A 57,671-nucleotide genomic window follows, 5' to 3' on the forward strand; every position below is an offset into this window, starting at 1 on the left:
AAAAAAGTTCCTTTGGCGACGCCTGAGAGCTTAGCCACCTGTTCAATTGTTGTCGTTTCATATCCCTGCTCAGCAAACAGCGAAAGCGAGGCATCTTTAATCCGCTGCCTTGTCTGTTCCTTCTTCAGCTCGCGATTCATTCGTTTCTATCTCCCCGCTGTCGCTTGCTATAATCCGGTTATTGTCCTCTTTATTTTATCACAACCGCTTTCCTCACGTAAACAATTATGACCATAGGTTCAATATTTATTCGCGTTTGTATACAGACCGGGGTTATTTATAACTTAATGTATTGATATTTCAGGGGAAATTCACAAAAAATAATAATGACCATAAGTGCAAAAATATTGACTTTAATTTCGGGATCGGATATAACTAATTCTAGAGATCGAATAAAGGGAGGAACGGAAGATGACGGAACGCTTTGTACGCGGTCTTGCCCGCATAAAGTGGATAGTATTGATCGCCTGGCTGGCCATCACGGTCGCGGCGATGTTCGGATTGCCGGATTTACAGGAAATAGTGAGAAAGACGGAGCAGAAATTCATACCGGCCGATTCCGAATCGGTTGTGGCTAAACAAACTTTGGAGCGGATCGATCCCGAAGCGACGACCAAATCAAGCGCCATTATTGTATATTCGCGCGAGAGCGGTCTAACGGAAGCGGACAAAGCCTGGCTCAAGGAAAAAGCCGGCGTCCTCGCCGGACTGAAAGGCAAAGAGGGCTTCAAGTCCGTCCAATCCGCCTACGATACACCGGAACTCGCTTCCAAATTCCGCAGCAAGGACGGCACGACCGAGCTGCTTATCGTCGGATTCGACAAGGCGGAGAATGACACGGTAACACAGGAAGCCGTCGATAAGCTGGCGGATGAGGTGAAAGGCGCCCCGGCCGGAAGCAAGGTGGCGATCACCGGCAGCGCGCCGATCGGGAAAGATTTTCAGAAAAGCTCGGAAGAAGGTTTGAAAAAGACGGAGCTGCTGACGGTAGCACTCGTGCTTGTAATTTTGCTCATCGTCTTCCGCTCCCCGGTAGCGCCGTTCATTCCGCTTCTCACGATCGGAATATCGCTTATCATTACGCGTGGTCTTGTGGCGCTGGCGACCGATTACGGCATGCCCGTATCCTCATTTACCGAAACGTTCCTCATCGCCGTTCTGTTCGGCGCCGGAACGGATTATTGCATTTTGCTTATCCAACGGTTCCGTGAGGAGCTGAGCCGTGACGGCGATAAAGTCGAAGCGCTTGTGCGGACGATGAGAACCGTCGGCAAGACAGTCGCCTTCTCCGCCAGCACTGTGTTTCTGGCCTTTTTCCTGATCGGCTTCGCACAGTTCGGCTTATACCAATCCGCCGTCGGGGTATCAATCGGCGTCGCAGTTACGCTGATCGCTGGCCTGACACTTACTCCCGCACTGTTAATGATTTTCGGGAAGGCGACGTTCTGGCCGTCAAAGGTGAAGAGCGGTCAAGGACACGGCGAGTCGAAGCTGTGGGGCGGCATGTCGTCGCTCGCGGCGCGCAGACCGGTTGCGGTACTGCTCGTAACGGTCATTTTGCTAGCGCCGCTTACGCTGCTGTTTGAAGGCAAGCGTTCGTTCGATGATCTCGCCGAAATCGACCCGAGCCACGGCTCGGTGCAAGGCTTCCGCCAAGTGGAACACGCCTTCGGCTCCGGAGAAGTGTTCCCGGTATCGATCGCCCTCACCTCTTCGGCCTCGATGCGGACGCCGGAAGCGCTCGCGGCGCTGGAATCGGCAAGCGCAAGCTTGTCGAGGCTGGGCGGCGTGAAGGAAGTACGCAGCGCGATCAGGCCGCTCGGCGAGCAGCTTGCAGACCTGACCGTGTCGAGTCAGCTTATGCGTACGTCCGATGCGCTGGAGGATATGAGGATCGGCGTCGGCAAAATCGCAGGCGGGTTAACGTCCGCAAGCGATTCGATCGCGAAGGGTCAAGGCGACATCGACAAGCTCACAAACGGACTCCGCACGATGTCTTCCAAAACGACCGATGCGAAAAACGGGTTGAATCAAATTTATGGCGGATTGAAAGAGACGTCGGAAGGCGCCGGGCAAGTGGCCGGTGGTTTGTCGCAAAGCGCGAAGCTGTCCGCCTCCATGGGAGCCGATTTACAGCAGCTGATCAAAGCGCATCCGGAGCTGAAGGACGATCCCAATTTGCAGGCATTGCTTGGGAAACAGCAGGGATTAACCGGCGGATTGAACGATTTGACTCAAGGCGCAGCCGCGATTCAGCAGGGCTTCAAGCAGATTAATTCTTCCGTTGCCGGGGTCGTAGGCGGACTTGGGCAGCTGGCTGAAGGCCAGTCGCAAGCGGCGGACGGAACGGCCAGAATTAAGGGCGGTTTAAACGACCTGACAGGCGGGTTGAAGGATGGAGCAAAAGGGCTCACGGATATCTCGGCGGGGCTGGTCAAAGTGAAGGACGCCGAGAAAATGATCGGCGGTAGTCAAATCCCCGGCTGGAATTTGCCGAAGGAAGCGCTGGATAGTCCGGAGCTGAAGCAGGCGCTCGATTACTACATGTCGAAGGACGGTAAAACGACGAAGGTGGACGTTGTCCTATCGGTCAATCCGTACTCCGGGGATGCACTTATAACGGTTGATAATATCCGCGATACGCTGCGGCAAAGCTTGGCCGGCGGAGCCATTGCCGACCCGGAAGTGCTGCTGAGCGGCACATCCGCGCAAATCGGCGAGCTGAAGGACATCTCACGTAATGACTTCACGCGAACGGGCATATTCGTCCTGCTCGGCATCTTCATCGTTCTGATGATTCAGCTGCGCTCGTTCCTTGCGCCGCTCTATGTACTGCTCTCGCTTGTCTTCAACTATCTGGTGACGATGGGCATCGTCGAATTTATTTTCGTCGATCTGCTCGGCAAGCCGGGCCTGTCCTGGAGAGCTTCGTTCTTCGTTTTCCTCATCATCGTCGCGCTCGGTGTGGATTACAGCATCTTCCTAATGGCACGCTTCAAGGAGGAATACCGACCGGGCGGCATTGCATACGCCATGTCCAGGGCGATGTCGACGACCGGCGGAGTCATCATTTCAGCGGCGGTCATTATGGGCGGCACCTTCGCCGCGCTTATGATGTCCGGCGTCACTACGCTCTTTCAGATCGGCGCAGGCATCGTCATCGGTCTGGTGCTTTACTCGACCGTCTTTATGGGCCTGGTCGTTCCCGCCCTCGCCAACCTGATCGGCGAAGCGAACTGGTTGCCGTTCCGCAAACGCCGCGCCGGAGCGTCGGCAATCATGCCGGAAGGGAAAGCCGATCGCCGCGTCGTTCAACCGGAATAGAAAACGCGAAAGCCTTAGCTCTGACAAATATCTGTCAGGCTAAGGCTTTTTAGTCCCAGGGTAAATTCCGATAAGCGGAAGCAGCCTGCTCTTTATGCCTTCTTGATTGCCGCTGATATGGTATATTCAAGCAGTTCGGAAATTTCGATATGCTGAATGTATTCGAGCACGCCGCGCGTTTCCTCCACCGCACGACCGCTTACTTGGCGTGCAACCGCATCGGTGAACACGATCGGCTTCCATGCCCCGCCGTCTCTGATACTGCAGAGCAGGTCGCGAATGCCGCCATCAGGCAAAACCTCGAGATCGACCTCGCTCCGTAAATATTCGGACGCCCGTGCCAGCAGCTTCCGGTGGCATCGTCTTCAATTTGCTGCGAATGAATTATGGTAAAATAGATTGAGGTGGTTGACCACCGTCATGCGACGCCACACCGCGCGCTGGGAGCTGCGCGCGGTACGAAAAGATTAGGAAAATTAATGAATATCTTGGAGGTGTGGAATGGAACAACACCGTTTTGACCCGAAGAATAAAGATGTACTTGAAAGTGGCGAAAGAAAGAAATTAATTCCCCCTGAAAAATTGTTAGGAATGCTTCCAATTCAAAAAGACCATCATATCTTGGATCTTGGAGCTGGAACCGGGTATTTTACTATTCCAGCTGCGCTAATGACAAATTGTACAGTATATGCCTTAGATATAGAACCTGAAATGTTAACCGCTCTTAAGTCTAAAATGGAGGAACAAAGCATTACTAACATTGAGCTAGTTGAAGCCTCAATGACCGATATGCCGCTTAAAGATAATTCTATTGATATTATAATTGCTTCATTGGTGCTGCATGCAGTTCGACCAATATCTATTAGTTTAAATGAAATAAAACGTGTAATGAAACCAGATGCACTTTTACTTATCTTTGAATGGGAGCCCAAAGAAAGCCCGATGGGTCCCCCTATGGAAATTCGTATTGCTTCAAATAAAATGGAAGAAGCACTTCAAGCGGCAGGATTCTCAATTAAGAAGCGAGTTTTTCCAACTGATTTTTTATACATTTTTATTGCCAGTAATTAGATCCGCTTAATCCGCGATTACGAAAACCGGATTCCCTTGTAGAGTAAAGGGTCCGGTTTTTTCTTGCAACGAATTGCTTAGCGTACGTTTTTCACGTTTTGTTGGCGGTACCCCAGATGAGTCTGTAAAATATTCTGTGTAGTGCGGCCGGGCAAGGTCGTTCATTCTAGTGGGTGGGAGTCCCATCAGGATAAAGCCTAACCAGCAGTCCTGTAGCTAGTTTTTGGAGGCTAATCGGTAACGGTTGGTTTTAAGCGTAGAACGGCAATATAACGGGCCGAAAGCGCAAGCTGAAGTGATTGAGCCCCGAAAATACGTGGAGACAGGCCGATGTAGTTACACATGCAGAAGGCAGAATCGGTTCAAGCGATAAGGTGAGCTTGAACGGGCACTCCGGGGTCTTAGAGTTTGGCACGTTACAGATCGAGAATGAGGACACAATTGCCACACGCAGAGGTGGAAAAGAATTGGAAACCAAACTTGTTAAGATAGCACAATTAGCCAAAGAAGAGCCCAAAGAGACATTCACAAGTCTGATCCATCTGCTGGACGAAGAAGCGTTATTTATGTAGTCCTACCCTTTACTCCAGATTGAAGGCATGGAAGTAGGTGGGCGTTTTCTGTTGCATGGAATGGTGCGCGTTACCTATCCCAAGCCGCACGCGAATTTCAGCTGTTTCTAGCTGATTTTTATGCAAAATATTAAATAATTTATAATTCTGGGTAATGGAGGGGGATGGAACGAAACTTAGCCCGCATGGGCATATACACTATTGGGGACCTGACCAACGCAAACTTGGCCACAATGAAAGCCTGTTGTTGATTCATTACAATAAAGTTTTGTTCCCTTCTAAATATGAAGTGACGAAACGGAAATTTAAAATAGCGGTCAGACAATTCTTCAAGGACAACTACATTCCGCAGGAATTGAACTTTGATGGAAACGTTCGAAAAAATATTGAAACGTTTCCAATTTGGTGATAATATAATTTTTATAAGAGAGTTTAAGTGGGGGGTTAGATGTCGAGTATTAAAGATGTAGCCATCTTAGCTGGCGTTGCAGTAGGAACCGTGTCCCGTGTCATTAACAAATCAGGTGCTGTAAAACCCGCTACACGCAGAAAAGTTGAAGAAGCCATACAAGAGCTGAATTATGTCCCTAATGAAATTGCCCGAAATTTCAAAATGCGGAAATCCAAGATGGTAGCACTGATGTTACCAAGCATCTGGCACCCATTTTTTTCTGAACTGGCGTATTATATTGAGGATGAGTTGGACCTTGGGGGTTATAAGCTCATGCTCTGTAATAGCGGAGGCAAGCCTGAAAAAGAACTGTATTATTTGGAAATGCTTCAGCAAAACAAAGTGGCTGGTATCGTCGGCATTACTTACAACGATATAGAGAACAACGTGAGCAACGACATTCCGATTGTAAGCATCGACAGGCATTTTAACAAGAAAATTACCTGCGTAACTTCGGATAATTACGAAGGCGGGCGTTTGGCCTTAAGGGAGCTAGTAAAAGCGGGCGCTAGAAAACCGGCATTTATAGGAAGCGTCACTTCAGTTTACAGTGAAACCATGAATCGTAGAGAAGGCTTCATTCAAGAGGCGAAAACAATGGGTGTTGAGTATGTTGTATACGAGAAGCCAGACCCCGTTGAGGATGACGACGCTTATTTTGATGAGTTACTAAAAGAGCATCACGATGTGGACGGCATTTTTGCCATTACCGATATATTTGCCGCCAAATATATTGAAAGAGCAGGCAGGCAGGGTATTCGGGTCCCAGAAGATGTAAAGGTCATTGGATACGATGGCATCCAGGATCATCCCTATTTCCATCCTTTGTTGTCAACAATCAGACAACCGGTGGAGGAAATGGCACGCATGACCATCAGACTGCTTTATGAGAAGATTGAAGGCAAGGATTTAGAACGGCAAGTGTATCGACTCCCGGTTACTTTTAGGCAAGGCGAAACTACGTGATTATGATTGGTAGGAAAAGCATCAGCTCATGGTCGATTCAACAGTGCGAATCGACCCTCTGGCGTTTTTCTTAACCATAATTGGAAACGTTTCAAATTGTGATCAGGCTAAAAGTATCCGTTTAAACGGTCGGTTTATAATGTCGATTTATCTAAAAATCCCTTCGCACACACTAAGTTGGAAACGTTTCAAAACGAAGAATACTTTACTGGAAAGGGTGTACAAGAGTGAATTCAAAAATGAGTGGCCTGGATCATTCCATGATCAAACCAAATCGAAAAAGATGGAGCCGATTCAAACGCGACTATGAGTTGTATCTGTTCTTACTGCCGATCATTATTCTTTATCTCGTATTCAAGTATTATCCGATGTACGGGGTGCAAATTGCTTTTAAGGACTTTTCACCAAGTCAGGGGATATGGGGTAGTGAATGGGTGGGGTTTCAGCACTTTATAGATTTTTTCAATTCCTATAACTTCTGGACTATCATTACGAACACGCTTACACTCAGTTTTCTTTCCCTGCTGTTTGGCTTCCCGGCTCCCATCATTATCGCAATTATGCTGAATCAGATGCTTGGGAAGACCTATAAGAAATTTGTTCAGACCATAATTTACGCGCCGCACTTTATCTCTACCGTTGTACTTGTCGGTATGCTTAATGTTTTTTTATCTCCGAACAGCGGGATCGTGAATCACATCATCACCTGGTTTGGAGGGGACCCCGTGCTCTTTATGGCCGATGAGGGCTGGTTCCGTCCCTTGTATATCCTATCGGGGATATGGCAGGAGACCGGATTTGCCACGATTATTTATCTTGCTGCCCTTGCGGGAGTCAATCCCGAACTGCATGAAGCCGCAACTATGGATGGAGCGAGCAAAAGGAAGCGTGTATGGCACGTGGACATTCCGAGCATTCTGCCGACGATCGTCATTCTGCTGATTCTCGCACTCGGCAACATAATGAGCATTGGTTTTGAAAAAGCGTTTCTAATGCAGAGCGATCTGAACTACGCCACCTCCAATATTATTCCCACCTACGTGTATGAAATGGGGATTCAGAAGGCGCAATACAGCTTTTCCACGGCGATTGGCCTGTTCAACTCTCTAATCAATATCATCCTAATTTTCACCGTTAACCGAATCGCCAAAAAAGTAACTGAAACTAGCCTGTGGTAAGGAGGAGTTTATTTTGAATCAATTATTGAAGAGAAAAAGCACAGGGGATGCATGGTTTGATCTAGTCAACTACTTCTTGTTAACCATCATCATGCTGCTCGTATTATTTCCGTTGTACTTTGTGCTGATAGCATCATTCAGTGACCCCAATTATATTTACTCAGGTGAAGTTTGGTTGTTTCCGAAAGGCTTTACATTAGATGGATACGAACGAATTTTCAAGGATTCATCTATATGGATGGGGTATGCCAACTCAATTTTATACGCGACACTTGGAACATTTATTGGAGTCGCCGTGACTGTTTGTGCAGCCTACCCTTTAGCACGCAAAAACCTGGCAGGTAAGTCTGTGATTATGTGGTTTTTGTTGGTTACCATGTTTTTTAGCGGAGGACTGATTCCAACCTATTTGCTGATTAAGGATCTTCATATGCTGAATACAATATGGGCACTCGTGATTCCCGGAGCGGGCGGTGTATTCAATGTTATTATCGTGAGGACTTTTTTTCAGTCGTCCATACCGGATGAAATGTGGGAAGCCGCATCTATTGATGGATGTTCCAACACCAGATTTTTCTGGAGCATCGTTCTGCCTTTGTCCAAATCGATCCTAGCCGTAATGGTGCTGTATCATGTCGTTGGTTTCTGGAATGGTTTTTTTGACTCCTTGATCTACCTTAGCGATGAAAGCAAATACCCGCTGCAATTGGTGCTTCGCAACATTCTTGTTCAGAATCAGGTTAACTCCGGCATGATGATAGATGTTGAATCTTACGCGGCGAAGATGCGCGTCACAGAACTGATCAAATACGGTGTAATTATTGTATCCAGTCTGCCGCTGTTGATTTTGTATCCATTCCTGCAAAAGTACTTTGTTAAAGGCGTGATGATCGGATCAATCAAGGGGTGATGTGGACGTAATGCTTGAAAGGGGGGATGTACAAGCAGTATTCAGATGAAGCATGTAAGAAAGTGATTTTCAGCATGTTGGATGACAACTAAGGGAGGTTATGTACAATGAAATCTTTATTAAAAAATGTGGGGATTCTTGTGTTGGCCGGAGCGTTTGTGGTTAGTGGATGTTCGGGAAACAGTAACGGATCAAAGAATCAGGCAGAAAATACGGATCAAGAAGCCAATTTCAATAAAACCGGTCTTCCGATTGTTCAAGAAGCAGTATCGTTGAGAATGGTGTCCCCGAAAGCTGCCTTGGCTCCGAAATACTCGGAAATGGAAATTTTCAAGCGGCTGGAGGAGCAAACAAACGTAAAGATAAATTGGGAAAACATCCCTGATACTGATTTTACTGAAAAGAAAAATTTGTTATTGGCAAGCGGGGATCTGCCGGATGCATTTTATGGAGCCGGATTCACCGATTACGAGCTGATCAATTACGGCAAAGACGGAACTATTATTCCACTGGAGGATTTGATTGACCAATATGCGCCAAATTTGAAAGCGCTTCTTGATCGTCGACCCGACATCAAATCATCGATTACCGCACCGGATGGACATATTTATGGGCTGCCATCATTCGAAGAGAATAACCTTGGAACCAACCCCTTTTTCCATGTCATCAATAAAAAATGGCTAGATAAGCTGGGTCTGGAAGTGCCGCAAACACTGGATGAATATACGGAAGCTCTGCTTGCCTTTAAAACGAAGGATCCAAATGGTAATGGCAAGCAAGATGAAATCCCGCTGAGCTTCATGCATATGCAGTGGTGCATGGATATTGCCGGAATTTTTGGTGCATTTGGTCTTCCTGATAATATGGAGCATCGAGTAGTCAGAGATGGAAAAGTTATTTTTACGGCTACTCAGCCTGAATATAAGGAAGCCCTGAATTACTTCCATGAAAAATGGTATAAGCAGGGTCTGATTGACCCCGAATCTTTCACGCAAGATGCGGCGCAGTATCTGGCAAAAGGAAAAACGACAGATGAGACACTTGGATCTTATATCTGGTGGGAAATTGAAGAGGTTGTCGGAACTGAACGCGGTAAGGATTATGTTCTACTATCTCCACTTAAAGGACCAAATGGGGATCAAACAATCGGACGCGGTAATGGCGGTGGTCCAGGGCGTGGGGCCTTTGTGATTACAAAAGAGAACAGTAATCCGGAAATCACGATGCGTTGGATCGATGAACAGTATGAACCGTACATGGCTGCTCAGATTCATTGGGGACCACTAGATATTGTATACAAAAAAGACGAAAATGGGAAATTGGTGAACCTGCCGCTTCCTGAGGGAGCTTCTGCAGGTGAATTCCGTCAAAAAGTGGCTCCAGGCGCAGGCGGACCTGGCGTCATTACCATACAGGACTTGGGGAAAGTTGTTGATCTGGAACCACGAGCTCAGCAGCGTGTTGAAGATTTAAAGCAATATTACGATCCATACATGGAAAAGGAAAACTATCCGAGTATTTTCTTTGAACCAGACGAACTGGACAAAATCAACAAGATCGAGCCTGAACTGATTAAGTATGTAAATACCCAAAGGGGAAAATTCATTGTTAATGGCGGCGCGGATGAGGAGTGGGAAAGCTATGTGAAAACACTGGAAAAGATGGGCCTAAACGAATTAATGGAGATTTATCAAAACGGACTGGATCGCTATAACGCAAATCTAAAAATAAATAAATAGATGACAGGTGGGGAGAAACTGTGCTTGATGTTATTACGATTGGAGAAGCATTGATTGACTTTACTCCAGCAGGCCATACAACTGGGGGGAACGAGCAGTTTGAATGCAATCCAGGAGGCGCTCCGGCTAACGTAGCCGTTGTGCTATCCCGATTAGGAGCCAGAACTGCATTGATTAGCAAGGTTGGGGAGGACCAATTCGGTTCCCTGCTGCACAACACACTGCTAAGTAGTGGTGTTGATGTGTCTGAAGTTTCATTCACAAATGAAGCGAGTACAACGCTTGCCTTTGTCCACCTGGATGATAAGGGAGACAGATCGTTCAGCTTCTTCCGAAAGCCGGGAGCAGATACCTTCTTACACTCGAAGGATGTCCCGCTCGATCGGATTGAAACCTGCCAGGCTCTGCATTTTGGCTCAGTGTCCATGACCCATGAACCGGCCCGTACCGCAACCAGGACGGCAGTTCTCAGAGCCAAGGAAGCAGGAGTGCTGCTCTCGTTCGATCCGAATATCCGGTTTGCTTTATGGGAGAGCAAGGAGGAAGCAAAACATAATATCCTTTGGGGTATGAAGTACGCCGATATCTTGAAAATATCGGAAGAAGAGCTCTTTTTTATAACTGGGACTAGCGATTTGGAACAGGGCTCGCTAGAGTTGCAACAACAATTCGGTATCGTGTTGGTCGTCGTCACTTTAGCGGAACAAGGCTGTTATTACCGGTTGGCTGGTCAGGATGGATATGTGTCTGGATTTCAAGTGAATGCCATCGACACAACAGGAGCTGGCGATGCTTTTCTGGGCTGCTTGTTATATAAGATCCTGGAAGGCGGAAGTTCATTGGAAGATCTAACCAAACAGCAAATCATTAGCATGCTGACTTTTGCTAATGCGGGCGGCGCGTTAGTAACAACACGAAAGGGGGCTCTTGGGTCCATGCCGACGACAGATGAGATTAATCAGATGATAGAGTCCAGCAAACCGTACAATGAAGAGCGTTTCAGACCGGGGTATCATTTTTCACCACCCTCCAATTGGGCGAATGATCCAAACGGATTAGTCTATTATGAGGGAAGCTATCATTTATTCTATCAATATCATCCTTACAGTAATAAATGGGGGCCGATGCATTGGGGTCATGCTATAAGTGAAGACCTGGTTCACTGGGAGCACGCACCTGTTGCTCTATTCCCGGATGAGCATGGAGCGATATTTTCTGGCTGCTGTGTAGTGGATTGGAATAATAGCAGCGGCTTATTTAAAGATTCCCATGGACTCGTTGCAATCTTTACGCATGCGGATATCCATCCTGAGACGAGACAGCCACGCCAGCGGCAGAGCCTGGCTTACAGCAGTGATAAAGGGCAAACCTGGCACAAGTATGACGGGAATCCAGTGCTTGTCGAGGATAATTTGATAGACTTCCGCGACCCGAAGGTGTTCTGGCATGCGCAAAGTGAGCGGTGGATTATGACTATTGTTGCGGGAGACCACGCCCGGTTCTATGCATCCGACAATTTGCGTGAATGGTCACTGACGGGTGAATTCGGCAGAGAAGAAGGCTCACATGATGGTGTTTGGGAATGCCCGGATCTGTTTGAATTGCCGGTGGATGACACCGAGCGTTCCAAATGGGTACTGATCATAAGCATCGGAGACAATCCCAATTGTCCGGAAGGTTCGCGTACGCAATATTTTGTTGGAGAGTTCGACGGAAATACCTTCATTAATGACAATCCGCCCGATCATATCATGTGGCTGGATTATGGCAGAGACAACTATGCGGGAGTTACCTGGTCAGATATCCCTGAGCAGGACGGACGCCGTGTGATCATCGGATGGATGAGCAACTGGAAGTATGCCAATGAGACGCCTACCGGTTCCTGGAGAGGCGCAATGACCCTGCCGCGCACCTTGTCGCTCACCAGCAAGGATGGCAGTATAGTGCTGACCCAAATGCCTGTCAGGGAAATCGGGAAGCTACGCAAAGAATCCATGAGCTGGGATGATATCACAGTTACGCCAGTGACCTCTTTTATGCAGAAGTCGAAAAATGATCTGTTAGAGATTGAAGCGGAGATGGATGTCCGGTTAGGGGACGAGGTGCGTTTCCATCTGAAATCCTCTGGACAGAGCGAGATTGTTATCGGGTACAACTCTGCTATGGAGTGGCTGTTCACCGACCGCTCGAAATCAGGTGAGACCAATTTCCACCCGGCGTTTGCATGCCAGCACGGAGCCAGCCTGGCTGCGGTAAATGGACAGCTGAAGTTGCATATCTGGTTGGACCGCAACGCGGTAGAAGTGTACGCGGATAATGGTTTGGTTGTGCTGACCGATCAGATTTTCCCTGATGCACCGATAGAGAATATTGAGGTAAGCACAAAATCAGGACAGGTTGTCCTCAAATCGCTTCAAATCCATTCGCTTAAATCTATTCATGCTTCAGATGAAAGCACAGAGGTGATATTAGGGAGGAATAATGTATGAGCAATACAACGGATAACCGGGGATTAATTATGCATTGGGCGTTTGATGAAGGAACCGGGGCAAGCACTTTGGAGAGCGTATCGAAATCCATAAATAATATCCAGTACGTATTTAACCAAGCGGAGTTTACCGAACCATCTACTCCGCCGTGGAGACACGGGGTTAAAGGAAGCGGGCTCCTGTTCGATGGCTACTCATCATACATTGCCCATTGCGTTCATCGGGAAGAGCGTAATGGCGAACCGGAATACCTCTCGGCTCTCAGTATCGGAGTATGGGTTGCCCCGCGAACCCATGAATGGGGGCATGAAGGCAAGCTAGCTGCCATCGTGAACCGCCACAATAGGGATGACAAACAGGGGTATCTACTTGGCATGTTCCGCCACGGGTCATGGTCCTTTCAAGTAGGGCTGGAAGGAGGAGAGTGGAAGGAAATCTGGTCGCCGGATGGCTGCGAATTGCCAAAGAATGATTGGTCCTACGTGAGCGCTGTGTTCAACGGGCACGAGGGTGAAATCAAGCTGTATTTGAATGGCAGAGAAATCGCTTCGGAAGCTTTGCCTCGCGATTCTCGTATAAATGAGGCAGTAGGCACAGATTTATTCATCGCTAAAAATAATCATAGTAGCAAGCTGGCAAGAGTATTCAGCCTTCATATGTTTAGCGGCATCATTGATGAACTTAAAATCTACAGCCGGGTACTGAGTGCGGAAGAGGTGGCCACTTCTTATCAAGAAGTGCTGGATTTAGAACATGGAGGCGTCCATCCACAATTACAATATGATGATATCAAGCTGGATCGTACCCTTTTGCTAACAGATCGGCACAGACCACAGTATCATGTTAGCCCGCCGGCTCATTGGATGAACGAGCCTCACGCACCGATCTACTTTGAGGGGCAATACCACTTGTTCTATCAACATAATCCTCAAGGGCCCTACTTTCATCATATTCATTGGGGACATTGGGTGAGTGAGGATATGGTGCATTGGCGTGATCTACCTATTGCTCTAGCGCCTGAGAAGGATCAGCTTGCACCGGACGGAATATGGTCTGGGAGCGCGACTTATGATGCTGATAGCCTTCCTGTCTTGTTTTTTACAGCAGGTAATGATAGTGCCTCACCAAATCAAAGCGTCGCGCTTGCTAGAAGCACCTACTCCGAAGACAAAGATATTGATTTGGTCCGATGGGTCAAACATCCCGAGCCGCTTATTGTACAAAAAAATGGAATGGGGGTATTCGGAGATTTCCGTGACCCGTTCGTATGGAAGGATGAGGACGGCTGGTATGCCCTGGTTGGTTCGGGTTCCGGAATTGAAGGGGAGGGCGGAGCAGCGCTGGCATTTGTATCAGAAGATATGTTGAATTGGACATACAAAGGATCTTTCTATAAAGCAGATATTCGTAAATTCCCTTATCTTGGTCCTATATGGGAATTGCCTGTCCTTCTCCCTCTTGGAACTGACAAACAGGGAGATTACAAGCATCTTCTGCTGGTCAGCCCTGTTGGAGCAGGGGCAGATGTAGAGGTCTTCTACTGGATCGGACAGCTGGACAAAGACAATCTATCGTTCAAACCCGATCAAGAGGAACCTCAATTAATTGATGTCGGCGATTTCCATTTTACAGGTCCAAGTGGAATGGTTGATCCTGTGACAGGCAGAAAAATTATTTTTACTATTGCTCAAGGTGACCGTACATCTGAATTGGAGTATCAATCGGGCTGGGCCCATAACGGCGGCCTGCCGATAAGTGTGTATTTGAGAGAGGATGGGCGCTTGGGTATCGAGCCGATTGAGGAGCTTCAATCACTGCGCGACAAGAAGAGGCTATCACTCAGGGACAAGTCATTAAGTGAAGCAAATAGCCTTCTTAAGGATGTTCAAGGAGACATGCTTGAGATTCAATTAGAGCTGGAGCCTGGTAGTGCCAAACAACTTGGAATCAAAATCCGGCGATCGCCGGATGGAGAGGAAGAAACGCTGCTGTATTATGACATAAATGAATCCATGCTCTTCGCTGACCGGACCAAAACGACACTGCATTCCGGGGAGAAATGTAAAGGAGTACAAGGAGGTAAGCTGGAGCTGTCAGGGGAGAATCTTAAGCTGCATATTTATCTGGACCGCTCTATGGTTGAAACTTACGCCAACGGATTGAAAAGTCTGACGACCCGGGTATATCCGAGCCGTAAGGATGCCTTGGGTCTTGAACTCTGGGGAGATGGCGAACCGCTGGTAAAATCGATGGAAATATGGAATATGCATTCTATATGGTAATGTGAGCGCCTTGGCGCTCCTTACCCTATAAATGCGGGCAATACTCAAGCAAAAAACCTTGTTGGAAGCGCTTTATTTTACAATTTAATAACATAGGAGGCTTATTCGTGATAGACAAACAAAGAAGCAAATCATGGATCTCCAAATTGATTATAGGGGTTTTGTTTCTTCAGCTAGTGACTCCGGGGATTACGGCTTTAGCCGCAGCAGAAACAGAAACAGATACTTCTGCTCCAATAGTGGATATGGGATCGTCTGTTACAGATGCGGTCAATCAGAGTCCAAGTAGTAGTTTGAGTGCATCTGTCACGGATACGGTCTATCAAATTCAGAACCCAGGGTTTGAAACTGGGGACATGTCAGGCTGGACAGTTATCAGAGGTCAAGCCTTCGGTCAGAACAGCGTATCAGAAGAGGGTACTTGGTGGTCGGAACAAATTCCTTATAACCAAGAGGGGAATTATCATTTAAACGGCTGGAAATATAATGAGGCTGAGACAGGTGTGCTCCGTTCTAGCACTTTTGAGCTGGGCGGTAGCGGTTGGATCAGCTTTAAGCTTGGCGGTGCAAAAAATCCTGACAAGGTATATGTAAATATCGTGGAAGCGGATACCGGTCAAGTGATTGCCAGATATGGCAATAAAGCATTTGCAGACGTAGGCTTTCCGAATCCCGCTCAGGGCATGCGGCTTGCCAATATGGAGCAGTATAAGGCAAATCTATCCGATTATTTAGGCAAGAAGCTGTACGTAGAGATTGTAGATAATGCAACCTCAGACTGGGGATTGATTTTTGCAGATGCTTTCTTTATGTATCATGAATCCGAGCCTGCCGAAGGCATCATTGCTACAGATATCAAGCCGGATTTCAAGCGATATCAAATCGAGAATCCAAGCTTTGAAACTGGGGATTTGACCGGATGGACCGTTGTAGAAGGCGAAGCATTCGGGCCAAACAGCGTTTCCGATGAAACTACCTGGTGGGATGAACAAATCCCGTACAACCAGGAAGGCGCTTATCATTTAAATGGCTGGAAGTATCCCGAAGCTGCAACTGGCGTGCTTCGTTCCAGTACCTTTGAATTGGGGGGAACGGGATGGATTACTTTCAGACTAGGCGGCGGCAAGCATATGGATCAAGTATATGTGAGCGTCATCGAAGCGGACACTGGCGAATTGATTGCCAGGTACGGAAATACAGCGTTTAACGAGTCGGGTTTCCCAGAACCGGCACAGGGCTTGAGACTTGCGAATATGGAGCAATATAAAGCCGATCTCTCCAAGCATATCGGAAAAAAACTGTATCTTGAAGTCGTTGATCATGCAGCTTCGGATTGGGGAGTGATCTTTGCGGATGCCTTCAACACCTTCAATGAACTCGTACCAGAAGATGGAATCATGGTGGATAACATTATCCCGACCGAAATCGCAAACCGCAGTTTTGAAAACGGAAACTTCGAGGGCTGGACGATTGATGGTGATGCTTTTCAAGTGACTGATGAAGCCGGGGCTGGCAAAGAAGGCAGCTTTTTTGCCAAGTCTATCTTGGAAGAAGTCGGCTCTATAATCTCCAGTACCTTCATGCTTCAGGGAACCGGAACGATTACCTTCACCGTTTTAGGCATCGACAATCCAGAAGATGCTTACGTCGCACTATATGATGCCAGCACTAATGCGCTACTTGAGAAGACCGGGGATGTCAGTGCGAATGAGAAGATTTCCTGGAAAATGCAGAAACACTACAATAAGAAGTTTTATATCAAGGTTGTCGATCAATCCAGTCAAGCCCGTATTTCCGTGGATGCTTTTCAAGCCAATAATGCGGGCACTATTTTTTACATGAATCTTGATGAAGGCGCAGGAAAAAAGGCGCTTGAGGAAGTAAGCGGTCTAGAGCATGATGTGAACTATGTATTTAACAACGCCAGATACATGGACTCCAAAGATCCAAGATGGACTCCGCGCGGAGTAAAAGGCGGCGCATTGCTGTTTGACGGCTACTCGAATGATATTGAGGTCAATGCTAAGGATACCATTCCAGTAGGCGATGCGTTAACGATTGAAGCCTGGGTTGCTCCGCGCAGCTATGAATGGGGAGACGGCAGCAAGCTGTCTGCAATTGTAAATCAGTCCGATCAAGATAAGGTTGAAGGCTTTGCCCTTGGGATGTACCGGCACGGCAGTTGGTCGATGCAGGTCGGTATTGGTGGACAGTGGATTCAGGTATGGGTTAATGATCATCCACTTGAGAAATACATGTGGAATTACGTGGCGGCTACGTTCGATAAAAGGGAGGGAGTCATTAAATTATATTTAAACGGTCAGGAAGTAGCATCCCAAGCAACCCCTGTCAACGTTCCGATCACACCTTCTGCGGAAAGCCTGATTATCGGGGAAAATAATAAACCCGTAGAGCTGGCAGGCCTGTTCTCCTACAATATGTTCAGTGGACTCATCGATGAAGTGAAACTGCAGAATAAAGCACTCACAGATCAAGAGATCCTTGCTGAATATGAGAGTGTAAAGACGCTCCACGGCGGCACGGTTCCGGAAATTCCAAATGGGGATATTGATGAGGATCCCAGTGTGTTCGACGGTGATCAGCACCGTCCGCAGTACCATGCGATGCCTCCACAAAACTGGATGAATGAAGCGCATGCACCGATTTATTATAACGGCAAATATCATTTGTTTTATCAGCATAACCCGCAAGGTCCATACTGGCATCAAATCCACTGGGGACATTGGGTGAGCGACGATATGGTGCATTGGGAAAATGTGAGACCTGCGCTTGCGCCTGAAGCGGGTACCCTTGACCCGGATGGTGCATGGTCAGGCAGTGCAGCCTATGACCGGGACGGTAACCCTGTTCTTTTCTATACAGCAGGCAATGACTCTCTAACGCCGAACCAAAGAACAGGGCTGGCAACTCCGGCCGATTTGTCGGACCCTAACTTGGAGAAGTGGGAGAAATATCCTGAACCGGTTACAGAGCAGAATGGAAACGGTATTCATAACGAGTTCAGAGACCCGTTTGTATGGTATGACCAAGAGACGGACAAGTGGTATCAGCTAGTAACATCCGGTCTTCAAGACTTCAGCAGTGGAACAGCTTTGGTATACGTATCTGACGACATGTACAACTGGGAGTATAAGGGACCAATATACGTCAGTGACAGAAGCCTGTACCCGGAGCTTGGCACGGTATGGGAACTGCCGGTACTCTTGCCGATAGGCAAGGATAGCATGGGCACACAAAAGTATATCTTCATAATCAATCCCCATGAAAAGCCGGAGCAGGTTCCGCCGGCGAATGATGTGCAAAGAGATGTTGAGGTGTTTTACTGGATTGGAACCTGGGACCGGGATAACTTTAAATTTATACCTGATCAGGATGCACCTTCCAAAATGGATGTGGGCGATGGCTATTTAACCGCAGAGAGCGGTATGGTCACCCCCGACGGAAGAACGGTCGTTTATTCCATGGTGCAGAATGTAAGAACGCCGCAGGCTGAATATCAAGCTGGATGGGCTCATAATCTGGCACTGCCGGTTTCACTGAGTCTGGATGAGCATGATGAATTACGCATTGAGCCGATTCAAGAATTGCAAAGTCTACGAGGTGCTAAATTGGTTGAATTTGCAGACGAAAATTTGCAGACTGCCAATCAATTGATCCAAAATGTCAAAGGGGACATGCTGGAGATCGTGATGGAAATTGATCCGGGTGAAGCTCAGAAATTCGGTCTTAAGGTGCGGCGCTCCGATAACGGCCAGGAGGAAACGCTGATTTACTATGACAAGACGGATGGGAATTTCAATGTAGATCGGACCAAGAGCAGCATTGATCCGGATGTTCGCGTGGATGGCATCCAAGGCGGATATGTGGATCTGGACGGAGAGAACCTGAAGCTGCACATTTTCCTGGACCGCTCGGTTGTTGAAGCCTTTGCCAATAACAAGAAAAAACTGACCACACGTGTCTACGTAGGAAGATACGATTCCTTGGGCTTGCAAGTCTGGGCTGACAACGATATTACGGTCAAGTCGATGGAAGTATGGAATATGAATGCCTTGACGGGTGAACCGGCTGCTCCGGTCAATGTGCCTGACGACTGGGATAACTCCGTGTACACCGATATTACGGATCTGCCTAACCATGATTTTGCCACAGGCGACTTAACAGGCTGGATTACAGAAGGAGACGCTTTCCAGGATGTCCATGTGACCGATGCTCAGTTTTTCTGGGACACGATCTACTTCAATCCGTCGCATAAAATTCCGGGCGGCTATCATTTGTGGGGCTTCAATGAGGAAGCCGGCGGTGACAGCTTAACGGGAACGCTAAAATCACAGAATTTCGTTCTTGGCGGGAATGGCAAGATCAACTTCCTGGTCAGCGGCGGGCGTGATATCGATAAGCTGTATGTTGCGTTGGTCCGGGCATCGGACGGCAAAGAACTATTTAAAGAGACTGCTACAAATTATGAGGAGTACCAACGTAAGATTTGGGATGCGTCGCAATATATCGGCCAGGAGCTTTACCTCAAGGTGGTTGACCAATCCGCAGGCGGTTTCGGACATATTAACGTCGATGATTTCAATGTACCGGTTAAGGTGGAGAATCCGGTTAATCCAACCCCTTCTCCAAGTCAGCCTGTAATTTCGGTAAACAAACCGGAGAATCAGAGTGAATTGTCATTCGAGATGGCAAAGGGAGAGCGGCAGGTGCTGTTTCCAATCGCCATTCCGGCAAATGACGGCAAAAATGCTTTAAAGATTAAAAGCACAGATGTGGAAATTGAAATTCCCGCAGACGTATTAAAGGAATTACAGGCGTTGGTCACGGACAGTGAGCTTGCACATGCAAAAATCTCTTTTGAAATGGAACCTTTGTCTTCCGAGCAGAGCAAGGAACTACTTGCACGGGCAGTACAGAAAAACCACGCAGACATCTCTGCAACTGGGGAGATTTATGAATTTAAATTATCTATCGTGAAGGCCGACGGTACCGCGCTTACGCTTAATAAATTCTCTACATTCGCCACAATAAGGATGAGTGCACAGGCGAATTCCCGCCAGCACCTGACAGGCATTTATTCCATCGCCGATGAAGGGAACCTCGAGTATAGGGGCGGAAGCTATTCAAGGGATAAATGGACTTCAAAAGTGAATCATTTCAGTAAATTTGGCGTCCTTATCTATGACAAGTCATTTGAAGATGTTGCTGCATCGTATTGGGCCCATGAGGAGATTCAAAAGATGGCTGCCAAACAAATGGTCTTTGGTGTAAGCGATACGGCATTTGCACCAAAACAAAACGTGACACGGGCTGAGTTTGCTTCCTTGATCACTCGTGCACTCGGAATAACACCGGCTCACTCAGTCATATTCAAGGATGTGGACCCAACGAAATGGTACGCTGCTTCTATAGCTGCAACATATGAAGCGGGAATTGTCACCGGAAGAAGCATAAACACCTTTGCACCAGAGCAAAGCATAAGCCGTGAAGAAATGGCGGCTATGATTTACAAAGCATATCTATTCCATACAAAACAGAGCAGCGCCATTAATCGCTTGAGTAATTTTAAGGATGCCGGTACCATCAGCAGTTGGGCTGCAAATTCTGTTGCTGTCCTACAGGAGCTTGGATTAATCAGCGGCCGAGGGAATCAATTATTTATGCCGCATGAAAAAGTAACCCGTGCAGAAAGTGCACAAGTCGCATCTCTGTTGCTTGAAAAAGTCAATCAATAACTGCTAAAGGAAAGCCAGAGAAAAAAAGAAATATCATTTTTTTCTCCGACTTTCTCAATTTTACATCGGGGTAAACCTTGCGAATGCCGAGAGGCTATATATAGAATGGGGAGGATTATATATGAAGGAATTTTTTTATCGTCCAGATGATGCTTGGGTAGGAGACGTTATTCCCTATTATGAAGATGGAGAGTTTAAGCTGTTCTATCTGCATGGGTGGAGAGACAACCACAAGGAAGGCCTTGATCATGGCTGGCATTTGCTTGGAACAAAAGATTTCGTGCATTACAGAGAAGATGGAGCTTGCAAGATTGAAGGCGGGACCGGCCATATTCTAAAAGTTGACGATGTCTATCATATGTTCTACTGTATTTTTCCTGAAGGAAAGCAGTTTGCTTGTCATGCCGTCAGCAAGGATTTAAAAACATGGGAGCCCATTCCTGAAGATACTTTTGGTCCGGATGGCGAGATTTATGAGCTGGCAGACTGGCGTGATCCCTTTGTTTTCTGGAATGAAGAAGAAGGTCAATACTGGATGTTAATTGCTGCTCTGGCCAAAGGACCGACAAACCGGAAAGGCTGCACGGGTCTGCTTTCGTCCAAAGATCTCAAGCATTGGGAGTACCGCGAGCCGTTGTATGCTCCGAACCTGCATGTAGGCGCGCATGAGTGCCCAGACTTGTTCCGTATTGGAGATTGGTGGTATTTAATCTATTCTTCTTATACGGGGCGTTTCGGCACCTTTTATCGGATGAGCCAATCTTTAAATGGCCCTTGGATAACTCCAGAAGAAGAGGCTTTTGATGGACGCGCATATTATGCGGCCAAGTCGGCGTCGGATGGTCTGAAACGTTATTTGTTCGGCTGGAATCCAACAAAAAATGACGATCTGTTTGGCTGGAACCCGCCAAAAGCTTCAGGCAAAGATTATGATACTTGGGATTGGGGGGGGAATATGATTGTGCACGAAATTATTCAGCGTCCGGATGGAACGCTTGGCGTCAACGTTCCCGAAACAGTTGACTCTGCCTTTACCAAGCAGTTAACCGTGAATTTTGAGGGAATCACTGGAGATTGGTCGATTACGGATGATACACTACTCAGCTCATCTCCATATGCCTTTGCCGGTTGTATCACACAAGAGGAGCTTCCAGATTTGTGCAAGATTTCTGCAGCCGTTCGTTTCTCGGAGTCGACCCAGGGCTTGGGGTTCATGATTCGGGCAGGTAAAAGTCTGGATTTTGCCTATTACATCACGATTGAGCCTCAACGTAGCCGAATTACCTTCCGCGGGCCAATTATGCAATCTGAAGAAGGAGGCAAAACCTTCCCGTACGAGGTGGAACTGGAGCGTCCGTTCAAGCTGCTGCCAGAGCATGAATATGAGTTAAAGATATTTATGGATGGCACGATTTGCGAAATATATGTTGGCGGAGACGTAGCGATGAGTGCCAGAATGTACGACATTCAACATGGAAAGCTGGCTATTTTCGTCAGCCAGGGCACAGCGGAATTTAAGCGCGTTAAGATTGAAACTCCCCAGAATGATAAAATAAAGGTCAAGGAGGAAAGCTGATTCGAATAGGCTTTCTGATTCAAGCGAGAGGCTGTCCGTATCTAATAACGGGCAGCCTCCGGTATTGTAAAACGGTTCTTATGGTATAACCTCTTAATCCCATCCCTTCACAGCTTTGATCCCTAGCGCCAGAGCCCCGCATAAGCCCGCATTGTTACCTAGGACAGGAGGTACAATATAAGTATCCAATGACTCCAGAATTGCTGGCGTTGCAACATAGCCGTTCAGAGCCTGACGGACTTCTCTGCGGATCAGTGGAAACAGTTGTTTCTGGTGCATCACGCCACCGCCCAGGATTACACGCTTCGGAGATAACAGAAGAATCACGCCCGCGATGGCTTGACCCAAATAATAGGCCTCTATTCTCCATGCCTGATGCTCCGCTGGCAACGTACTACCTTTGACACCCCAGCGCTTCTCGATTGCTGGGCCTGCCGCCAATCCTTCCAGGCAGTCGCCATGATATGGACATAAGCCTTCGAAGCGATCCTCTGGATGCCGCCGAGTCAGGACATGACCACCTTCGGGATGAACAAGTCCGTGGATTAGCCTGCCTTCTGCATATACGCCTACTCCAACACCTGTCCCAATTGTATAGTAGACGCAACTGTCCAAGCCCTGAGCCGCGCCCCATTGGACTTCACCAAGTGCGGCAGCATTCACATCCGTATCGAACCCAATCGGCACAGGGAAATACTGTTTCATAAACCCCACGAAGTCAAAACCGCCCCAGTCCGGCTTTGGTGTAGTGGTCACATGCCCGTACAAGGGGCTGGATAGATCCAAATTAACCGGCCCGAATGTCCCGACACCAATAGCCTCCAAGCCTGTACCCTTAAAATAATCAACGGCTTGTTGCAGTGTCTTCTCCGGAGTCTCCGTTTTAAAACTAATCCGATCCAGAATTTCACCTTCCTCATTACCCAATCCGCAGATGAATTTTGTTCCTCCTGCTTCAATTGCCCCAATAATCATGATACGTCTCCTCTGTTAGGAAAGGATAAACTTCCCGAGTTGTATTCGTTGGTAAACGATTTACTAAAATGTAATTTTAAAAATGTGGTTCTTACTAATAATCCTACTATACAAACAAATGAAATCGTTGACAAGACTGAAATTCGTGTTACTATATGTTTGTAAAACGTTTTACTAATGGAGATGATGAAAATGAAAAAAATATTCTACAAGCCTGCGAACGGCTGGGTTGGTGATGTGATTCCGTTTTATGACAATGGGGAGTACAAGCTTTACTATCTTCACGATGAGAGAGAGGGGGGGGACTATGGAAACCATACCTCATGGAATTTGTTAGCTACCAGAAATGGATTAGATTTTGAGGATCACGGAGAGGTTCTGCCGAACGGAGATGAAACCGCTCTTGACAGGAATGCGTATACCGGCTCTGTAATCAAGGACAAGGAAGGCATGTACCATCTTTTCTATACGGGACATAATCCAAACCCTGCGTTTTGTAAGGATGGTAAGCCCTTACAAGTTGTGCTGCGGGCAACGGGGACTGACGGCATTCATTGGACGAAGGATATCGGCTTTAAACTGTACGGGGATGAAGTGATCTATGAGCAATTTGATTGGCGTGATCCCTTTGTATTCTTCAACGAAGAGAAGCAGGAATATTGGATGCTGGTTACTTCCAGGGGAATGAACTCTACCGAGAAAAGAGGCGGGTGCATCGCACTTCTGACTTCTGATGACCTTGTGAACTGGAATTATCATGAACCCTTCTACAGCCCGGACAAATACATTACGCTGGAATGTCCCGATTATTTCAAGATGGGGGATTGGCATTACCTGATCTACTCCACCTTCAGTGAGAAGTTCGTCACCCATTATAAAAAGAGTAAGACAATTGATGGTTTGTACACATCACCGACGTTGGACACCTTTGACGGTAGAGGATTTTATGCAGCCAAAACAGCTTCCGATGGCGCGAAACGGTATGCCTTTGGCTGGGTTCCATCGAAGAAGGGCTCGAATGATTTTGGGGATTGGGAGTGGGCGGGCACTCTGGTTGTCCATGAGCTGCACCAGAATGAGCGTGGAGAATTACTTGTGAGAATGCCGACTTCCATATATGGACATTTTAACAAGCAAGAGGAAATTCTGAAGCAAGAGGAGAAAAATTGCATTCAGCAGGAAAACAGGCTGGAGCTATCTTCCCCGGATGGTCTGGCTTATAGCGTGCTTAACTCTTTGCCTTCTCAGGTCATGCTTGAGGCTTCCTTTACGGATTGGCAGCGTGTGAAGGACTTTGGCATTGCAGTTCGCACGGATACGGTGCTGGACAATGGTTACTTCATTAAATTTGATCCTTTTCATAACCGGATTGCCTTTGATATGTGGCCAAGAACAGAACCGGGATTCTTTCAATGGCAGATTGCCGGGGACAAGCCGCAAATGATTGAGCTGGAACGTCCATTTGATTTTGCGAGACACAGCAAGATTCATTTTAAGTTGATTCTCGAAGAAGATATTCTATGCCTGTACGTCAATGATGAAGTTGCCATGACAACGCGAATTTATAACTTCAAGGACGGTCATTTTGGTTTTTTCGTAAATGAAGGGGCAGTAAAAGTTCAGGACATCACAATGAAGACAAATGCTGAGCTTTAACCGACAAAAGTTATCACGACTCTTATGGGGAATAATTTATTGGAGGGGTTTTAATATGACAAAAAAAATGTCGAAAGTTATCACTGGTCTTGCAGTTTTTTCCTTGACAGCAACTATTCTTGCAGGATGCGGCAGCTCCGCAGCCAACAATAGCTCAAACAATGCGGGTGCCTCGAATGCGCCTAAGGAGCAAACGGTGACCTGGCTCTCGGCCAGACCAGAGAATGGGGCCATTGTCCAGACGGTTCGGGAGCTAGCCGATCGATTCGCCACCGACCATCCCGGCTTTAAACTGGACCTTCAGGTGACCGCAGATAGACCTTCTTACTTGACCAAGCTGAGAACGATGGTAGCTTCAGGGCAGATGCCGGATTTCATAGACAGTGATGCCGATCCGTTCGCTCAGGAACTTGTAAACGCGGGCTTGCTGGTGGACATGGAGAAATTCCTAAAGGAAGAGGGGTTATATGACCAGTTCTATGAGCCTGCGCTTAAATATCAGGAACTCCCAGATGGAAGCTTATACCTTCTGCCGATGGAATACCATATGGAAATGACATGGTATAACAAAAAAATATTTGCCGACAACAACCTTGAAATACCCAAAACCCTCGATGATCTGCTTGTGGTCAGCGAAGCACTTAAAGGCAAGGGGATTACGCCTATCGCTGTAGACGGCGTTGATGTATGGCCGGTATTGCGTTATGCGGCTATGTACCCTTTCCGGACTACAGGCAATCAGTTCATCCGGGATTTGAGTCAAGGCAAAGCCAAAATGTCTGATGCGGCAGGTATGCAGGCGGCTAACTTCGCTTCTCAAATCGGAAAATACTTTCAAGATGGATTCGCTACCACCGATTATACGACAGCCAGAAATCTGTTCCTGAACGGTCAGGCTGCCATGTACAACATGGGAACTTGGGAAATACCATCCTTTGTGGAAGATAGTCTTCCGGAAGGACTCAAGGGCAATGTGGATTATTTCTATCTGCCTACCGCCAGCAATGCGGTCACACCGGATAATGAATTTTTCGGCAACAGCGGCATCGGACTCGGGGCTTCCGCGAAAACATTCGATGGACTGCCTAAAGAATTCCTTAGCTATGTGCTGAAAAATTATAGCGATGTCTATGTGGCCAAACAACAAATGTCACCGCTTAAATTCACTATAGATGATGAATCCAAATTTTCCGAGCTATTTCTGCGGATCAAAAAAGACATGGACAATTATGGCTCGGAGTTTGCCAAGCCTTGGGATACTTTGCTTGATCCGAATACCAACTCGGTGATGAGCGACCTGATTACTAAACTGACCATGGGCTTTATGACACCAGAGGATTTTGCTGCGCAGATTGATAATGCCATTACCAAGAATACAGCCAGTAAATAAAAATATTAGATTTTCTTATAGCTTGATCATTCTCCGCCTGGACATCTAAGGCCGGGTGGAGATTTTTGTCAATATTAGTGTGATTACACAAGCGGGGTGACCCTATATGAATGTGCTTAAAGACAAAAAAGCGTGGTTAATTTTTATCTTGCCAGCCTTAATATTTTATTTGGGAACGGTCTTTGTCCCCATTGTCCAGTCTCTTAGATACGGGTTTCAGCAATGGAATGGCATTCAGGAGCCAAGTTACATCGGCTTTGATAACTATATCGCGATGTTCAAAGATTCGTATTTCTGGAATGCTGTGCAAAACAATCTGGTATATGTGGTGATAGTAGTATTTATGCAGGTGTTCATCGGCTTGTTTTTTGCCCTGATGCTCTCCTATGTCAAAAAAGGTGCAGGAATCTTCAGAACACTGTATTATCTGCCGGCGGTTGTTGTAACCGTAGCTATTGCGCAAATGTTCCGTAATTTCTATTCCCTTCAGCCTATTGGTCTGCTGAATATGTTCCTGGATTGGGTGGGCCTGAGCCATCTCCAGTCCGCCTGGCTCTCAAATCCCCATACGGCATTGATCGCCGTATCCATCCCTGAGGGATGGAGGTTTATCGGGATGTATATGGTTATCTTTTATGCGGCGCTGATTGCGATCCCCAAAGAAATCGAAGAAGCTGCTAGGATTGACGGTGTAAACGGCTGGCAGCTGATACGTTATATTAAGCTTCCGAGCATCATGCATGTGCTGAGCTTGTCTTTGATAATGTGTACCACTGGGGCTCTGCGGGGCTTTGATATTCCTTACATTATCGGTGTGCCAGGGTCAGCGGCAGAGCTAGTTACCACCTATATGTATAAGCAAGCGTTCTCCACCATCCAGTATGGGTACGGAAGCTCGATTGCTGTGTTCATCGTTATCGAAAGTCTGCTCGCAGTATTGCTCATACGGGCTATTTTTAATTCAAGGAAAGGAGATGCCTGACATGTCTACGAAAAAAAAGCTCTCCTATTCTCTTTTGTATATACTGGTCATTGTGATTATGCTGATTCAAATCTATCCGGTAGTCTGGCTGATGCTGTCCAGCTTTAAGTCGAGCATCGAGCTGACTACACAGCCATTTGCAATGCCTTCATCCTGGTCGTTCGAAAACTATGCGAGTGTATTCCGGGAGAGCAGTCTGCTGCTGTATATCAAGAACACCGCTATTGTGACGTTTACCTGTCTCGCACTGATTGTGTTTCTGAGCGCGACGGCAGGCTTTGCCCTTGTCAAAATGATCAACCGACTGAATTCGAAGCTGCTGTTGTTCTTCACGATAGGCATTATGATTCCGATTCAGGTTACGCTGATTCCTCTGTTTATTATGTACAAAGATTATGGTTTGCTCAATTCGTATGCGGCGCTGATCCTGCCTCAGGTTGGTTTTGCCTTGCCATTGTCTATTCTGATCTTCACCAGCTTCTACAGATATGTGCCAGGTGAACTCCTAGAGGCTGCAGTAATCGACGGTTGCAACATTTTTCAGTTGTTTTTCCGAATTGTTTCGCCGCTTACGATTAATACCACCATTACGGTGGCATCTATTAACTTTATTTTCATCTGGAATGATTTCGTGTTCTCTAATACGTTCACGAATGATAAGGCATACAAGACGATTGCCGTTGGGCTGCAGGAATTTATCGGTGCCTTTGGGGCTACAGACTGGGGCCAGACTTTTGCAGCAATCAGCATCAGCATTATTCCCATTATTGTTACGTACTTGTTCTTGAATAAATATGTGATGGCCGGTGTATCTGATGGCGCAGTTAAAGGATAAGGAGACGATTAAACATGCAATCCATGAATCAGCTGTTTGGTAGAATGAAAGGTAGGAGCAGAGCGATTACGGCGGAGAATCCGCAGGGTCTCAAAGGGCAGGGCGGTAAAGCGGAAGGCCCCCTTGGCGTTGCCCGCAAAGGAAAAGCGTTCATCTCGCTAGCGCAGGGAGAAACCGCAACGCTTGTTGATATTGAAGGTCCCGGAATCATTCAGCATATCTGGATGACCGTTACAGATAAGACCGAATCGGGCTGGTTCGTCCTGCGCGATCTTGTGCTGCGCATGTACTGGGACAATGAAGAACATCCATCCGTTGAAGTACCGCTGGGCGATTTCTTCTGCAATGGCTTTGGGGCACGTACGGTTGTCAATTCACTGCCGATTGTCGTTAATCCGGTCGGCGGTATGAACAGCTACTTTGCCATGCCCTTCCGCCAAGCTGCCAAAGTAACGATTACGAATGAACATCCGCAGAGTATTGAGGCGTTTTTCTATCAATTCGACTATTTGTTGGTAGATGAATTGGAGGAGGATACTGAGTATTTTCATGCGCAATTCCGCAGAGAAAATCCCACAGTGCTGAGGCAGGATTACACTCTTATTGATGGAATTAAAGGAAGAGGCAAATTTATCGGTACCTATATGTCCTGGACTTCTCTATCCCGTTATTGGTATGGTGAAGGAGAAGTGAAATTCTATATCGACGGCGACCAAGATTGGCCGACGATTTGCGGTACCGGGGCCGAGGATTATTTCGGCGGTGCATGGGGTTTTGTAAAGTATGATAACGGAAACCCGGTACAGGAGCAGACCTATTCGACTCCCTTTATGGGCTTCCCATATTTTGAGACGAGAGACAATACACGGTCACATATTTATGACGGAGCCGCGTGCCCGATGCGGGGCTTCTATCGTTGGCACGTCTTGGATCCAGTTCTGTTCGAAGAGGATCTGAAGGTGACCGTACAGCAAATAGGGCATGATGGCCAAGCCTTATTTGAACGTAGTGACGATATTAGTTCAGTAAGCTACTGGTATCAGACTGAGCCGCATCAGGCGTTCCCGGAATTTCCGGCAGTAATGGATAGACGTCCGCGATAACTGCGTAGGTAAAGGCGTTGTCCAAGTAAATTCGCAGAGGTGCATCAAATGGCAAAACAAAGAGTTACGGTAGTTCAGGTCGCCAAAGACGCGGGCGTATCGCCTGCAACGGTCTCCCATTTCATGAACGGCAATTTTCACCGGATGCGTCAGGAGACCCGAGATAAAATAAGCGACTCGATCACCAAGCTCGGATATCAGGTAAATCCCGTTGCCAAAAGCCTGATTACCGGCAAAATGCATACCATCGGACTGGTTCTGTCAAACAGTACATACGATGGTTATTTTGAAGATTTGTATTTCTTGCATTTTGCCAAGGTGTTGAAGCAACAACTGAAGACTATGGGCTACAAGCTGATCCTCCTGGACTTTGATGAGATATTCATGAATATCCAAATGGTCGATGGAATTATCGTAAAGGCCACCTCGGAGACAGAAAAATTCATGCCCAGACTCATGGAACTCAACGTACCGGTAATTACCATTGGCAGGCATAATCTATCCTACGGAGCCCATATTGTCCGGGTAAATGACTATCAATGCGGCCAAACGGGAGTGGACCATTTAATGTCTCAGGGTTATCAGAAAATTATCATTCTGACCTATCCACATGGTGAGGTTCCCGGTTTCGACGATAGGTTGAACGGTGCTTCCCGCTCTCTTCAGGAGAAAGGGAATCTGACGACGGTTATTACAGGAGATATGACAGAAAGCTTCGGGTACGAAACTGTGATGCAGTTGGTCAAGAATGACAAGCTACCGGAGGCGTTGTTCTGCCTCAATGATATCACTGCCATTGGGGTGTTGAAGGCTTGTAAGGATCTGAATCTGTCCATACCGGAGAAGCTTGCGGTATTGGGTGTGGATGATATGCCGACTGTATCCGAGCTGCTCAGTCTGTCCACGATCCGGCATCCGATTAACGATCTGGCGAAGAATGCCTCTGAGCTAATAATTCAATCTATTGAAACGAAGGGGGAATCTGCTCATCCTGTCGACAGGATGTTCCCTATTGAATTAATGGTAAGGTTTACCAGTTGAACAAGCGAACCAGAAACGCGCGAAGGTTAGAGAGGATATGGGCTGTCGAGAAATTTTCGGCAGCCTTTTTCTAAATAGCATGACTAGCGAAGCTAGGCACAACTAGCCGGTGAGAGTTCGGTCGAGGTAGGAGCCAAGTCACAAAGTGCACTGTGGCGATATCATCTGGCAAGCATGGAGGCGAGTGAAAGCAAGGGGCGGAGCGGTGGCTTGGAGATTAAGGTTTTTCACCGTATTCTTTACCGAAGTCCTCCATTTTTTCAAGGATCGGTAGTAATTTGTTTCCCTTGTCTGTTAACGAATACTCTACTCGCGGAGGAACTTCTGGATAAACATCACGTTTTATAACTCCATCGTTCTCCAACTCTTTAAGCTGCTTTGTGAGCGAGCCCTGTGATAAATCTCCGAGAAATTTTTTTATATCCGTGTAACGGCGTCTTTCTCCTTTTAGATACCATAATATAAAATATTTCCAACGTCCTGATAGGACATTTTGAGTTAAGGCTATCGCATACATGTCTCTATTTTCATCCATAAATTCTTGTTCAAATCCTTCATTACAAACCTTCATTATTACCACTCCCACTCTAAAGGTGCAAATAGTTGTACTAGGTTCATCTATATTGCCCTCTTTGCAAATGAACCTAATGATTTTATGATTATGTCATCGAACAAAAGCAAACAGTTAGCAAGCTAAATGAAATTTCGGATTTATATTTAGCAAGCTAATTAAATATAACACAGAAAGGAGTGATTGATAAGTGAATTCAGCCAATAGACTAAAACTATCGATTTTGGATTTTATTCATATCTATAAAGGAACTGAGGCTACGAAAAGTCTTCAAAACATGACGGAAATGGTTCAATTAGCAGAACAGTGGGGGTTCAACAGGTATTGGTTCACTGAACACCATAACACAACAACTTTGATGGGTACTTCACCAGACTTGCTGAGCCTGCATGCAGCAGCGCACACCAAAAGCATTCGAGTAGGTTCCGGGGGAATCATGCTGCCTAACCACAGCCCCTTGAAAGTGATGGAGAACTTTACTCTTCTCGAAGGATTATATCCAGGGCGTATTGACCTCGGGATTGGCAGGGCTTCGGGTACTGATGGCAGAACCATGTTGGCATTGTTAAGATCACGAGAATTAATGGAGGTTAATGATTTTCCTGAGCAATTAGATAACCTGCTTTCCTTTTTTGACCGTAACTTTGAAGAAAACCACCCATTTAGTCACATCAACCCTCCTGGTGATAAATCAATGGTTCCAGATATGTTTATGTTGGGATCTAGCGAGGGTGGATTGCATTTTGCCTTGGAAAAAGGATTAGGGTTTGTATTTGCTGCTCATTTGGCCCCACAACTAGCTATTCCCATGTTAAGAGCTTATCATGCGGGTTTTAAACCTTCGTCGTATTTAAGTGAACCCCAAAGTATGTTAACGACAATCGTTATTACAGCTGAGACGGAAGAAGAGGCTCAATATATAGCAGGACCAGCGGAGTTAATGTGGGCCCAGATGAGCACAGGGACAAGGAATCTTACTTTTCCTACACCTGAAGATGCCAAAAATCACACATACACTCCTCATGAAGAGCTGGCCAGGGAACGAAATAAAGAACGTTTTGTGATTGGAAGTGTTGGGCAGGTTGCTGAGCAGCTGCAACAAATGGCGAAAGCAAGTTTAGTGGATGAAATCATGATTGCAGACTTTTATCCTAATCAAGAAAGCCGAAAGAAAGGGCATGAATTATTGGCAAAGGAATTAGGTTTATTGCAGGGGGAGCAATGAATTCGCGTAAAGGAGACCACCCAACAATGGAAAGAAGAAAACTTAAATTAGGTGGTATCATTGATGGCGTTGGTTGGAATCACACGGGTTGGCGCCACCCCGATATTCCTGCAGATGCCAGTGAAAATGTTGATTATTACGTTCAAAAAGCCATACAGCTTGAGCAGGGTAAGTTTGATCTCATTTTTTTAGCTGACGTCAGCCATATTGGACCTGGCATGATCCCACACTATCTAAGCATGTTTGAGGGCGTATCTATATTGTCTGCATTGAGTATGGTGACTCACTCCATTGGCATGGTTGCAACAATAGCTACTTCGTATGCTGATCCATTTACGGTTGCCAGGCAGATAGCCTCGCTGGACAAGATTAGCAAAGGCCGAGCAGGATGGAATGCGATCACCTCCAATCCAGGGGGATTAGCCAATTACAGTCGGTCCCATTTAAGAAAAGCAGATCTTTACCCCATGAAAAAAGAGTTTTTAGAGATTGTTGAAGGCCTATGGGATTCGTACGAGGACGATGCTTTCATACGTGATAAAGGAAGCGGGATATTTATTGATCCCAGTAAAATGCATCCAATAAATTACGCCGGGAATTACTTTTCAGTGGAGGGGCCATTAAATGTTAGTCGATCTCGACAAGGAAGACCGGTCGTCTTTCAAGCCGGCACCTCCTTGGACTTCATGAATGTAGCTGCAAAGCATGCTGAAGTCATCATGGCGCCAGGTGATTTTGATTATCTTAAAGGATTCACTTCTGAACTCAAAAAAAGAGTGCAAAATCAAGGACGTTCACCAAACGATCTACTGATTATGCCTTCACATAGCCCCATAGTTGGCGAAACGGAAAAAGAAGCATTAGATAAGTTAAGGGAAATAGAATCATGGATGCCTAAAGGTTATCGCATGCCAAAACCCATATTGATGGGGTCCGCTGAGAATGTTGCAGAAAAAATAGAACATTGGTATAGAGCAGGCGTTATGGATATATTGCTGATTAGACAAGACTATCCGGCAGGGTTTGAGGATTTTATTCAATTAGTTGTACCTATTTTGCAAGATAAGGGCATATTCCGAAAGGAATATGAGGACAACACACTACGAGGTAATTTAGAACTGCCATACCCTGAAAACAGGTATAAAAAATAATAAATCAGATAAAAAAGAAGAGAAATGAATGGTGAAAAATCGAATTATTGAATACTAGGAATTGAGTATCCCATTATCTCAGCTGCAATGACAGGGGTGATTGATCTGTTGTAGATCAGAATCGGCTTGGAGAATACATTTAAAATAAGGGAGATGTTTTACATTGAGTAATAAAATTCGTACAGGAATCATAGGTGCTTCAATTAATAATGGTTGGGCGAGCGGTACACATATTCCAGCCATTAAGCATTTAGATGAGTTTGAGCTTACAGCAGTGGGGACAAGCAACATGGCGAGTGCGAAGAAAAGCGCAGAAGCCTTCTACGCAAATCACGGCTTTGACAAAATGGAGGAACTGGCTCAACATCCTGATGTGGACATGGTCGTCGTCAGTATTAATGTCAAGGAACATTATAATGCCGTTAAGGCCATTGTGCCTGCTGGAAAACCGATCTATTGCGAATGGCCGCTGGGATCAAATACAGGTGAAGCACTTGAAATGCAGGAATGGGTAGCATCCGCACAATTGCCAAATGCGATTGGATTACAGGCCAGACAAGCCCCGGCCGTTCAGTATGTGAAAGATTTATTGGCAGAAGGTTATGTTGGGAAAGTGTTGTCTGCTAATTTAAAGATCTCCATTGATGGCATGGGTGGCGTGAGCGACAAGTCCAATGCGTACTTGTTTGATCGAAAGATTGGAGGGAACTTGTTGACCATTGTAGGTGGACATAATCTGGATGCATTTACCTACATGCTTGGGGACTTTACCGAACTTTCTGCCCTCACAGCACAGCAGTTTCCTGAAGTCGAGCTGGTGGATATTCAGGAAGTCATTGAGAAGACGACAGATGATCAAATACTGATTGCAGGAAAATTAACGAGTGGTGCCGCAGCCAGTGTTCATATTCAAGGTGGAGTCAAACATCAGACAGGGCTAATGCTTGAAATTTTTGGAGACAAGGGCACGATCGTGCTGAGTGCACCTGCATCCATTCAATTCGGATCACATCAATTACGCGGAGCAGGGCCTACTGACAACGAGCTTCGTGATCTAACCATTCCGGATTCCTATTACCGGGTTCCAGATTCCCTTAAAGACGACTCAGGATTTGTTCTGAATATGGCTCAGGCTTATCGTAAGTTCGGTCAAGATATTCAAGAAGGAACGTCCTTAACACCTACATTCGCGGATGCGGTCAAGCTTCATCAGTTACTTGATGCCGTCGATAAATCAGCACAAAATGGTGAACGTCAATATTTTTAATGTTTAAAAACTCGAATCCGCAGAGAACAAGCGAGCACATTGCAGCTGCGGATTTTTTAACGTTTGCAAACACTCCTAATCTAAAGGTACATTAGCAGGCCAATTATTATGGCGCTACAAAAGGTGATTCCACTCTTGGCCCATAAACGAATCGAGGAGAGGATTTTATTGAATCATACGCTTGAATTACTTCATAACCATACATCGTTTCGTTCTTACACATCTCAACCCCTGACAGAGGAACAAAGAGATGCAATCTTTCAGGCAGCTAGTCAAACTTCATCGTTCAGTCTTCTGCAGGCTGTGTCCATTATTCGAATCACAGATCCAGTTCTTCGAAAAAAAGTCAGTCATCTCTGTGTCGATCAACCATATATTGAAGAGGCGGCAGAGTTCTGGATCTTTTGTGTAGATTTCTATCGCAATCATCAAATTGCTCCAGAAGTGGATATCGAATATATTGAATTTTTGTTAATCGGTTCATTTGACGCCGGACTGATGGCGCAGAATGCGTTAACCGCTGCCGAATCCATGGGGCTCGGTGGGGTGTATATTGGTGCTGTCAGAGCAAATATGAACGAGCTATCCGACGTTTTGGGTTTACCGAAGTATGTGATTCCATTAGTGGGGCTATGCATCGGTCATCCAGCTGGAGATAAACCTGAGCTGAAACCTCGGCTGCCTCAATCCATGGTATTACTTGAAAATCAGTATCAATCTCTAGATCAAGATAAATTAGCTGCCTATGATGAAACGATGTTGAAGTATTATGAAAATCGACCGACGAAAGCCCCTTTCACCGTGAAAAAAGTAAAAGGATGGAGTGACCACATTCAGGATCATCTCCAGAGAAGTATTCAACCTCAAGTGATGGACTATTTGAAAAAGCAAGGATTTGCTAAAAAATAAATTTTACGACTAAGCCAAACTTCCTGAACTTTAGAGTTGCCCCAATAGGCGATAGCTCTAAGTTAAACTGAAAACTTTAATTTATCGTGATCCATTTAGTATGCTAAATATCATTCGGACGACTGAAAGGGATAATTCCGCTTTTCCGATTAGTCCAGGTGTATCATTTGAACAATATGCTCTGCTACACTTTGTTCTGTTAGTTTAGTTTGTTCAGCAGTATGAAGAGTAACTGCTTCATTAATCATGTTGGCATAGATTTGTACGTACAAAGTACGTTCATCAGAGTATATTTCCTGCATACAAAGATTCAAATAATGCTTTAGTGCATTGACTAATTTTGAAGAGAGTAGAGGAATAATTTTGTTATAGTTCCGGCGACATTTCTTTTTGACTTGTTGATGATATTCAAATGCTGCGAGTACTAATTGCATCATATTGTCTTTTGTAAATGCACACACACCATTAGTATGTTGTTGGATAAGTTCTTCCGCTGATTTTCTTATAATCTCATCCAACAATTCATATTTATCTTGGAAATGAGCATAGAAAGTTGCCCTATTGATTTGGGCCCGTTCCGTTAAATTTTGTATTGTGATTTTATCAAAATCTTTTTCTTCCATCAGTTCGAAAAGAGACTCGAAAATGGATTCTATAGTAAGTACCGATTTCATCTAACAATGTAATAAAGTTTAAAAGTAATTAAAAACCAAATATTGGAGGGATTTCAAATGAAACTTACAGGAAACACGATCTTCATTACAGGTGGCGGTTCAGGAATTGGACGTGCATTGGCAGAAGCTTTACACAACCTTGGAAACAAAGTAATCATCTCGGGAAGAAGAAAAGAGCGTCTGGAGGAAGTACTAAGTGCTAATCCCGGAATGTCTGCAGTTGAACTGGACATACAGGATCTTTCCAGTATTGAGGCAACCGCTAAGCAGCTTATTCAGGACTTCCCTGATTTGAATGTCTTATTTAATAACGCCGGAATCATGCCTTTTGATGAGGCTGCGGGTGTGATTAACGAAGAGGTTCTGGTTTCAACGGTCTCAACAAACTTGCTTGGACCAATTCGAATGACGTCTTCATTAATCGAACATTTGAAGTCTAAAGAAAAAGCTGTGATCGTTAATACGACTTCTGCGGTCGGGTTTATTCCGTACGCAGCGACTGCGGTGTATTCGGCGACCAAAGCAGCGCTCCATTCCTATACCTTATCACAACGTTATTTGTTTAAAGATACAACAGTAAAAGTATTAGAAATCATACCACCTGGGGTTCAAACGGAACTCATGACAGGTCTTAGTGACGATCCGCATGCGATGCCACTTGAAGCATTCATTGAAGAAGCAATAAGATTACTCGGTACGGATGCTGAAGAGGTTCTAGTGGAACAAGCGAAAATGATTCGTGATAATCAAGGCCCGAATGAAGGAGCTTTTGTAACGCAACTTAACGATATGGCGACCCAAGCAGCAAAAAAATAAGTTTCGAACAAAGTCCTATGGACCTTAGAGCTGCCCCAATAGGCGCAGCTCTAAGGTAAATTGACACCTCTATATCACCGTGATACATTTAGTTTGCTAAATATCAATAGGATGACTGGGAGGGATAATTCATGACAGATGCAGTAGATTGTGATATTCGACAGTCGTTGGATAGGATTTCCTTCCAAATGCGTCGAAATTATAGTGAATCTCTTAGGGAACTTAATCTCTATGTAGGACAAGATAATTTGTTGTATCGTCTGTGGTTGGGTGATGGGGTAACACAGATGCAACTATGTGAACACTTGAAGTGCGAACCGCCAACGGTAACGAACATGGTTAAATCACTGGAGCAGAACGGATTTATATATCGTAAACGTGATGTACAAGATGCAAGAATCATGCGTATTTTTCTAACGGACAAAGGAAAAGAATTAGAAATACCGGTTGAGATGAAATGGAGGGAGCAGCAGGAGAAATTGCTTCAATCCATTTCTAAGGAAGATCGGTTGATATTAAGACATTTAATGCAACAAATGGAGAGGAATATAGTATGACTCTCTATTACTTCAATATATATTTATGGAAGGTCAGTTCTCCACCCTACATAAAAAGGATCCGTCCAGGTTTAAGATGATTATCAAGATTGACAACGACACAATATGTGTATATACTCGCATTTATGAGAAAACATAATTCAACTTCAGATTTTTCAGGGACGACCGATTATATGGCAGAGTGCGCTTGCTTGAATTTAAGAAAAGCGTCCCGCTTCATTACCAGTGTATATGATGAATATTTAAGACCAGTCGGGCTTCGGGCAACCCAATTGTCTATCCTGATGGCACTTGAACAGGCCGGGTCTGTCACCATTACATCTCTCTCCGCAATACTTCTGATGGATAGGACCACATTGCCACGGGATCTCAAGCCGCTTGAGAGACAGGGATGGGTGTCGATCACGGAAGGGGAGGATCGCAGGAAACGATTTATTGCTCTGACCCCCGATGGACAGGACCTTCTTAAGCGTACGCTGCCGTTATGGGAACAGGCGCAAACCCGTATTCGAGACTATATGGGCGAGGACCCTTATCAAGCCTTGCTTGGTCAATTATCTGATGTCGTTAAGCTGAACAGGAGAGATTAATTTTTTTTCACCAAAAAGGTGTATATACACGTAATTAGAAAGGATAGATGAAAGTGGCCGATATGAAAAAACATCCCACAGTTGTGCGTTACTACGAATCCTCTGCGCAATCCGCCACTCTTGACAACGAAACGCTTGATTATGAGTGGATACGAGAATTGTGTCTAGAGGCCGGAGCTGACGATGTCGGGGTTATATCCATTGAACGCTCCGAATTGGATGATCAGCGTGATGACATTCTGTCCGCCTTTCCGCATGCTAAGACGATGATCAGTTTCGTTGCCAAAATGAATCGAGAACCGATCCGCACACCAGCACGATCCCTTGCCAATATTGAATTTCATCATACGGGCGATAAGGTAGCGGAGACAGCTCATCACATCGTGTCCGCATTGGAAGCGCGAGGGATACGGGCTTTAAATGCAGCCATGGGTTTCCCGATGGAGATGGATAAATTTCCCGGAAAGGCCTGGGTCGTATCGCTCAAACCTGTAGCCGTTGCGGCAGGGTTAGGCCATATGGGCATCCATCGCAACGTGATTCATCCGAAATTCGGAAACTTCATTCTGCTTGGCGCCGTTATGATCGATGCTAGGGTCAACAAGGAAGACCGGCCGATTGACTACAACCCGTGTCTGGAATGCAAGCTTTGCGTATCTGCCTGTCCTGTGGGCGCGATCGGTGCGGACGGACAATTTAATTTTTCTTCATGCGCTACGCACAATTATCGTGAGTTTATGGGCGGTTTCGGCGACTTTATGGAAACGGTCGTGGACAGCAAGAACTTCAAAGAGTTCCGGAATGAAGTACCGGCAACCGAAACGGCTTCCTGGTGGCAAAGTTTGAGTTTTGGGGCTAACTACAAAGCGGCTTATTGCTTATCGGTTTGTCCGGCGGGCGATGATGTGATCGGGCCGTTTCTGAAAGACCGTAAAGGGTTCTTGAATGATATATTAAAGCCGTTGCAGGCAAAAGAGGAGACGATTTATGTAACCCCGGGCTCCGATGCGGAAGCGTATGTCATGAAACGTTTTCCCCATAAAACGGTAAAACGCGTCGGGAATGGACTCAGGCCGAACACGATCCGCCTATTGATCACCCTGATGCCTCATGCATTCCAGCCGAAGCAGGCAACAGGTTTAAACAGCACCTATCATTTTACATTCACCGGAGATGAAAGGAGACAAACGACATTCGACATTCGTGACAATAAGCTCCAGATTCGGGACGGTTTTCACGGCAAGCCGGATATTCGGATTACGGTGGATAGCAAAACATGGCTTAAGATCGTGGGGAAGGAAAAAAATGTAGCTGCGGCATTGCTGACAAGAAAACTTCGGATCAAAGGGAACCCCAAATTGTTAATGAACTTTGAGAAATGCTTTGCTTAATAGGAGTGTGTATACACTATTATGCGTAGGGGGTTGAATCCGATGCATGATTGGAGAAACACGGCAATCGTTGGTGGTCCATTGAGCGCATGAAAAAACATTCAAAACGGAAGCTTTCAATATAAATCATTCAAAGAGGAAGAATTGATGTTTATGAAAATGGATTCCAATACAATTCTTATAACGGGTGGAACATCCGGGATTGGATTCGAGCTTGCTGCTCAGCTCGTTTCCAGAAGCGGTTATTACAAATGGACCACACGTAAAGTCAGCAAATGAGAGAAAAGCAGTAAAAAGCTGGAACAGTGTGATGAGTTCGAGTATCCATTCCGTGCAGGTAATCGAGCAAAAAAACAAAGCGGTTGTCCCGGCATAACCTCCGGGACAACCGCTTCTTAAATTCCAAGGATCTTATGGAAGACTATCTTCGTCTAAACTTGGAGCTTTTTCTTTCGATCAAGGTGGGTTCCATCATAATATTCACTAAGCTGGAGGGCACCTCTTGATTGATACGGTTCAGGAGTATTTCAAAACTGGTCTTTACCATTTCTCCAATTGGTTGATGCATGCTTGAAATCTCCATGATTTTCGCCAGATACGTATCGTCAAAACCAATGATGCTAACGTCTTCGGGAACCCGAATTTGTCTTTGCTGCGCGGCTCTCATGAACTCAAGGGCCATGATGTCATTTTCCGCGAAAAGACTTGTAAATTCAAGCTTTTCTGACTGATCAAGATATTCTTCGATATATCTGCGAATCATAAAGTTGTTATTGGAGGATTCTAGTAATAGAAAGTTTTTTGGGTCAAACGTAAAGCCGTTTTCTTGCAATACGCTTTCGAAACCGTAAAATTTTTCGTCGTCTCGTATCGATCCAATATATCCAAATGTCTTGTGTCCTGAATGAATGAAGCTCTCGCCGGCCAATTTTCCTGCTTGAAGATGGTTGATTCCGACACTGTCGAGCATTTTTTTATTATTGGTTATCACAACGGTAGGTATTTCCAGTTTTGAAATCCGCTCAAGGTTAAAATCGCTTGAAGGCACGATGATGATCCCATCCACCTGTCTGGAAACAAAGTTTTGTATGTTCTCCCATTCCGTAACCGGATTGTATTTGGAGTTGTGAAACAGAATATTGTAACCGTTCTTCCTCGCTTCAAGCTCCAGCGAATCAATGATATCCACAAAATAAGGATTGTCGATCTCCCTTGTGCTTATGCCAATAATGTTCGTACTGCTTTTTTTCAACGTTTGAGCCGCTTTATTGGGAACATAGCCAGCCTCTTCAACTACTTTCATAACTGCATTGACGATTTCTTCGCTGACTCCTCTATGGCCATTAAGGACCCGGGATACGGTCGGTTGGGACACTTTCGCCTTTTTGGCTATTTCCTTCATAGTCATTTTTGCCATGGGGATAAGCTCCTTTCAGAGTTACTATATCATAAAACCAAGCCCAATAATATATTCAGAATAAAAAAATGAATATCCAAGAATAATTCTTGTGATTCATGAAATCGTATTCAGTATTTTTGAATAAACCAACCCTAAAATTGCCAGTGTCATTTGAGTTTATAGCTTCATAATTAGTATTGACAGCTAATAAATCAAAGTGATATGCTTTCGATGAAAGTGCTTCCACCGCATTAATACGTATTCATAGATATTCACGGACAAGTGCAGAATTATATTTTAGGAGGCGACAAATGACAGATGCAATAGTTTTATCGGGAGCGATGCAATACTTTGTAAATTATAGAATGTGGAGGGTTTCTCGCCAGTGAATTCGAATCTGAAGAATGAAAATGTGAGGTTAAAACGGGGCAGGATTAAGAATGCCGATGTAAAGCATTACTGGATCATGCTTGTACCGGCTTTCGTTTGGTTGATTTTATTTCAAATCGTTCCGATGTTTGGGATTGTGATGGCATTCCAGGATTACAATGCGGGGACAGGGTTTCTGCATTCCGAATTTGTCGGTCTTGAGCACTTCCAATACATGTTCGAGTTGAACGATGCGCGAGTTGCCTTGAGGAATACATTGATCATTGCTGTTGGCAAAATCCTCTGCAATTTGTTCATTCCTTTAGTATTCGCGCTGCTGCTGAATGAGCTAAGACAGAAGTACTTGGTCAAGACGATTCAAACGAGCGTATACCTGCCTTATTTCTTGTCCTGGGTTATTTTATCCGGCATTATGCTGCAAATCTTTTCGATTAATGGTCCGGTAAACAACCTGCTGGAATTTATGGGCCTTGAGCCTGTTCTTTTTTTTCAAAAGGCTGAATTATTCAGGGGTTTCATTATCGGATCGGATGTATGGAAGAACTTTGGCTTCAACGCGATTATCTATTTGGCCGCATTAACCGGCATTGATTACACGCTCTATGAGGCGGCAGTGATGGACGGGGCGGGCCGCTGGAGAAAAATATGGCATGTAACGCTGCCGGGCATTCGCAGCACCATCGCACTATTAGCCATTTTGTCGCTTGGAGGCATCCTGGATGCAGGCTTCGACCAGGTATACAACATGTACAACCCGCTCGTGTACAGCACCGGAGATATTATTGATACTTTTGTTTATCGGGCGGGGCTGCAGGGGTTGGATTTCAGTTTTGGCACAGCGGTCGGTTTATTGAAATCGGTCGTCAGCTTTATTCTTATTACGACAGGGTATTGGCTGGCGAGGAAGCTATTGGGCTATCGAATATTTTGAGTTTGGAGGAAGCAAAGTGATCGAGAATCGTTCATGGGGATCAAAAGCATTTGACGTATTTAATTTAATCTTTCTCATTATCTTGACGCTGCTGTGTTTGTTGCCACTCTGGTATACCTTGATGGTTGCGTTAAGTGAAAAGGAAGCCGTGCAAGCGGGATTGGTATCTGTTTTTCCAATTGGCTTCAATTTGTTTTCGTTTGACGCGATTTTGTCGGACTCCGGTTTTTTTAGAGCGTTTTGGGTATCCGTACAACGGGTTGTTCTTGGAGCGGCGTTTACGATGCTGGTGTTGTCGCTGGCTGCGTACCCGTTGTCCAGAACAAGCAAGCAATTTCCGGGACGCAATTTGTTGATGTGGGCATTCGTCTTCTGTTTGTTGTTTAACGGCGGTTTGATACCTTGGTATATCACCATGAGGAACTACGACCTGATGGACAGCATCTGGGGCTTGGTGTTAAGCGGCGGAATCCCGATATTCAACATGATTCTGATTATGAACTTCATCAAGAACCTGCCGGAAGAGCTGGAGGAAGCGGCGAAAATCGACGGGGCCGGACCGTGGAGAGTACTGTTTCAGATCTTGCTGCCGCTCCTGAAGCCCGTATTGGCGACCGTCTTGTTGTTCACGATGGTTGGGCATTGGAATGAATTCTTTCAAGGGATGGTCCTGTCCACGCAAGCGGAGAATTATCCGTTGCAAACCTATATTCAACAATTGGTTGTTACGACGAGCCTGGATAATCTCGCCAACCTGTCTCTGGAAGATCTCGACCGGGCCTCCAAGTTGAATAACGAATCCTTGAATGCGGCCAAAATTTTTGTGGCGATGATTCCGGTGATGCTGATCTATCCGTTCTTGCAGAGATATTTCGTGAAAGGGATTACGCTTGGATCCGTGAAGGGTTAACCTGCGTGTCAGTAGGCCTTGTTGTCCGAGGAGAAAATCCTTTGACATAAATAATAATAATAATATAAAAGGGGAATGAACGCATGAAATCAATCATCATCAAAAAAGCGAGCGCAGCAGCCCTGTCCTTGGCAATTGCTGCTTCCATGCTCGCGGGTTGCGCCGACAACAGCGGCAATGACGGCAACACCCAGTCTTCTGGCAATCAGCCTACGGCTCCAGTGGAGACGCAAGCGGATCCGTTTGGTAAACAGCCCGAGCTGACCGTTCTTACGAGGGGAACATGGGCGAACCCGGATGCGAAATACCCTGACGGCCAATCCTTGGAAGACAACGCGTACACAAGGAAGATTAAGGAAGATTACAACATTGAGATCAAGAATGCATTCGTCGCATCCGATTATCCGAAGCAGGTGGATTTGGCAATCGCAAGCGGTACTATCCCGGATTACTTGACCAATCTGACTTATAGTCAGTACAGAGCGATTGTTAAAGCAGGCCTCGCCATGGACATTTCCGAGGTTTGGGAGAAGTACGCAAGCCCGAATGTGAAGAAGGTATACGACTCCAACAAGGAATTGTTCGACAGCATGGTCAAGCAAGACGGCAAGATGTATGGCATCCCTGGCTCCAAACCGCTTGTGGATTTCTTGCCTGTCATGTGGGTTCGTCAAGATTGGCTGGATAAAGTTGGTCTTAAACCGCCTACTAACCTGGATGAGCTTGCAACCGTAGCGAAAGCGTTCGTCGAGCAAGATCCGGACGGCAATGGCAAAGCGGATACGGCAGGTCTTGTAGGTCCGAAGAATGACGGAAAACTGTACCAGGATATGGATGACCAGAACTTCAGCTTGCACTTTGATCCTATTTTCTCAGCTTTCAACGCATTCCCAGGCTTTTGGGTGAAGGACAGCAATGGCCAAGCGGTTTACGGTTCGATTCAGTCCGAAACCAAGACGGCTCTTCAGAAGTTGGCCGACATGTACAAGCAAGGGTTGATTTCCGAGGGTATGTTGACGTCTAATACTGAGGAACTGACTTCAAATAACAAAGCGGGGTTGTTCTTCGGAACTTGGTGGAACCCTTTCACGGAGATCGGAAACAGCTGGAAAAACGACAAAAACGCCAACTGGCAGGCTTATATTTTGCCTTCCGGATCCGACGGTATTCAACTGGCGAAAGGCGGTAATGCAGCCTCTCAATTTGCGGTCATCAGCAAGGACGCCAAAAACCCGGAAGCCATTATTAAACTGCTGAACATTAAAACAGAGAGTCTGGATAAATTCGTTTCCAAAGATGAACGGTCGATTTTGTCGGATTATCCATACCCGTTCTACCTGACGTATTCTCTCGCGGACGGCCCCGCTTTAATCTTGCAGGGAGCGATTGACTATCTGAATGGCAAGGGTACGCTCGACGAGCATCACGCTAACTTTGACAGCTACGATCCTGGCGCGAACCCGATCTTCGACAAGTTGATCGCATTCAAAACCAAGCCGTACGACAATACGAACATCTCGGGCTGGGATTTCAACGGGGACAAGGCGAATGATTTCGGACTGGTATATTCCTTTGGTGAAGGTCTGCGCCCCTATGTGAGTGGGAAGTTCAAATGGGTCAATACGTTGACTTATGTAAAAACCGAAACGATGGATAAACGTTGGGCCAATTTGAAGAAACTCGAGTATGAAACGTTCTCCAAAATCATTGTCGGCGTGCAACCGATCGACACCTTTGATTCATTTGTAGAACAATGGAAAAAAGAAGGCGGCGACAAAGTCACGCAAGAAATCCAAAGCACGTTGGTAAAGTAAGATCCATTCTTTCATAGCGGTAACAATGGGTTCTGTCTTTGACGGAACTCATTGTTTGCCTGCCTGTATAGACTGTAGCGCATTTGAACGATAAGCATGGAGAGGAAGAGAAGATTTTGATTACTATGAATGTTGAGAAGTACCGTCCCAAGTTTCATTTTTCTCCTGCGGAGAAATGGATGAATGACCCGAATGGGCTGGTATATTTCGATGGGGAATATCATCTATTCTACCAACACCATCCGTTCGGAACGGAAATGGGATCTATGCATTGGGGACATGCTGTAAGCAGGGATCTCATGACATGGGAACACTTCCCCATAGCGCTTGCGCCCGATGAGAATGGGATGATTTTTTCAGGCAGCGCTGTGGTGGATTGGAACGACACAACGGGTTTTTTCGGCGGAAATCCTGGACTTGTCGCCATTTTTACTCACCATATTCATGAGACACAAAAGCAAAGCCAGAGTATTGCATATAGTAAGGATTCCGGTAGGACCTGGATCAAATATGAGGGTAATCCGGTTATCACTTCTGACAAATATAAAGATTTTCGGGATCCGAAAGTTTTCTGGCATGTAGAAACGAATCGCTGGGTGATGGTTCTTGCTTGCGGCCAAACGATTTGCCTTTACCATTCCCCGAATTTAATAGAATGGACTTTTAGCAGCGAATTCGGTGAAGGAATCGGTTCGCATGACGGTGTCTGGGAATGTCCCGATTTGTTCGCGTTGCCTGTGGATGGGGATTGTACGAAACAGAAATGGGTTTTGCTTGTAAGCATTGGAAACGAACCTCACATCAAGGAGGGTTCAAGAACCCAGTACTTTACCGGGCATTTCGACGGTCGTACCTTCGTACCGGATGAAGCTTCCCAAACGATTCGCTGGCTTGATTATGGCAGGGATAATTACGCAGGCGTATGTTGGTCGGACATACCGGAAGAAGACGGACGCCGAATCTACGTAGGCTGGATGAGCAATTGGAAATATGCGAATAAGACGCCAACCGAAGGCTGGAGGGGCGCTATGACGATTCCAAGAGAACTTACGCTGGAATCAAGGAATGGCCAAGCAGCATTGATTCAACGTCCAGTGAGGGAGCTGGAGAAGATCAGAACGCTTCTTGTAGAGACGGAAGGGAAAGCTGTAAACGAGCTGAATTCGCTATTGCAGGACCAACAACTGGAAACGTATGAAATTGTAGCCGAATTTGAACCTGTAGATGGCATTGACTCTTTCGGGTTTAAACTTAGAACCTCGGAACAGGAAGAAACAGTGGCAGGTTATTCCGTGGAGGAATCAGCCGTATTTTTAGACCGCACGCGTTCGGGGGTTGTTGATTTTCATGAGCATTTCGCCGGCAAACATCAAGCTGTCTTGCCATCGAATCCGAAGCGTCAGCAACTGCGCCTTATTGTAGATCGCGCATCGGTAGAAGTATTTGCGAACGACGGTCTTGCCGTCATTACAGATTTGATTTACCCGTCCTCATCCTCATTAGGATTATCATTTTTTTGTAACGGGAAGAACGAGATACCCTATAAAGTTAGGATATTTAAATTATAGTTGTTCTGGGGGGATGATATTTTGATCAGGATATCGCCTCCCGGGGAAAATTAGCGAACAATCCATACGTCCCTGAGCATCCGTTCTCCGATGTATGGTGTTCGCAGATTTCCGTTGATCTATGGAAGCGTTTTCGAACGCTATGGGGGAAATGATTCAAACAATCTCTTACTGTTAGGAGAATAAAAATGAACAAAACAAAAAAATCTTTTCTTCTACTACTCGTGTCTGTCCTGTGTATGAGCCTTGTTTTAAAGCCATCCTATCCTGTCCAGGCTGCAGCAAGCAATTCCGCGCAGATTTGGCTGACAGACTTATCGAGCAACAAGTGGCTTGAACAACAAAACGATGTGTTGTTCGAAACCAATCAAACGACTAACCCGCTAACGATCAATGTCGACGCAAGCCGCAAGTATCAAAAGGTTCAAGGTTTTGGGGCGGGTATGACCGACTCTTCCGCTTGGCTAATCTGGAACAAGATGTCGGAATCTCAGCGCATGGCGCTGATGAATGATTTGTTTGATCCCACGTCAGGCATCGGCCTCAGTTTGCTCCGCACTCCGATGGGGGCTACGGATTTCAATGCATCCGGGAATTACTCCTATAACGACATGGAGAAGGGACAAGAGGATCCGACGCTTGCGGGCTTCTCTATCGAGCATGATGAGGATTACATCATTCCGGCATTGAAGGAAGCTCTTTCGCTTAACCCTTCTATGAAAATCATGGCTACTCCGTGGAGCCCGCCAGGTTGGATGAAGACCTCCGATTCTATGATAGGAGGCACTCTTAAGGAGGGGTACTATGATGAGCTCGCCAACTATTTTGTAAAGTACGTGCAGGCCTACAGTGATGAAGGTATACCGATATCCTACGTTACGCCGCAAAATGAACCGATGGGTACTCCCACCTATCCCGGCATGTTTCTGTCCGCTTACCAGGAGTCCACGTTGATTAAGGAGATGGGCGAGGCGTTTGCCGCTAATCATATTTCGACGAAGATTTTAGCTTGGGATCACAACTGGGATGTGCCCTCGTATCCCGAGAAGATATTTAGCGACCCTGATGCCTCACAGTATGCCGTTGGAACGGGCTGGCATATCTATAGCGGCACCCCCATTTCACAAACTCTGGTCCACAACGACTATCCAGGAAAAGAAGTGTTTATCACGGAAGGAACGGGTGGTATATGGCAAGCAAATGACCAGGAAGCGTTTCATGATTCGCTTAATACTTGGATTATCAACGGTATGCGTAATTGGGCGGACGGAGTGATTCTATGGAACATTGCGCTTGACCCCGAGAAAGGTCCGCTCAACAGCGACACGGATGGTGAAGCTTGGGTTCGCGGATTGCTTACCATTAATCCGGATAACGGAGAAGTAACTAAGAATGTGGATTACTACGCACTCGCTCATGCCAGCAAGTTTGTAAAGACCGGAGCCGATCGCATTTATTCGAATACCTTCGGGGAAGGAAGCATAGAGAATGTTGCGTTCCAGAATCCGGATGGATCGAAGGTTCTGATTGCGTATAATTCGGGAAGCGACTCGAAGACCTTCAGCGTTGCAGACGGAACACAATCGTTCGATTACACCTTAAACGCCGGCAATGCCGTCACGTTTAAGTGGGAGGGACCTCAGCAGAGCGGCACTACCCCTGCAGCGGCCAGCGTCACGGATGTGACCTATGACTTTAGATTTTCTGATTCGGCTATTATAACCTACGATCCGAAATTACTGGACTTTCAACATACAATCGCTTCCGAAAATAGCTTTGTGACGTATTCCCTTCCGGTCGGAGCTGCTATTCAGACAGCAGGAACGGTGCTGGACCGCAGCGGATGGACCGTCACGGCTTCGTCGAATTCGGTTGGGGACGGAACCGGGAATGCGGCTGGGGATGCGGCACTGAACGCTATCGACGGTGATCTCGACACAAGGTGGACCAACGGTCATGGGCTGAAGAACGGCGACTGGTATCAGGTCAATCTTGGAAACCCTACGAGCTTCGATCAAATTGTTCTTGAAAACGGCGTAAACAGTTCTTTTGACTACATTACTAAGTATCAGGTATATGTTTCAAATGATGGCGTCAATTGGGGCAGCGCGGTTGCACAAGGCAGTGGGGGCATAGGAGATATAACCATCACGCTGCCAACCCAGACAGCACAGTATATTCGCATCGTCAGTACCGGAACTGGCGGTTTCTGGTGGTCCATCGGTGAAATGAATGTGTATGGCAATTCGAATGAAACGGGTTCAATCACTGCACCGACAGAGGTAACAAACGGCCTCGAGCTGCAGAACTGGACCAGCCCGAAAGGGGAGCGGGTAACCGTAGTATACAATGGAACCGGGAGCAGCCAAAGCTTCCCGATATCTACGGACAGCTCGTATACCTATACGCTCCAAGGCGGAACCTCAGCGATGTTTACAACTATGGATTCGTCAAGCTTCCCGGCACCGGTCTTCAGCAGTTTGACGCCAAACGAAGGCATAGTGGGCTATAAGGCTACGATCGACGGTATTAACTTCGGTGACGTACAAAGACTGGGTACGGTCCATTTCGGATCGATCCCGGCCAACATAAGCAGTTGGTCAGATTCGAGCATCGTCGCTTACGTTCCGGACGGACTTCAATCGGGGTCAGTAGCGGTTTCTGTCTATGGAAGCGATGGATCATATGCAGGCGGATCTTCGTTCAACGTCAAAGGTCTACCTGCTGTGTTGTCGAAGGCGGGTTGGACCGCAACGGCTACGGATATAAGTCCGTGGGGCGATGGCAATCCCGAAAACATGATTGATGACAATACTAACACTCGGTATAGCTCGGGAACAGGACAGTATAATGGTCTTTCGTTTACGGTGGACATGGGGTCAATGCAAACGTTCAACAAGATTATGTTGGATTCCGGAAGCAGTATCGGTGACTATTCGCGAAGCTCAGACGTGTACGTATCTTCGGATGGCACTGATTGGAGCAAGGTTTCTTCTATCGTTTCAGACGGCCAACAAGTTCAGCTGGCCGCCTTCGCAACGCAGACAGCCCGATACATCAAGGTCATCAATACCGGCACTACGGGTACCTGGTGGTCAATCACAGAGTTTAACGTATACAACACTCGAACGACTTGGACTGCAACGGCTACGGATGTAAGTCCGTGGGGCGATCTGCCAGGAAAGATGCTGGATGGCAATGCTGATACCAAGTATAGCTCGGGAACAGGGCAGTATAATGGTCTTTCTTTTACAGTGGATATGGGGCAAACGGAAGCTTTCAACAAGATTGTGATCGATTCCGGCAGCGGCAGCAATGACTATGCGCGAAGCGCAGACGTGTATGTATCTTCGGATGGAACCGACTGGACCAAGGTTTCTTCTATAAAAGGAAGCGGCCCGCTCCAAGAGGTCACCTTCGAAACGCAGACAGCTCGCTATATCAAGGTTGTCAACACCGGCACGGAGGGTTACTGGTGGTCCGTCGCAGAGTTTGACGCGTACATCGCAGTAACGGATTATCGGGCGGGTTGGACGGCAACGGCTACAGATGTCAGCCCATGGGGCGATGTGCCAGGTAACATGCTGGATGGCAATGCTTCCACCCGATATAGCTCCGGAACAGGGCAGTACGATGGTCTTTCCTTTACAGTGGATATGGGGCAAACGGAGACTTTCAATAAGATGGTGATCGATTCCGGCAGCGGCAGCAATGACTATGCGCGAAGCTCAGACATGTTCGTATCTACGGACGGAACCAACTGGACCAAGGTTACTTCCGTAACAGGAAGCGGTCCGCTCCAAGAGGTCGCCTTCCAGACGCAGACAGCTCGTTACATCAAGGTCGTCGTCACCGGCAACGAGGGTTACTGGTGGTCCGTCGCAGAGTTTGACGTCTATAACACAGATGAAGAGCCGCAGAATATATATCAGGAAGTTTATTTCAAGCATGAGGGAGAGGAAATAACCTCACTGAACGCACGGGATACGGTGAGTACCATCATTTTGGAGGCATGGGGTAAAACCGTAGCAGACGGAGAGGCTGATGTAAATATTACTTCTAATGCTACCTGGTCAGTTCAAAGCGGGGAGGATGTCGTCAGTGTCGACAACGGAATCATCACCATCAAAAAAGACGGTAACGCAGTGGTGAAGATAACCTACGACGGAAAACAAGCCACTTTGAGCCTTGTCATCAACAAGACCACCACCACCACCACACCTGTACCCGATCCCGAAGAAGGGCCGGTAACCATTCAAAATCCGGACGGAAGCACAACTACCGTTGATGGCAGCAAGGCTGTGGCTAAATATACGAAAAATATTATTTCTTCGATGATCGAAGCTATCAATCAACAGAACGGCAAGAAAATAACCTTAACGCTGCCGGAATCTTCCGCTTCGATTTATGAATGGGTACTTGCTGCTGATGCCATTGAAAAAATAGTAAACGAAAAATTGGAGTTGGAAGTAGAACTGGAAAATAATTCACTTTCAATACCGTTATCTGTTCTTAAAGAGATGACAGGTGATCTGATAATACAAATAAAAACACTCACGGATACTGAAAAGCAGAATGTGCTGACCAGCCTTAACGGCTTGAAAGCAACCGGTCCCGTCATTGAATTCACGCTGACATCTGTAAAAGGAAATGTACAGAATTCTGTAACGCAGTTCAAAGAGAAAGTGACTATAGAAATTGCTGCTAAAGGTATTACTAGCAAGACAGATGCAAAGAAGCTTGGCATTTATTATCTGGATGAAGCTTCGGGGACATGGATTTATGTCGGAGGCAAATACAATTCCGCAACAGAGAAGGTAGAAGCAAAAACCGGACATTTTACGAAGTTTGCCGTCATGGAGTACAACAAAAGTTTTTCCGATATTGGATCCAAGCATTGGGCTAAGGCTAATATCGAAGTGATGGCAGCAAAGCATATCGCTTCAGGTATCAGCGAGACCCGTTTTGATCCAGCAGGAAAAGTCACACGTGCCCAGTTCGCAACCTTCCTTGTAAGAGCGCTAGGAATAGATCTTCTGGCTTACAAAGGGACATTCACCGATGTGCCGGAAGGGCAATGGTATACGGCATATGTGGAAGCAGCACAGGCCAGCGGCATTATTAAAGGCGCAGGCAACGACAGATATGACCCGGATAAAGAAATGACACGTGAACAAATGGCTGTCATGGTAATCAACGCCTATACCTATGCAACTGGTCAGACAACCTTCGCCGTCGGCGACGAGGACAATACAGGATTTGAAGATTTGGATCAGGCGGCTTCATGGTCAAAGGATGCCATCCAAGCCAGTTTTAAACTGGGGATTATCAATGGTGTCAGTAGGACTTCCTATGAACCGGGGATGTTATCTCAAAGAGATCAGGCTGCATCGATTATTTACAGATTCCTGGAGGCAATAGGGGAATTGTAGAAGTAACAAAACCATCGTCCAACCCGGGCGATGGTTTTTTTTTTGAAAAAGACGTTTAGATTTAATACGGGGAGCTAACGGAACGGGTCCGAGCCCTCTTGAATAATGTCTCCCGATAATCCGTGCTTAGTTAAGCTTGAGTTTCCGGGTTCGTCATGGCCATGCTCATCGTAATGGGAAAAAGAATATGACGTAAACGTGGACGACCCCGCTAGCTTAGTACCTGTCAGAAGAAAATAAGGTATTTGAACGAAAATTATCAAGACCAAGATTAAAAAACTTTGATCAAATAAAAATATTACTTCATCCCGTGTGATGAGAGGAGCGACGACATGGTCTCGGCAGATTCTTGCATGCCACGACCAATCCATTCTTCGATCCAGCCATACGTTCCGTAGGCTATAAAAGATGTGACGTAGGCTGTCATATTGTCATATTCGGTTTTGGATCCGTAGAGCTCGATATACGTGTTTAAAAACAGATAAAACAAATTTCGTTTTTTTAGCAAATGATAAAAATCGCTATTTTCTTTTAAGTGCTTAAATAGACTTCCATATAGTTCGGCGTTGGAATCATTATTTATTTGCTGATAATCTGCTTCCCACTTCGAGATTAAATTCTTTATGTGTTTCAGTAAGATATCCTCTTTATCGACATAATTCCGGTAGAATGAATTTCTGCTCACCTGCGCTTTCGCAGTTATTTGACTTATTGATATGTGGGAAAGCTCGTATTTCATTAATAGCTGTATTGTAGCTTCTGTAATTTGTTCTTTTACAAAAGTGTTTTTTTCTTCGTTATTCATGAGGGTACATTTCCTCCTGATTTGTGCCATTTTTATTGTAAATATTGATCTTGTAATTAAAGGCTGGTACATTTGTCACATCGGTAGAATACATCTGCTACAACAGATTGTCAAGGCAGATAATACGAGTTTGAAAACGCAAAGATAAAGGAGACACTTATGACAAAACTTTTTACGATGAAACGAATCGTTATTCTCGCTGCAATCATGATTACCGGGTTGATTTTAGGAAGACTGGCGGTGCGAATGTTTATTAATCTGATGGTCGGCGGATCATTGTTCGGAGGTAATTTTCTATGAGTAAAGGTAAAAGGAAGGGAAACAAAACAGGCATGTTTATTCTGCTATGTATAGGGGCGTTTATCGTTTCTTTTGCTGGATCGGCTATTTTCAAAGTGACTTATATTTCTCCCGATTTAAAAAAATATTCGGTTGATTGGAACGATGAGATTGGAACGAGCTACACCGATATTTCTTACGGAGACGGCGAAGCAAACAAATTTGATTTATATGTACCGGCTGATCATACAAAAGAAACTTACGGTCTTGTCGTATATCTCCATGCGGGCGGATTTACTTCGGGCGATAAATCGGATGATGCAAAAATGCTGCAGTGGTTGTCCTCCAAAGGTTATGTGGCAGCGGGAATCAATTACACCTTGCGTGATGAAGAACACCCTGAGTCCAGCGTTTATTCACAGTCAATGGAAATCAAAAGCAGTATACCCTTTATTGTTGAAGAGGCAAAAAAATTAGGATACAATCTTGATTCGATGGCCATATCCGGAGGTTCCGCAGGAGGAACGCTGGCGATGCTCTATGCATACCGCGATGCGCATGAATCGCCGATTCCGGTGAAGATGCTGTTTGAAGCCGTAGGGCCGTCGAGCTTTTACCCGGAAGACTGGTCCGTATACGGCCTCGATCAGAACCCTGAAGCGGCAGCCGGATTGTTTTCAATTATGGCCGGTACTGAAATCACAGCGAATATGCTCGGCACGGAAGCTTATGAAGAGGCGATCAAACCGATTTCAGCATATAAGTGGGTCAATGAAAATTCGGTCCCCACTGTCTCCGCCTACGGCGTATATGACAAAGTGTGCCCGTTTGATACAGTAAAGTATTTAATCAATGCATTGGAAAAAAATAACGTTACACATGAGTACATCGAATTCCCGCACTCGGGGCATGCCCTTCAAAACGACGATGCTCTGTATGTGAAGTATATGGAGACCGTGGAAAAATATCTGGATACTTATATACCTGTCAAATAAACGGAAAAACAGGCAAGTAAATAAGTAAAAAGAAGTTGGAGGAAATTTGAGTATGGGGATTATGAAAATTATCCTGAAAATTTCGTTAATTATCGTTATTATCATCGCCTTATTGGTTTCAGTAGGGGTTATATTTTTAAAATATAAGAGTTCACATTACTACAATTTCACGAAGACAGAGCGGCCGCTCGAGAAGCAATATACTGCTCTTGGAGCACAGGAAGTATCGTTTGCGGAATTTGAGGCTGAGGACGAGACAATCAAAAAATATGAAATCTGGTATCCGAAAAAACTGGAAAGCAGCGACATGAAATATCCGGTCGTAGTGGTTGCCAACGGAACAGGGATTCCTGCCAGCTCATACAAATCATTTTTCAAGCATCTAACTTCATGGGGCTTTATCGTTATCGGCAATGAAGATGGAAATTCAAGAACAGGTGCTTCTTCGGAATCAAGTCTTAAATTCCTGCTGGAGCTAAGCGACGACAAAAACAGTATTTTCTACGGTAAAGTGGATACAACTCATATAGGAATCGGTGGCCATTCACAGGGCGGCGTTGGAGCAATTAATGCAGTGACGTCGCAGGGGCATGGAAACATGTATAAGGCATTATATGCCGTCAGTGCTACATCTCCATACTGGGGGCAGGAAAACATATTTGGACTCGATTGGAGCTATAATCTTTCAAAAGTCAATATATCAACTTTCCTGGCTGCGGGTACCGGTAGCTTTAATGCAGGTACTGCTGAAAATATCGTTGCAACGGAAGGACAGGGTATCAGTCCGTTATGGTCACTTCAGACAAACTATGAGGCATTGCCGAATTCTGTTGCAAAAATTATGGCTAGAAAGACGGCTGTCGATCACGGCGAAACATACCAGGCAATCGATGGATACATGACTGCGTGGTTCATATGGCATCTGCAGGGGGATGAAGAAGCAGGTAAGGCATTCAAAGGCAGTGACGCCGAGATTCATCATAACAGCCTGTATCAAGACGTCCTAAGCAATATCAAATAAAATAAAGCTAAAATCAGGGAACCTCGTTAACCGGAAGAATTGTTGTGTCGAATTTTTGGATACCTGAATTATTCAAAAACCGAATAAGAGTAGAAATCGAAAAAATGAAAGTAAGCTACTGACATACAGGTGGCAGTAGGGGGATTGTATAATCAAGACAAACAAATGAAAGTGAGGTTATTTACATGACATGACTTTAAATGAAACGAATGGTGCACTGAAGATTGCACATGCTTATTTTGAGGCGATGGCGAGCTAAAGGGTACGTCATATATGAATGGTTTTCGCAATTCCTTTAAGAAAAACCGTTGGAGAAACCTGTAACACATAAACAACCGCATACACTAAGGAGGACACTATGTCAGCAATTGGACCCGACTTCATTTCACTTCAAGTGAGCAATCTTGAAGGCTCTGCTGAATTCTATCAAAACTATCTTGGACTCGTCCGCTCACAGGCGGGACCACCTCATGCTGTGGTCTTTGAAACAAAGCCTATTGCATTTGCTCTTCGTGACCTAATGCCAGGAATAGAACTCGGTTCAGGTACTCAGCCTGGACTTGGTGTCGCTCTGTGGCTTCATGCCCCTGATACGCAAGAAATTCACGACAAGCTGATTGCAGCAGGCGTAAAGATTACATCCGCACCAATAGATGGACCATTCGGGCGAACCTTTACATTCGCCGACCCGGACGGTTACCTGGTCACCCTTCACAGTAAAGCCTAATCCGCAAATGTATCCAGCTTAATGATAGTGATGACTTCCTCTGTCGCAGGGTGCCAGGTGATTATTACAACATTTAGACCATATTCCTAAAAGGGATAGGCTCCCCATACGTAGACAGGTGAAATAATAAAACCTGTTACTGTAAGGGGAGTTTTTTCATGTCTAAAAAGAAGCTTAGTGCAGCAGAGAAGTCAGCTATCCTTCAAGAGATTGAAAGCGGCCATAGTGGAATAAAGGGAGCTATTGGATTGGCGATCTGCACTCATAATCGTAGTTGTTTACCATGCCGTCTTGGACCGGCAAACGGGTTGTTCACGAAAGCGACAAGGATTTTTGACAGAATCATGAGGGTTGACTGAGTATCAGCAAATATGTGACGCTTTATGGTAACCTATAGAAGTGAAATCATATACAGGGAGTGTTATGCTCATGTTGGTACAAAGCAATACAACTAGTATTGAACGAATTCCCACCTCCATAACGAAGGTGCTCTTTGAAACGATAAAGTTTGGCATTATTAAGTCGAACCTCATTGCGATGATCGCAGGGCTTAGCATGGCGCTGTACGTTCATCACCTATCTTTCTTCGATAAGATCGGCAACATTGTGCTCGCCTTGATTGGATCTGCCTTGGTAATCGGAGCGGCTGGCATTTTCAATAATTTATATGACCGTGATATCGATGCCATTATGGAACGGACGAAAAATAGGCCGACTGTATCAGGGATTATTGACCTCTGGAGCGGACTAATCATGGGGATCTGGATCGCGGCAGGCGGTCTTGTCGCGTTATATATTTCTTCTCCGCTTGCCGCTTACTGCGGCTTTCTGGGGCTGTTCCTCTATGTTGTGCCTTATACCATGTGGACGAAGCGCAGAACCATCTATAATACGGAGGTGGGCAGCTTGTCAGGGGCGATGCCTCCGCTGATCGGTTGGGCCGCAATCTCACCTGACATTTTTCACCCTGGTGCCATGGCGTTGTTCCTGTTAATGGTGATTTGGCAGATGCCACATTTTTATGCCATTGGCATTCGTCGTATGGAGGAATACCGGGCGGCTAACATCCCGATGCTGCCGGTCGTCAAGGGCATTCGCAGAACGTACGTGCAGATGAATGTATATCTGGTTGCGTTGTTCCTCAGCAGCTTCATGTTCTGGTCCTTTAATCCATACATCGCGGCGGCGAATGCGCTCCTGAGCTTGGCTTGGTTAATTCTGAGCGTCGACGGATATCGACGGAAGCCGGAGGAGAAGTGGGCCCGTTCGATGTTCATTTTTTCGCTGAATCACATCACGGTGCTGCTGCTAATGATCGTCGGCTACTCCTTGGGTGCTCCTTTGTTATAAAGGCAATCCCTCTCGGTCGGGATTATTATTGAAAAGACATAAGATGCTGGATGACATTAATGAAAAAGCCGCAAAGAGTGCGGCTTTTTTTCTCCGTATTAAAATAATAAAAGGGATTGTGTTGCGGATATGATTAAAGCAGTGGATCAAGCCTCCTAAAACGAAAAAAGCAATCATTTTAGGAGGTTATTATAAATGAATTTCAATCCGATTATTATGGATAACTGGAGTAGAAAACCATACTTTGAGCATTATTTAAACAAGGTCAGATGCACCTTTAGCATGACGGCAAATATGGATATTACCCGGCTGCTGAAAGAACTCAAGAGTCAGGAGATAAAGCTGTATCCTGCACTCATCCACATGATAACTACTGTGGTAAATCGCCATCATGAATTTCGCACATGCTTTCATTCGGATGGGACATTAGGCTATTGGGATCGTTTGTCTCCTAGCTTTACCATTTTCCATGATGATGATAAGACTTTTTCAAGCATGTGGACTTTGTACGGCGGAGATTTTAATGATTTCTACATTCGTTATCTTGATGATATGAAAAAGTACGGAAAGGTTAAACAATTTGCCTCTAAACCAAACGAACAA

At 45.8% G+C, this 57,671-nt stretch carries 43 protein-coding genes (1 of these 43 running past the window's edge); 36 read left to right on the forward strand and 7 right to left on the reverse strand.

Features of this window, described 5'->3' with window-relative positions:
- A partial coding sequence (locus ABEW34_RS24485; RefSeq protein ID WP_430162509.1) for a TetR/AcrR family transcriptional regulator occupies nucleotides 1-140 on the reverse strand: 140 nt, incomplete at its 3' end.
- Nucleotides 141-411: 271 nt separating this feature from the next.
- Between ABEW34_RS24485 and ABEW34_RS24490 the strand changes: the two genes are divergently transcribed.
- Entirely contained in the window at nucleotides 412-3,324 is a 2,913-nt protein-coding gene (locus ABEW34_RS24490; RefSeq protein ID WP_430162206.1) for an efflux RND transporter permease subunit, read from the forward strand.
- A 92-nt stretch (nucleotides 3,325-3,416) separates the two neighbouring features.
- On the opposite strand, the gene ABEW34_RS24495 is transcribed toward ABEW34_RS24490, so the two are convergent.
- Nucleotides 3,417-3,620, reverse strand: a complete 204-nt coding sequence (locus ABEW34_RS24495) for a hypothetical protein (protein ID WP_430162208.1) — start codon at nucleotides 3,618-3,620, stop codon at nucleotides 3,417-3,419.
- Nucleotides 3,621-3,825: 205 nt separating this feature from the next.
- On the opposite strand from ABEW34_RS24495, the gene ABEW34_RS24500 reads away from it, so the two are divergent.
- From ABEW34_RS24500 to ABEW34_RS24540, 9 genes are all read left to right on the forward strand, one after another.
- Complete coding sequence (locus tag ABEW34_RS24500) at nucleotides 3,826-4,395, forward strand: class I SAM-dependent methyltransferase (protein WP_430162210.1); 570 nt, start codon at nucleotides 3,826-3,828, stop codon at nucleotides 4,393-4,395.
- Between the two features lie 1,020 nt (nucleotides 4,396-5,415).
- Nucleotides 5,416-6,384: a LacI family DNA-binding transcriptional regulator gene (locus tag ABEW34_RS24505; protein WP_430162212.1), complete on the forward strand. Its 969-nt coding sequence runs from the start codon at nucleotides 5,416-5,418 to the stop codon at nucleotides 6,382-6,384.
- Nucleotides 6,385-6,623: 239 nt separating this feature from the next.
- Entirely contained in the window at nucleotides 6,624-7,562 is a 939-nt protein-coding gene (locus tag ABEW34_RS24510) for an ABC transporter permease (RefSeq protein WP_430162511.1), read from the forward strand.
- A gap of 13 nt (nucleotides 7,563-7,575) precedes the next feature.
- Nucleotides 7,576-8,472, forward strand: coding sequence for a carbohydrate ABC transporter permease (locus tag ABEW34_RS24515; RefSeq protein WP_430162214.1), 897 nt, complete (start codon nucleotides 7,576-7,578; stop codon nucleotides 8,470-8,472).
- Between the two features lie 107 nt (nucleotides 8,473-8,579).
- A complete protein-coding gene (locus ABEW34_RS24520; protein WP_430162216.1) occupies nucleotides 8,580-10,211 on the forward strand; it encodes an ABC transporter substrate-binding protein in 1,632 nt (543 codons plus the stop codon).
- A gap of 20 nt (nucleotides 10,212-10,231) precedes the next feature.
- Nucleotides 10,232-12,700 carry a PfkB family carbohydrate kinase gene (locus ABEW34_RS24525; RefSeq protein WP_430162218.1) on the forward strand — a complete coding sequence of 823 codons (2,469 nt, stop codon included), beginning with the start codon at nucleotides 10,232-10,234 and terminating at the stop codon, nucleotides 12,698-12,700.
- Nucleotides 12,697-14,982: a GH32 C-terminal domain-containing protein gene (locus tag ABEW34_RS24530; RefSeq protein ID WP_430162220.1), complete on the forward strand. Its 2,286-nt coding sequence runs from the start codon at nucleotides 12,697-12,699 to the stop codon at nucleotides 14,980-14,982. Before ABEW34_RS24525 ends, ABEW34_RS24530 begins: the two co-directional genes overlap by 4 nt.
- Before the next feature lie 107 nt (nucleotides 14,983-15,089).
- Nucleotides 15,090-20,738, forward strand: a complete 5,649-nt coding sequence (locus tag ABEW34_RS24535) for an S-layer homology domain-containing protein (RefSeq protein ID WP_430162222.1) — start codon at nucleotides 15,090-15,092, stop codon at nucleotides 20,736-20,738.
- 121 nt (nucleotides 20,739-20,859) lie between these two features.
- Nucleotides 20,860-22,314, forward strand: coding sequence for a GH32 C-terminal domain-containing protein (locus ABEW34_RS24540; RefSeq protein WP_430162224.1), 1,455 nt, complete (start codon nucleotides 20,860-20,862; stop codon nucleotides 22,312-22,314).
- 93 nt (nucleotides 22,315-22,407) lie between these two features.
- Here ABEW34_RS24540 and ABEW34_RS24545 read toward each other — a convergent pair whose 3' ends face one another.
- Complete coding sequence (locus ABEW34_RS24545; RefSeq protein WP_430162226.1) at nucleotides 22,408-23,289, reverse strand: ROK family protein; 882 nt, start codon at nucleotides 23,287-23,289, stop codon at nucleotides 22,408-22,410.
- Nucleotides 23,290-23,481: 192 nt separating this feature from the next.
- Between ABEW34_RS24545 and ABEW34_RS24550 the strand changes: the two genes are divergently transcribed.
- From ABEW34_RS24550 to ABEW34_RS24575, 6 genes are all read left to right on the forward strand, one after another.
- Nucleotides 23,482-24,945, forward strand: coding sequence for a GH32 C-terminal domain-containing protein (locus ABEW34_RS24550; RefSeq protein ID WP_430162228.1), 1,464 nt, complete (start codon nucleotides 23,482-23,484; stop codon nucleotides 24,943-24,945).
- A gap of 55 nt (nucleotides 24,946-25,000) precedes the next feature.
- Nucleotides 25,001-26,335, forward strand: coding sequence for an ABC transporter substrate-binding protein (locus ABEW34_RS24555; protein ID WP_430162230.1), 1,335 nt, complete (start codon nucleotides 25,001-25,003; stop codon nucleotides 26,333-26,335).
- A 106-nt stretch (nucleotides 26,336-26,441) separates the two neighbouring features.
- A complete protein-coding gene (locus ABEW34_RS24560; RefSeq protein WP_430162232.1) occupies nucleotides 26,442-27,317 on the forward strand; it encodes a carbohydrate ABC transporter permease in 876 nt (291 codons plus the stop codon).
- A gap of 1 nt (nucleotide 27,318) precedes the next feature.
- Entirely contained in the window at nucleotides 27,319-28,152 is an 834-nt protein-coding gene (locus ABEW34_RS24565; protein ID WP_430162234.1) for a carbohydrate ABC transporter permease, read from the forward strand.
- A gap of 14 nt (nucleotides 28,153-28,166) precedes the next feature.
- On the forward strand, nucleotides 28,167-29,255 hold the full coding sequence (locus tag ABEW34_RS24570; RefSeq protein WP_430162236.1) for a glycoside hydrolase family 172 protein: 1,089 nt from the start codon (nucleotides 28,167-28,169) through the stop codon (nucleotides 29,253-29,255).
- Between the two features lie 48 nt (nucleotides 29,256-29,303).
- Nucleotides 29,304-30,296, forward strand: a complete 993-nt coding sequence (locus ABEW34_RS24575; RefSeq protein ID WP_430162238.1) for a LacI family DNA-binding transcriptional regulator — start codon at nucleotides 29,304-29,306, stop codon at nucleotides 30,294-30,296.
- A 217-nt stretch (nucleotides 30,297-30,513) separates the two neighbouring features.
- On the opposite strand, the gene ABEW34_RS24580 is transcribed toward ABEW34_RS24575, so the two are convergent.
- Entirely contained in the window at nucleotides 30,514-30,867 is a 354-nt protein-coding gene (locus ABEW34_RS24580; protein ID WP_430162240.1) for a winged helix-turn-helix transcriptional regulator, read from the reverse strand.
- Between the two features lie 190 nt (nucleotides 30,868-31,057).
- Here ABEW34_RS24580 and ABEW34_RS24585 point away from each other — a divergent pair, with 190 nt between their 5' ends.
- The 4 genes from ABEW34_RS24585 (at nucleotide 31,058) to nfsA (ending at nucleotide 35,419) form a co-directional block, all read left to right on the forward strand.
- Complete coding sequence (locus ABEW34_RS24585) at nucleotides 31,058-32,092, forward strand: LLM class flavin-dependent oxidoreductase (protein WP_430162242.1); 1,035 nt, start codon at nucleotides 31,058-31,060, stop codon at nucleotides 32,090-32,092.
- Nucleotides 32,093-32,118: 26 nt separating this feature from the next.
- Complete coding sequence (locus ABEW34_RS24590) at nucleotides 32,119-33,243, forward strand: NtaA/DmoA family FMN-dependent monooxygenase (protein ID WP_430162244.1); 1,125 nt, start codon at nucleotides 32,119-32,121, stop codon at nucleotides 33,241-33,243.
- Between the two features lie 163 nt (nucleotides 33,244-33,406).
- The gene (locus tag ABEW34_RS24595; protein WP_430162246.1) at nucleotides 33,407-34,510 is read left to right on the forward strand and encodes a Gfo/Idh/MocA family protein; all 1,104 of its coding nucleotides are present in this window, start codon (nucleotides 33,407-33,409) and stop codon (nucleotides 34,508-34,510) included.
- 168 nt (nucleotides 34,511-34,678) lie between these two features.
- Nucleotides 34,679-35,419, forward strand: a complete 741-nt coding sequence (nfsA, locus tag ABEW34_RS24600; protein WP_430162513.1) for an oxygen-insensitive NADPH nitroreductase — start codon at nucleotides 34,679-34,681, stop codon at nucleotides 35,417-35,419.
- Between the two features lie 149 nt (nucleotides 35,420-35,568).
- On the opposite strand, the gene ABEW34_RS24605 is transcribed toward nfsA, so the two are convergent.
- Complete coding sequence (locus ABEW34_RS24605) at nucleotides 35,569-36,042, reverse strand: TetR family transcriptional regulator (protein ID WP_430162248.1); 474 nt, start codon at nucleotides 36,040-36,042, stop codon at nucleotides 35,569-35,571.
- Nucleotides 36,043-36,150: 108 nt separating this feature from the next.
- On the opposite strand from ABEW34_RS24605, the gene ABEW34_RS24610 reads away from it, so the two are divergent.
- The 5 genes from ABEW34_RS24610 (at nucleotide 36,151) to ABEW34_RS24630 (ending at nucleotide 39,726) form a co-directional block, all read left to right on the forward strand.
- A complete protein-coding gene (locus tag ABEW34_RS24610) occupies nucleotides 36,151-36,909 on the forward strand; it encodes an SDR family oxidoreductase (RefSeq protein ID WP_430162250.1) in 759 nt (252 codons plus the stop codon).
- Between the two features lie 131 nt (nucleotides 36,910-37,040).
- Complete coding sequence (locus ABEW34_RS24615; protein ID WP_430162252.1) at nucleotides 37,041-37,466, forward strand: MarR family winged helix-turn-helix transcriptional regulator; 426 nt, start codon at nucleotides 37,041-37,043, stop codon at nucleotides 37,464-37,466.
- Nucleotides 37,467-37,639: 173 nt separating this feature from the next.
- Entirely contained in the window at nucleotides 37,640-38,056 is a 417-nt protein-coding gene (locus ABEW34_RS24620) for a MarR family winged helix-turn-helix transcriptional regulator (RefSeq protein WP_430162254.1), read from the forward strand.
- Nucleotides 38,057-38,103: 47 nt separating this feature from the next.
- Entirely contained in the window at nucleotides 38,104-39,447 is a 1,344-nt protein-coding gene (locus ABEW34_RS24625) for an SCP2 sterol-binding domain-containing protein (RefSeq protein WP_430162256.1), read from the forward strand.
- A 147-nt stretch (nucleotides 39,448-39,594) separates the two neighbouring features.
- Complete coding sequence (locus ABEW34_RS24630) at nucleotides 39,595-39,726, forward strand: hypothetical protein (protein WP_430162258.1); 132 nt, start codon at nucleotides 39,595-39,597, stop codon at nucleotides 39,724-39,726.
- A gap of 142 nt (nucleotides 39,727-39,868) precedes the next feature.
- Here ABEW34_RS24630 and ABEW34_RS24635 read toward each other — a convergent pair whose 3' ends face one another.
- Entirely contained in the window at nucleotides 39,869-40,864 is a 996-nt protein-coding gene (locus ABEW34_RS24635; protein ID WP_430162260.1) for a LacI family DNA-binding transcriptional regulator, read from the reverse strand.
- A 448-nt stretch (nucleotides 40,865-41,312) separates the two neighbouring features.
- Here ABEW34_RS24635 and ABEW34_RS24640 point away from each other — a divergent pair, with 448 nt between their 5' ends.
- The 5 genes from ABEW34_RS24640 (at nucleotide 41,313) to ABEW34_RS24660 (ending at nucleotide 51,891) form a co-directional block, all read left to right on the forward strand.
- Entirely contained in the window at nucleotides 41,313-42,167 is an 855-nt protein-coding gene (locus ABEW34_RS24640; protein WP_430162515.1) for an ABC transporter permease, read from the forward strand.
- 16 nt (nucleotides 42,168-42,183) lie between these two features.
- Nucleotides 42,184-43,077 carry a carbohydrate ABC transporter permease gene (locus tag ABEW34_RS24645; RefSeq protein WP_430162262.1) on the forward strand — a complete coding sequence of 298 codons (894 nt, stop codon included), beginning with the start codon at nucleotides 42,184-42,186 and terminating at the stop codon, nucleotides 43,075-43,077.
- An 83-nt stretch (nucleotides 43,078-43,160) separates the two neighbouring features.
- Entirely contained in the window at nucleotides 43,161-44,891 is a 1,731-nt protein-coding gene (locus ABEW34_RS24650) for a hypothetical protein (protein ID WP_430162264.1), read from the forward strand.
- Nucleotides 44,892-45,016: 125 nt separating this feature from the next.
- The gene (locus tag ABEW34_RS24655) at nucleotides 45,017-46,459 is read left to right on the forward strand and encodes a glycoside hydrolase family 32 protein (protein WP_430162517.1); all 1,443 of its coding nucleotides are present in this window, start codon (nucleotides 45,017-45,019) and stop codon (nucleotides 46,457-46,459) included.
- 188 nt (nucleotides 46,460-46,647) lie between these two features.
- On the forward strand, nucleotides 46,648-51,891 hold the full coding sequence (locus ABEW34_RS24660) for a discoidin domain-containing protein (protein ID WP_430162266.1): 5,244 nt from the start codon (nucleotides 46,648-46,650) through the stop codon (nucleotides 51,889-51,891).
- A 298-nt stretch (nucleotides 51,892-52,189) separates the two neighbouring features.
- Here the strand turns inward: ABEW34_RS24660 and ABEW34_RS24665 are convergent, their stop codons facing one another.
- Nucleotides 52,190-52,696, reverse strand: a complete 507-nt coding sequence (locus ABEW34_RS24665; RefSeq protein WP_430162268.1) for a TetR/AcrR family transcriptional regulator — start codon at nucleotides 52,694-52,696, stop codon at nucleotides 52,190-52,192.
- Between the two features lie 159 nt (nucleotides 52,697-52,855).
- Between ABEW34_RS24665 and ABEW34_RS24670 the strand changes: the two genes are divergently transcribed.
- The 6 genes from ABEW34_RS24670 to catA form a co-directional block, all read left to right on the forward strand.
- On the forward strand, nucleotides 52,856-52,996 hold the full coding sequence (locus tag ABEW34_RS24670; protein WP_430162270.1) for a hypothetical protein: 141 nt from the start codon (nucleotides 52,856-52,858) through the stop codon (nucleotides 52,994-52,996).
- Nucleotides 52,993-53,970: an alpha/beta hydrolase gene (locus tag ABEW34_RS24675; protein WP_430162272.1), complete on the forward strand. Its 978-nt coding sequence runs from the start codon at nucleotides 52,993-52,995 to the stop codon at nucleotides 53,968-53,970. The genes ABEW34_RS24670 and ABEW34_RS24675 overlap by 4 nt, the downstream gene beginning before the upstream one ends.
- A gap of 52 nt (nucleotides 53,971-54,022) precedes the next feature.
- The gene (locus ABEW34_RS24680) at nucleotides 54,023-54,991 is read left to right on the forward strand and encodes an alpha/beta hydrolase (protein ID WP_430162274.1); all 969 of its coding nucleotides are present in this window, start codon (nucleotides 54,023-54,025) and stop codon (nucleotides 54,989-54,991) included.
- Between the two features lie 358 nt (nucleotides 54,992-55,349).
- A complete protein-coding gene (locus ABEW34_RS24685) occupies nucleotides 55,350-55,718 on the forward strand; it encodes a VOC family protein (protein ID WP_430162276.1) in 369 nt (122 codons plus the stop codon).
- Nucleotides 55,719-56,147: 429 nt separating this feature from the next.
- Nucleotides 56,148-57,068: a heme o synthase gene (gene cyoE / locus ABEW34_RS24690; protein ID WP_430162278.1), complete on the forward strand. Its 921-nt coding sequence runs from the start codon at nucleotides 56,148-56,150 to the stop codon at nucleotides 57,066-57,068.
- A gap of 195 nt (nucleotides 57,069-57,263) precedes the next feature.
- A protein-coding gene (gene catA, locus ABEW34_RS24695; RefSeq protein WP_430162280.1) for a type A chloramphenicol O-acetyltransferase crosses the window boundary here: on the forward strand, nucleotides 57,264-57,671 show its 5' portion. It continues 264 nt past the right edge of the window; only the first 408 of its 672 coding nucleotides appear in the window; its start codon is at nucleotides 57,264-57,266; its stop codon lies off the right edge, out of view.

It is taken from the genome of Paenibacillus algorifonticola (genome assembly GCF_050481745.1).
In the GTDB taxonomy this organism is placed as follows: Bacteria; Bacillota; Bacilli; order Paenibacillales; family Paenibacillaceae; genus Pristimantibacillus; species Pristimantibacillus algorifonticola_A.

Excerpts from the sequence above, each read along its gene's own strand:
- ABEW34_RS24520 (WP_430162216.1), top strand. The coding sequence starts at position 8,580 with ATGAAATCTTTATTAAAAAATGTGGGGATTCTTGTGTTGGCCGGAGCG.
- ABEW34_RS24510 (WP_430162511.1), top strand. The coding sequence starts at position 6,624 with ATGAGTGGCCTGGATCATTCCATGATCAAACCAAATCGAAAAAGATGG.
- ABEW34_RS24500 (WP_430162210.1), top strand. The coding sequence starts at position 3,826 with ATGGAACAACACCGTTTTGACCCGAAGAATAAAGATGTACTTGAAAGT.
- ABEW34_RS24655 (WP_430162517.1), top strand. The coding sequence starts at position 45,017 with ATGAATGTTGAGAAGTACCGTCCCAAGTTTCATTTTTCTCCTGCGGAG.
- ABEW34_RS24540 (WP_430162224.1), top strand. The coding sequence starts at position 20,860 with ATGAAGGAATTTTTTTATCGTCCAGATGATGCTTGGGTAGGAGACGTT.
- ABEW34_RS24545 (WP_430162226.1), bottom strand. The coding sequence starts at position 23,289 with ATGATTATTGGGGCAATTGAAGCAGGAGGAACAAAATTCATCTGCGGA.
- ABEW34_RS24505 (WP_430162212.1), top strand. The coding sequence starts at position 5,416 with ATGTCGAGTATTAAAGATGTAGCCATCTTAGCTGGCGTTGCAGTAGGA.
- ABEW34_RS24580 (WP_430162240.1), bottom strand. The coding sequence starts at position 30,867 with ATGAAGGTTTGTAATGAAGGATTTGAACAAGAATTTATGGATGAAAAT.
- ABEW34_RS24490 (WP_430162206.1), top strand. The coding sequence starts at position 412 with ATGACGGAACGCTTTGTACGCGGTCTTGCCCGCATAAAGTGGATAGTA.
- ABEW34_RS24640 (WP_430162515.1), top strand. The coding sequence starts at position 41,313 with ATGCTTGTACCGGCTTTCGTTTGGTTGATTTTATTTCAAATCGTTCCG.
- ABEW34_RS24550 (WP_430162228.1), top strand. The coding sequence starts at position 23,482 with ATGAAAAAAATATTCTACAAGCCTGCGAACGGCTGGGTTGGTGATGTG.
- ABEW34_RS24675 (WP_430162272.1), top strand. The coding sequence starts at position 52,993 with ATGAGTAAAGGTAAAAGGAAGGGAAACAAAACAGGCATGTTTATTCTG.
- ABEW34_RS24610 (WP_430162250.1), top strand. The coding sequence starts at position 36,151 with ATGAAACTTACAGGAAACACGATCTTCATTACAGGTGGCGGTTCAGGA.
- ABEW34_RS24650 (WP_430162264.1), top strand. The coding sequence starts at position 43,161 with ATGAAATCAATCATCATCAAAAAAGCGAGCGCAGCAGCCCTGTCCTTG.
- ABEW34_RS24680 (WP_430162274.1), top strand. The coding sequence starts at position 54,023 with ATGGGGATTATGAAAATTATCCTGAAAATTTCGTTAATTATCGTTATT.
- ABEW34_RS24685 (WP_430162276.1), top strand. The coding sequence starts at position 55,350 with ATGTCAGCAATTGGACCCGACTTCATTTCACTTCAAGTGAGCAATCTT.
- ABEW34_RS24630 (WP_430162258.1), top strand. The coding sequence starts at position 39,595 with ATGTTTATGAAAATGGATTCCAATACAATTCTTATAACGGGTGGAACA.
- cyoE (WP_430162278.1), top strand. The coding sequence starts at position 56,148 with ATGTTGGTACAAAGCAATACAACTAGTATTGAACGAATTCCCACCTCC.
- ABEW34_RS24635 (WP_430162260.1), bottom strand. The coding sequence starts at position 40,864 with ATGGCAAAAATGACTATGAAGGAAATAGCCAAAAAGGCGAAAGTGTCC.
- ABEW34_RS24670 (WP_430162270.1), top strand. The coding sequence starts at position 52,856 with ATGACAAAACTTTTTACGATGAAACGAATCGTTATTCTCGCTGCAATC.
- ABEW34_RS24615 (WP_430162252.1), top strand. The coding sequence starts at position 37,041 with ATGACAGATGCAGTAGATTGTGATATTCGACAGTCGTTGGATAGGATT.
- ABEW34_RS24620 (WP_430162254.1), top strand. The coding sequence starts at position 37,640 with ATGGCAGAGTGCGCTTGCTTGAATTTAAGAAAAGCGTCCCGCTTCATT.
- ABEW34_RS24560 (WP_430162232.1), top strand. The coding sequence starts at position 26,442 with ATGAATGTGCTTAAAGACAAAAAAGCGTGGTTAATTTTTATCTTGCCA.
- ABEW34_RS24665 (WP_430162268.1), bottom strand. The coding sequence starts at position 52,696 with ATGAATAACGAAGAAAAAAACACTTTTGTAAAAGAACAAATTACAGAA.
- ABEW34_RS24530 (WP_430162220.1), top strand. The coding sequence starts at position 12,697 with ATGAGCAATACAACGGATAACCGGGGATTAATTATGCATTGGGCGTTT.
- ABEW34_RS24660 (WP_430162266.1), top strand. The coding sequence starts at position 46,648 with ATGAACAAAACAAAAAAATCTTTTCTTCTACTACTCGTGTCTGTCCTG.
- ABEW34_RS24590 (WP_430162244.1), top strand. The coding sequence starts at position 32,119 with ATGGAAAGAAGAAAACTTAAATTAGGTGGTATCATTGATGGCGTTGGT.
- ABEW34_RS24605 (WP_430162248.1), bottom strand. The coding sequence starts at position 36,042 with ATGGAAGAAAAAGATTTTGATAAAATCACAATACAAAATTTAACGGAA.
- ABEW34_RS24555 (WP_430162230.1), top strand. The coding sequence starts at position 25,001 with ATGACAAAAAAAATGTCGAAAGTTATCACTGGTCTTGCAGTTTTTTCC.
- ABEW34_RS24625 (WP_430162256.1), top strand. The coding sequence starts at position 38,104 with ATGAAAGTGGCCGATATGAAAAAACATCCCACAGTTGTGCGTTACTAC.
- ABEW34_RS24565 (WP_430162234.1), top strand. The coding sequence starts at position 27,319 with ATGTCTACGAAAAAAAAGCTCTCCTATTCTCTTTTGTATATACTGGTC.
- ABEW34_RS24570 (WP_430162236.1), top strand. The coding sequence starts at position 28,167 with ATGCAATCCATGAATCAGCTGTTTGGTAGAATGAAAGGTAGGAGCAGA.
- ABEW34_RS24575 (WP_430162238.1), top strand. The coding sequence starts at position 29,304 with ATGGCAAAACAAAGAGTTACGGTAGTTCAGGTCGCCAAAGACGCGGGC.